Raw genomic sequence first — 55,834 nt, forward strand, 5'->3', positions numbered from 1 at the left:
TCGAGCGTCGTTCTGGTCATCGGCGCAACATGGCGGGAGGGGCCGATGGCGTCAACGCCAGGACAGCGCCAACATAGCACCCAGACTCAGAGCAAATCGGCATAGGACAGGAAACCCACGCTCTGCCCCGGCTCGACACGCGTAACCTCCTCATCGAGCTCGATGAGGCCGTCGGTGTCGACCAGAGAAGACAACAGCCCCGCCCCCTCGCGTGGAAACTTGATTGCCTCGAGTGCGCCGTCCTGCATGCGCCGCAAGGAGGCGCGAACATATTCGCGACGCCCCGCCTTCTTCTTGTAGGTGAACGCCGCGCGCACCGGGATCGGCAACGGCGGCGCCTGCAGGCTGCCCGCAAGCGCCAGCACAGTCGGCCGCACCACATGCACGAAAGTGACGAAACTCGCGACGGGATTGCCCGGCAATCCGATCAGCGGCGTGCCCTCGATGATGCCCATCGCCACGGGCCGTCCCGGCTTGATCGCCATCCGCCACAACACCAGCGAGCCGATGCTCTCGACTGCCGCCTTGACGTGATCCTCTTCCCCGGTCGATACGCCGCCGGTGGTGAGGATCAGATCGTGCGTGCCGGCGACTTGCTTGAGGCCATTCGCAAGCGAGATACGTTCGTCGCGCAAAATGCCGAGATCGCTGACGTCGCAGCCGAGCCGGCGCAGCATCGCCATCAGCATGAAGCGATTGGAATCGAACAGCTGCGAGGGCGCGCGCGGCTCGCCGGGCGAGGCCAGTTCGTCACCGGTCGAGAACACCGCGACGCGGATACGCCTGACGACGTCGAGCCTGACCAGGCCGAACGCCGCCGCGAGCGCGACATGCTGCGGCAGCAAGCGCTGGCCTGCGCGCAGCGCAATGTGGCCCTGGGGAATGTCCTCTCCCGCAGGGCGGACATTCGCACCCGGCTTCAGCCCCGGCGGCAGCACAATTCGGCCGGCATCGTCGACGCGGACGTCTTCCTGCATGAACACGGTTTCGGCATCCGGCGGCATCGGCGCGCCGGTGAAAATGCGCGCGGTGTGGCCGGCCTTGATCGGCGCCAGCGCCAGACCGCCGGCCTGGATGCGGCCATCGAGCGGGAGTGCCCGCTCGGCGCTATCAGGAAGATCTGCGTTGCGCACGGCGTAGCCATCAACAGCGGAATTGGTGAAGGGCGGCAATGGCAGCGGCGCCACGATATCTCGAGCCAGCACGCGCCCATCAGCGTCGATGAGCGCCACGGTTTCGAGATCGACAATCGCGTTGACGCGCGTCGTGATCAGGCCAACGGCCTCGTTGACCGACATCATCGGTCCGCCAAAGGCAAAACAATCGTCCGACAATTGCGCCATGGTGCCTCGTCAGCGCATCGCAGCGCTTTTCGCGACCGCTTCCTCGACCGGCATCGCCGCGCGCAGCAGCAATTCCGCGGCGGCGGCGATATCGTCGAGATGGACCGTCGGCAGTCGGGTTTCAATGGCGACATCGGCCGCGATCCCGAAAATGCCGGGATCATCGGGAAACAGCAACGGCTTGTCGTTGGCGGCGCGGTGCACCTCGATCTTGCGATGCGGCTCGCGCTTGAAACCCTCGACCACGACGAGATCGACGGCCGACAATTTGCTCAACAGTTCCGGCAGACGCGGCTCCGCCACTCCGCGCAACTCGTGCATGAGCGCCCAGCGATTTGACGAAGCAACCAGCACCTCGGCCGCGCCGGCCTCGCGATGGCGCCAGGAATCCTTGCCGGGCACGTCGACGTCGAACTGGTGATGCGCATGCTTGATGACAGAGACGCGCAAGCCAAGCGCATTGAAATGCGGGATCAGCCGCGTCAACAGCGTGGTCTTGCCCGCACCGCTCCAGCCTGCAAGGCCGATGACTTTCATTCCAGCTCCGTCTCCGCGAGCGACCCCGGTCCTTGATGGAACCACTCTCTCCTCTGTCATTGCGAGCGCAGCGAAGCAATCCAGGAATGCATCCACGGCGGCAGCCTGGATTGCTTCGCTTCGCTCGCAATGACGAATAGGCGGCATTTCGTTCTCTCGCCAGCATGCTTATATCGGCTTGACCCGAATGTCATGCTAACGTCGCGGCCATGATGAAAATCGACAAAGCCCCAGTGCCCCTGATCGTCCCTGACACGGACGACCCGCGCCTCACCGAGAGCGTGACCGGGACCGACCAGTCCGGCGCCAGGATCGAGATCAAGGTGCCGGTGGAGCGCCCGCTGACGCTCTACCTGAATTCGCAGGAGATCGTCACCATGATGACGATCGGCGACTATCCGGAATATCTGGCGCTGGGCTATTTGCTCAACCAGAACATGCTGAAGTATAATGACGCGGTGACCGAGGTCGAATACGACGACGACCTCCAGGTGGTGGTGGTGCGCACCGAGCACCACACCAATTTCGAAGCCAAGCTGAAGAAGCGCACGCAGACATCGGGCTGCGCGCAGGGCACCGCCTTCGGCGATCTGCTGGAGGCGGTCGAGAGCGTGGCGTTGCCGAAGGCGGAGCTGCGCACTTCCTGGCTCTACCAGATGACTCAGACCATCAACACCATGCCCTCGCTCTATCTGGAGGCCGGTGCGATCCACGGCTGCGTGCTGTGCAGAGAGGGCGAGCCGCTCTGCTACACCGAGGATGTCGGCCGTCACAACGCCGTCGACAAGATTGCGGGTTGGATGTACCGCCACGGCGTCGATGCATCAGACAAGATCCTCTACACCACGGGACGGCTCACCTCGGAGATGGTGATCAAGACGGTTCGCATGGGGATTCCGATTTTGGTGTCGCGCTCCGGCTTCACCGCCTGGGGCGTCGATCTCGCCCGGCAGGTGGGCTTGACGCTGGTCGGCCGCGCACGCGGTAAACGGTTCATCGCGCTGTCGGGAGCAGAGCGCATCGTCTACGACCAGAACCTCGCTTACGTCGAGGAGGAATCGGCCAAGCACAAGCGCAAGGGTGAAGGTGGTGACGATTAGCTTTCCGACCACGCAAGGCGTGCTGCTCGCCGGCGGCCTCGCGCGGCGCATGGGCGGCGGCGACAAGCCGATGCGCACCATCGGCGGCCGCACCATCCTGGAACGCGTGATCGCACGCCTGAAGCCGCAATGCAGCGGCCTGATCCTCAATGCCAACGGCGATCCCGCCCGCTTCGCCGCGTTCGGATTGCAGGTCGTCGCCGACGACGTGCCCGGCTTTCCCGGTCCGCTCGCCGGCATCCTTGCCGCGCTCGACTGGACCGCGGCGAACCGGCCTGAGGTGGAATGGCTGCTCAGTGCCGCCGGCGACTGCCCCTTCCTGCCGCGCGATCTCGTCGTGCGCTTGCATGACGAACGCATCGCGGCGAATGCCGAGCTCGCCGTGGCAGCATCAGGCGGCCAGTCGCATCCGGTGATCGGCTTGTGGCGGGTTGGCTTGCGCGACGAACTGCGTCACGCGCTGGTGGTCGAGGACCTCCGCAAGATCGACCGCTGGACCGCGCGTTATCCGCTCGCGACCGTGACGTGGCCGACGGAGCCGCTCGATCCGTTCTTCAATGCCAACACGGTCGAGGATATCGCGGAAGCCGAGCGGCTGGCCGCACTGGACGCGGCGTCCTAACCAAGCTCTACGCCGGCCGGAATCCAGCCCGCTCCAGCGCGGCGCGCGCTTCGTCCGAGCTGAGTGCGGCGAGAAAGGCCTGCACTGCAGGCCTCTGCTTGCGTGCTGCGACCAGCGCGAAGTCGTAGTGTTCCTCCGCGAGCGGAATGAAACCGAGGCCGACCGCATGGGCGACCGGCGCAATGGTCATGCCCCAGTCGGCGCGGTGCTGTGCGACCGCCGCGGCCACCGCGTTGTGCGAGCGTGGCTGGTTCCAATAGCCTTCCGGGCGCGCACCACCGAGCAACCGGTCGATCAGGATGCGCGTGCCGGCGCCCTGATTGCGGTTGACCATGATGCAGGAGGGATCAGCGAGCGCCGCGGCGACGGCGTCCTTCGCGCCGTGGCCTTCGAAACGCTTGTCGCCCTTGCGGAACACGATGCCCTGCATCCGTCGCCAGCCCGGCACGAGCTCGAGTCCTTCGACGAGATAAGGCGTATTGTAGGTCTCGCTCTTGTCGTCGAACAGATGGATCGGCGCCAGATCGCATTCGCCGCGCCGTGCCGCCGCAAGTCCGCCGAGACTGCCGACCGCAATCGAGCGCACGGTCAGGCCGGCATGCGCGAGTTGCGCCGTGACGAGATCGAGGCCGGTGCAATGGCTGCCGACGATGACGAGATCGGGCACCCGCACATGCGGCGTGAACAGCGTCACTTCGGCTTCGCTCCCGGCCGGCATCTGGTCGGCGAGCGCGTCGATGCGCAGAAAACCGTCAGCCTGCGCGAACGACGTGATCGCACCGGACCCCTTGCCGGAGGGATAGGCGATCAAGCCGTCCTTGCCTGCGACCAGCGAGACCATGACGAATTCGGTGCGGCCGAGCTCGGAAGCAATGCGCACCGGCACAGTCGCACTCACCCTGGCATCGGAGCGCGGTGGTAGCCCGGCCATCTTGCGCAGCACCGGCACGATCATGTCGTGAAAGGTGAACATCGCCGAGGTCGGAAAACCCGGCAGGATCACGACCGGTTTGCCGTCGCACACCGCAAGGCACAGCGGCTTGCCGGGCTTGAGCGCAATGCCATGCGCGATGATGCCGGGCTGGCCGAGCCGGCCGATGATGCGATGAGAGAGATCGCCCGCGCCTTTCGAGGTGCCGCCCGAGAGCACCAGCATGTCCGCGTCCGCCAGCGCACGCCGCATCGCGGCTTCGAGCTTGGCTTCATCGTCCGGAATGGCGCCGAGGAAAACCGCCTCACCGCCGTTCTCGTCGATCGCAGCAGTGACGATCGCGCCGTTGGTGTCGTAGATCGCAGCAGGCGCGAGCGCCTCGCCCGGCTGAACCAGTTCATCGCCGGTGGAGATCACGGCCACACGAGGTTTGCGCACGACGCTCACCTCGGCAAGGCCGCAAGCCGCCAGCATGCCGACCTCGCGCGAGCCGATGATCGTGCCGGCGCGCAGCAGCGCCTCGCCGCGCGCGATATCGGACCCTGCGTAGGATATGAATTGCCCGGGCAAGGCCGCGCGACGGACGTCGATCGCACCGGACTCCGCCGGCTGGGTATGCTCGACCATGACCACGGCATCGGCACCGCGCGGCAGCGGACCGCCGGTGGCGATCGGCGTTGCCGTTCCCGCGGCGACTTGCAGCGCCGGTACGGTGCCGCAGTGAATAGTCTCGCCATTCAGCCCGAGGCGCACCGGCGCACCTTCGCCGGCTGTCGCAAGGTCCGCTGAGCGCACCGCGAAGCCGTCGACATTGGAACGGTCGAACGGCGGCACGTCGATCGGCGCAGTGATGTCTTCAGCGAGCGACGCACCGAGCGCAGCACCGAGTTTGCGCGTTTCGCTCGAAAGAGCGCGGGGGAACAGCGCAGCCTCGAAGCGTGCCAGCGCCTCCTCGCGGGAAAGGATCTTGAGAAACTGTTCCTGTTCGAGCGCGCTGCGGACTTGCGATTGCGGGATCATGGTCATGCTAAACCCATATCATTCCCGCATCAGATAGGCATCGACCGGCGCGCCCGCTGCAAATCCCTCGTGACTGGCGGGAACAAGCAGCCATGCATCCGCGCGGGCAATTGCCTGGAGCGGCCATTCTCCTACCGCAAGTGGCGCCCACGCATGATGTTCCTCGGCCAGCAGGACCATTTCGGCGATGCCGACGCTGGATGCAATTTTTCGCGCAAGCGGCAACGTTACCTGTCGGCGCGGCAGCCGAGCCGACAGAAGGTCGACGAGCGGCAGCACGAGCGCGAGCCAGACCGCAAGCGCATGATCCGGCGATCCGGGCAAGGCGACAACAGGAATCCTTCCGAGCCGCCCGATCGCGGCGGTGCGTCCGGGCTGCAGCGCAAGACCATGAGCGAGCACGTCACCATGCTGGGTCAGAGCGGTGACCGCTGCATCGTTGCGACCGACACCGCTGCCGCCGATCGTCAGCAGGAGATCGCAGGGGGGCGCCCCGAACGCCTCCGCGATCGATTCCGCGTCGCGCGAACCGGCCTCGCTCGTTTGCACATCCAGTCCTGCGGTGCGTGCGATGTCCGCAATCAGATGCATGGTCAGCGTTGCACCTGGTACATTGATGATGCGCAGTCGCGGACGGCGCACGCTCAGCCGGTCCAGTCCGGCGGCGCGCGCGAGCAACAGAGCGGCAGGACCAAGCGGATTCCCCTCTGCCGCGACAGGCGTTCGTCCGTCGATATCGCTTCCCGCACGCCTGACGCCCTGCCCCGGCACGCCCTCCGCCAACACCTGGGCGAGCGGACCGGACACTTCGACTGCGTCGGCATCGAGCACGCAGTCGCATCCCGCCGGCATCGCGTCGCCGGCATCGACCCAGGCGGGCGCTGTTGCGAGAGGCAGCGGCGAATAGGAGGACGCGCCGACCAGATCATTGGCGCACAGCGCCCAGCCATCCGCAGCAGCGACGTCACGAGACGGTCGGGCTGGGAGCAGGGGATTGCCCGCCGCGATGCAGCCGGCCACTTCGCTCAGCGGCAACTCCACCGGCGCGAGCGGATCGAGCCCTGTCAGCAACGCGGCGAGCGCGGTGTCGAGCGGCGTCAGCGATGGCGGCAGGCGCTGAGTCATGCGCCATGATGGATCATGCATCGCCCGGTTTGGCAACCGCTCGCGATACGAACGTCAGCCGCCCGATTTGTCCGCATTGGGGAAGAACAGCTGCTGTCCGTCGACCTTGTATCCGGCAATCGCCGCCTGTCCGTCGGGCGAAATCAGCCAATCGACGAAGTCCTGCCCCAGCTCCTTCTTCACGTTCGGAAACTTCGCGGGGTTCACCAGCATCACGCCGTACTGATTGAGCAGACGCTTGTCGCCTTCGACCACGATGTCGAGATCGCCGCGCTCCCGAAAAGCGATCCAGCTGCCGCGGTCGGACAGCACATAGGCGTTCGCCACGCGCGCTGCATCAAGGGCGGAAGCCATGTCCTGCTTGGCCTCGCGGTACCAGGCACCCTTGGTGCGGGCGATGTCGATGCCGGCGACGATCCAGAGCGCGAGCTCCGCGGCATGCGTGCCCGAGCGGTCGCCCCGCGTCACGAACGGCGCGCCCTTGGCTTCGATCGCCTTCAGCGCGGTCGCGATGTCCTTGCCCTTGACGCCGGCGGGATCGCTCTTCGGCCCGATCAACACATAGTCGTTGTACATCACGTCGAAGCGCTTCGCGGCAAAACCGTGGGCGACGAATTTCTCCTCCTGCGGCCGTGCATGCATCAGCACGACGTCGACTTCGCCCCTTCGTGCCCCCTCGAGCACCTCGTCGGCGCGCCGCGCGATCACGGTCACCTCGATGCCGGTCTTGTCACGGAAGATCGGCAGCAGGTAATCGAGCAGGCCGGACTCCTGCGTCGCGGAGGTCGTGGCGAGCACGATGGCGCGGTCCTCCGCGGATGACGCCGCAACGCTCGCGGCGAGGCCGCAGAGAAGCGCGAGTGCAACGGAGAGGCGGCGGACGGCCATGATCGGGTTCCCACTGGCTATGACGCGATCATGATGATGATCGATTGCGCCGCACTCGTGACGCGTTTGCTCGTTGCAGCGTCGGATGCGGACAACAAAAGATAGAGCGCGCGTCAAACCACTACCGGCGACAGATTTTATCTGTCCGCGTCGCGCGCCGACGACTCGGGAAATCTCGGCAACGCGCGGAGCGGCATATGCCCATTGCAGTTGCGCGCGCGACTGCCCGCAGGATTGGCACCACGCGAGCGATTCAGGATCGTTCACCAAAGCAGAGATCGCGCGTGGGGATGTGTTGCAAAGCAGCGAGATGATCAGGCATGGTCGTCACGGACAAAACTTGAAATGCAGATTCCACCTGCGTCGAGCACCAAAAAGAAGCAAGAATTTGCATAGGAATGCAGGATGGAATTCCTGACGACCAGCGAAGCCGCCGACTATCTTCGGCTCGGCGAACGCAAGCTGTACGAACTCGTCACCACCGGTGCGATCCCATGCACCAAGGTGACCGGAAAGTGGCTCTTCCCGCGGCACGAGCTCGACCTCTGGGTGCTGTCCGGACTGGCGCGTCCGGCCGGCATGCTGATCGCTGAGCCGCCGCCGGTCGTCGGCGGCAGCCAGGACGAGCTGCTGGATTGGGGTCTGCGCGAATCCGGCTCGGGCCTGGGATCGATGAGCGAGGGCAGCGTGCGCGGGCTCGAGCGCTTGCAGCGGGACGAGGTGATGGCCGTGGCAATGCACTTCCACAGCCTCGATGCCGACGGCAATCTCGCCGCCGACGCCAATGTGACGGTCCTGCGTGACGCTCCGGACCTGCATGATGCATTGCTGGTCGCGTTCGTGCGTCGCGAGCAGGGTCTCGTGCTGCCGCCCGGCAATCCCAAGCGGCTGCGCGGCCTTTCGGACGTGCTCGCGCTCGGGGCCAGGATGGCGATGCGGCAACAGGGCACGGGCGCGCAGATGCTGCTCGATGTGCTGCTCAAGCGCGCCGGCGCCTCGACGCGCGATTTGCGCCGGATCGAGACGCCCGTTCTGACCGGGCCCGATCTCGCCGAGATCGTCCGCGCGGGACAAGCCGATTGCGGCATCGCGACGCGTGCGTCGGCGCGCTCGGCCGGCCTCGATTTCGTGCCGCTGGTCTGGGAGAATTTTGACCTCGCGATGCGGCAGCGCAGCTATTTCCGCCCCGCCATGCAGGGCCTGATCCGGTTCCTCAGCGAAAAGCGGTTGCTCCAGCGCGCCGAGGAGCTGACCGGCTACGATCCCTCCCCGGCCGGACAAATCCGCTTCGCCGCCTGACGTTGACGCCCGCCCCCAAATAGTTGCAAAAGAAACCAATTCAGCCGGGCCATACCCGGGGGCACACCGGCCAACGCGCCGGATCAGGGGAGGACAAGCATGAAGCCAACGAGATTTGGACTGCCGATTGCTGCCGGCGTTGCAGCAACGTTCCTGGCAGCGACATTCCTGGCGGCGCTGCTGCCGGGCGCCGCAATGGCGCAGGTGTCCGACGAAATCGTCAAGATCGGCGTGCTCACCGACATGAACGGTCCGGCCTCGGCGCCGACCGGCCAGGGCTCGGTGACGGCGGCGCAGATGGCGATCGACGATTTCGGCGGAACCGTGCTCGGCAAGCCGATCAGCATCGTCGTCGGCGACCACCAGCTCAAGGCCGACATCGGCGGCGCGATTGCGCGGCGCTGGTACGACGTCGACCAGGTCGATCTGATCGTCGACGTGCCGGTCTCCGCGGTCGGGCTTGCGGTGCAGAACATGGCCAACGAGAAGAAGCGGCTATTCATCACCCACTCCACCGGCACCGCGGATTTCCACGGCAAGTTCTGTTCGCCCTATGCGATCCAGTGGGTGTTCGACACCCGCGCGCTCGCGGTCGGCACCGCGGACGCGGTGGTCAAGCGCGGCGGCGACAGCTGGTTCTTCATCACCGACGACTATGCCTTCGGCCATTCGCTGGAGCGCGACGCCTCGGCGGTGGTGACCGCCAATGGCGGCAAGGTGCTGGGCTCGGTGAAGCCACCCTTGGCAACGCCCGACCTCTCCTCGTTCGTGCTGCAGGCGCAGGCCTCCAAGGCCAAGATCATCGGCATCGCGGCGGGTCCGCCGAACAACATGAACGAGATCAAGACCGGCTCCGAGTTCGGCGTGTTCAAGGGCGGCCAGCAGATGGCGGCGCTGCTGGCGCTGATCACCGACATCCACGGCCTCGGCTTGCAGGCTGCCCAAGGGCTGTTGCTGACGACCTCGTTCTATTGGGACATGGACGACAAGACCCGCGAATGGTCGAAGCGCTATTTCGCCAAGATGAACAAGATGCCCTCGATGTGGCAGGCCGGCGTCTATTCGAGCGTGATGCACTATCTCAACGCCATCAAGGAGACCGGCACCGACGATCCGCTCAAGGTCGCGGCGAAGATGCGGGAGAAGCCGATCGAGGATTTCTTCGCCCGCAACGGCAAACTGCGCGAGGACAATCTGATGGTGCACGACCTCTGGCTGGTGCAGGTGAAGACGCCGGAGGAGAGCAAATATCCGTGGGACTATTACAAGATCCTCACGACGATCTCGGGCGACAAGGCGTTCGGTCCGCCGGACCCGGCTTGTGCGATGGTGAAGAAGTGAGGGTGTAGCGAAGCCGCGCTGACGGTGCACCCTCTCCCCTTGCGGGAGAGGGTGGATTCGCGAAGCGAAGCCGGGTGAGGGGTTGTCTCCGCGAGTCCAGCTCGCTGTTGAGTTCGCGGAGAGATACCCCTCATCCGGCGCTTCGCGCCACCTTCTCCCACAGGGGGAGAAGGAAGGAAGCGTCCTACTTCACCACCCCGATCTCGCGAAAGTACTTCATCACGCCGGGGTGGATCAGCTCCGGCTTCGGCGCGGCCGCAACGGTGTTTGCCGCCGTGGTCTCGCAGGCCTGCGCGAGCTGCTTGCAGAATGTCGGCTCGACACCGTGAAGCGTCTTCGCCAGGCGATAGGCGACATCGTCGGGCAGATCTTCGCGCGTCAGCACAAAGCTCCAGGACCCGAGCGAGGCGATCGGCTCGGACTGCTTCGGGTAGCTGCCGGCCGGCACGGTGAGCGGCTTGAGGAACGCGTGCTTGGCACGGATGCGCGCGATCTCCTCGCTGTCAGGCGCGATGAAGCGCGCGCCTGACGCGCTCGAGGCTACCGCAGCAAAACCGGGCCAACCGATGCCGGCGCCCCAGAGGGCGGCGACGCGGCCGTCTTCGACCATCGCGGGGCCGTCGCCGGCGCGGTCGAGATAGACGGCCTTGAAATCCTCGTCCTGCTTCAACCCGAGACCATCGAGCACATAGCGCGCCAGGATCGGCAGGCCGGAGCCCTTGGCCCCGAATGCGACGGGCTGGCCGACGAGATCGCGAATGGTCTTGTAGGGACTGTCCGCGCGCACCACGAACATGCCGGGGTTTGAATAGATCGCGGTAAGAATCTTCAGCGCGACCTTCGCACGGCCGATGCCGGCGAAGGCCTCATAGGCCGGCTCACCCGCGACCAGAGCGAGGTCGAGCTCGCCCTTTTCCAAGAGCGGAATGTTCTCGTTGCTGCCCTTGGTGTTGCGCGGGGCGATGATCACTTGCGGATCGGCCGCGTTCATCGATTGCGCAAAGGCGTTGCCATAGAGCGGAAAGCCGCCGCCGGGCGTCGCGGTGCCCAAGCTGATCGTCAGGCTGGGAGTCGTGGTCGGAATGGCGTTGCCTCCGGTTTGAGCAGCGGCGGGGCTTGAAAGCAGCGCCGCGCCGAGAACAAGGGTGATCGCGAATCTCATGGTCGGTCCCGGCGGGGGCGCGTCAACATCGACTTGCGGCGATGTAGGCAGCGCCCCGATTTTGTGAAAGCATGCAGCCCAACGACAATAGAACAATGGGAGGCGTCATGTTGCGAATTTTGCGTAACAGTGTTTTCGGGCTGGTTTTCCTTTCAACGCTGTTGGGCGCCGCACCTCCCGCCTCCGCCGCTTATCCCGACCGCCCCGTGCACTGGATCATCGGCTTCTCCGCCGGCGGCCCGGTCGACATCGTGGCGCGGATCATGGCGAACTGGCTGTCGGACCGCTTCGGCCAGCAATTCATCGTCGAGAACCGCGCCGGCTCCGGCGGCAACATCGCGGCCGCTGCCGCGATCAACGCAACCCCGGACGGCTACACGCTGCTGTTCGTCGCGCCCAACAACGCGATCTCGACCTCGCTCTACAAGAAGCTGCCGTTCGACTTTTTGCGCGACACCGTGCCGGTCGCCAGCATCATGCAGCTTACCAACATGCTGGTGGTCTCCAACGCGTTTCCGGCGAAGACGGTCCAGGAGTTCATCGACTACTGCAAGGCCAATCCCGGCAAGATCTCCTTTGCCTCGTCCGGCAACGGCACCTCGGTGCACATGTCGGCGGAGCTGTTCAAGGTGATGACCAAGTGCGACATGGTGCACGTGCCCTATCGGGGATCTGCGATCGCGTTCCCCGACATCATCTCCAACAAGGTGCAGCTGATCTTCGACAACCTCCCCTCCGCGATGGAGCAGGCGAAAGGCGGCAACGTCCGCGCGCTCGGCGTCACCTCGCCGCAGCGCTGGCCGAGCGTGCCTGACGTGCCCGCGATCGCCGAGACGTTGCCCGGCTTCGAATCAGTCGGCTTCTACGGCATCTCCGCGCCGAAGGGCACGCCGGCCGACGTGATCGAGATCCTCAACAAGGCCGTCAACGAGGCGCTGAAGGACCCGAAGCTGGTCGCGCGCCTCACCGAGACCGGCGGCATCCCCAAGCCGATGACGCCGGCCGAGTTCGGCAAGCTGGTCACCGACGAGACCGAGAAGTGGCGCAAGGTGGTGGAGTTCGCCGGCGTGTCGGTGGACTAGGCCTGCGAAACTGCCGCCCGCCTGCGGCGCGCCAACGCGACATCGGAGGGGATCGGAAGACCCCTTCCAACAAAATGTGCGAAAACAACCCCATGCACAGTAGAAAGATCTTGGGATTACAAGGGGTTACAAAATCGAAAACCGGGCCCCCTGGCGCGATTGCCAGAGGGCGGGGGCGAAGGTGGCTTGCGCCGTCGGGCAAAACAGGACTATAGGGGCATCATCGCCAATTTCGGTTGTTCGAAAATCTTAGACCTTGCCGCGCCGGCATTTCCAACCGCCGGAGCCAGCATTGCACCCCCGCCTCCGTCCCTGTAAACGAACCGCGCACCGTTGCCGGCCGCAGCTTTCGCGGCCGTCTCGCGGCGGGGCCTGTAGCTCAATGGTTAGAGCCGGCCGCTCATAACGGTCTGGTTGCAGGTTCGAGTCCTGCCGGGCCCACCACGCTTCGCCCTGCGGGCTACGCGTGGCGCAGCCGCGCGGAGAACGAGAGCGAAGCGTGGTGTCCGGCGTAGCTTGAACGAAGTGAGAGCGAAGACGGACGAACTGCTGCGAGGCGGCAAAGGCGGCTATGGCGCGAAATATGCGAAGGCTGCCGTCCGAGAGCAGACGGTCGAAAGCCGATTCGCGCTTGCAACTCCAACGACCTTTTCGATAAATTTGCGACCATGACCTCCTTTGCTCAAGCCCCGGAGAAAAAGACTCGTACCCTGCGGTGGCTGCCCCTTGTTGCCGCTATTGCCGCGGTTACTCCTGCGGCTCCCTTTGCATGGGACAAGGACTTTGGCACGTTTCTGCTTCTCATCTCACTCTACTTGCCCGCGGTGGCATTGGTTTGCCTCGGACTCTGCATCTGGGCAGGAGTTGAGAGGAACTCACCCCGCGCACGTTCGATCGTCATCTCGCTGGTGGTAATGCTCACGCTGATCGGCGGAATCTTCTGGGCACTGCCGGCAGTGAAGGATGAACTTCGGTTTCTAGCCTGGTTACGCACTCACAAGGACGCACTGCAATGGTACGCAGACCGGGACTCGGTAATGCTTGATTGGGAAAGCTGGGGGATGGCAGGTATGGAAAACGACGCTTACCTAGTCTCGAACCCGGGCGATAACCTCACTCAGGACGGCAGAGCTTCGGAGTGGCTCCGCCACGTCGGATCGAGTTGCGAAATCGTTGCTTCGAAACGGATGCGTCGTGGAATCTATATCGTCACGACTTACAATTGTCCGCTCCAATAGGCGCCATACAGCCGTAGAGCGGAGACCATCGGGATTCAGGGTGACAGTGCACTCAATGCGAGGGCTCGAAAGACTTAAGTCCACCACCGTCACAGTAATGCCGCTCAAAGATCTGGCACAGGCCGCCTAGCGGTACTCACCTGCCTTCTTCGACCTTTTGACCGAGGACCGCGAGCCCATACGTGTAACCCCCCCCTTGCTCTCGCTCAGCGGTTGCGCTTGCATCGACTCTTTCGACGGGGGAATTTCAGCATGCGCATTTTAGTCTTGGTGGCGGCTTGCGCCGCGCTGACCGGCTGCATGACGGCTGGCGAAACGGTCTCATTCAAAGCTTCTAATCCACAGCAACAAGCTCTGATGAGGGATGGGCAGCCCGCTCTCGTCTCTCGGCAAAAGAGCTCCCTGGTTCTCGTTCGGCCGGCGTCCCGACAGCTCCAAGCGAACGGCCGGCCCGTGTTCGTGGTCGGCATCAACAATCTGAGCCGCCAGCCGGTCGAGTTTCGAGTCGGACAAGTTGAAGCCGTCCAACACGCCGCGGGGTCCGACTTCGAAATGAAGATCGTGACATATGAGATGCTTGTTCAAGAGGAGAAGAACCGGCAGGTCGCAGCTGCGCTTCTGACAGGGGTCGCGGCCGGCGCCAACGCTTACAGCGCATCGCGAGCTGGATATGGCACCTATACAACCCCAAGCGGTCGGACCGGCTCATTCTACAGCCCGACAGCCGCGGCGATCGCGCAAGGCAACGCGGCCGCGCAAAACGACGCGATGATTTCCGGGACCATCGAAGCAGGTCAACGCAACATGGCCGTGCTCGAGCAAGCGGTGATGAAGGACAATACGCTGCTGCCCGGCGAATGGTACGGCGGCCAACTGCACCTCGCGCCGCCCACCGAGCAGAATGGCGCGCAAAAGACCTATACCGTGGTGATCACCGTGGGATCGGACCGCCACGTGATCGATGTGGCGCAGGGAGCGCCCGGGGCGTGACAGGCACGGCTGAAGCGATATCGCAGACGGCAAGCAATGAAACCGTTCCGCTTTAGATTTGGCAGGTCTCAGGCTCAGCAGGTCTTTAACCTGTGAGTTAAATGCACTGTCACCCTAATGGCGCTGGAGTATGGCATCGCACAATCAAGCAAGTGCGGATAAGGCAGCGATTGAGTGAGACAATCGGGAAAGGTCACGGATGTAGCGCTGGCGGGGTAGATCACCGCTTGATTCCGGCAAGTGCCAGACGCTGCTATCCGGTTTTCATAGCGCTCTACTACCCGCGCTTACACATAATCACATCGGCGCGGGTTGAGCCCTTGTCGTCGCTGGCTATATTTGCCCGTCAGAGCCCCGCAGGGTAGCTTTTGCGGTGTATTCCCATCGGACTCCATAGGGACAGGGGATGGCCAACGACGGCAAGGACCTGCAACGCCTAATTCGCATCATCGAATCGGCGCGTGCGGCAGGGACAGATATCAAGATCGAGTCGCCTAAGTTCTTCACGGACAAGGTGACGGGACAACAGCGCGAGCATGACGTCGTGCTGACGATAACCCATGACCATCACGAACTGGTCGTCGCCCTTGAATGCCGGGATAGGTCACGGCCTGTCGGGGTCGAGGCGGTCGAGGCTTTTCACACGAAATGCAACGACACTAGCATTCACTCCGGCGTCATCGTTTCCACCAAGGGTTTCTACAAGACCGCGCGCACAAAGGCGCAGCACTATGGCATCCGCTGCCTGACGCTGGACGAGGTCGCGGGCTTCAATTGGTTCAAGCCCACCGATCTAAACGTCTTGTCGTGCGAGATGGTTCAGGCCCGGCTATTCGTCGCATTTGACCCGTATCTCGATGTGCAACTCTCAGACCTGCAAGTCTCAACCGGCGAGACCTTGACCAACGAAGCCATCAACGCGACGGCGTGCAGCTTTCTCGATACGAACCGGAAGAACTTGCCGAGGGAACTGGGCAAGCATGAGGTCCATACCGACATCGTGCCCGGATTCAGCACGGTGAAAGATGGCGTGACCCGCCACACCAGCCGCGTGGTTCTGACCATCGAATATGAAAATAAGATCACCCGCGCCCCGTTCCAGTTCCGCGATTACCGCGACGACGACAAGGACGGCCAGATTACCCAGTTTGCCGTCACAAATGTCTCTATCGGCAATTTCAAGGCGGACTTTGTCGCCTCCACCAATCCCGACGGCACTATAATTATCTCGGTTGTTCCAATCCCGAAAGAATGAAGCTTATGGCTCACCAGCGCGCATTTCCAGTCATCAAGGTCATTACCGACAATCCGTCACTGGTCATGATGTTCGGGTACTCGCAACCGCCGCTTCGCGAGTTTCGCCGCAACAGCTTCACGGGCGGATGGGAGCACATCGACGAGGTACTATTCACTATCCCCGAGCAATTGGCCACTCGGGCCATGATCGAACTCGTCTTGCTTTTCCGCACCCTGGACGACCATGAGGGTTTAGACGACGGCTCGCTGGGCCCACAGTTCGGAACGCTCTACCTCAAGAACGGATATATAAAGCCTCTCTCGATACGAGATGTCGCGAACAAGACCATTCACGCCAAGAAGATCGAGTGGGGATTTGACGACCCCAAGAAGCCTGTTCTCAAAACCACCGCGCATGACGAATCCCGAGAGAATTGGATCCACGCAGAGATCGACCTCAATACCTTCGCCGTGGGTTGCCGGATGATGACGGGCTAATGCCGATATCAAACAACAAGCCCCGTGACCACCATTACATTCCGGTCTTCTATTTGAAGCAGTGGCGCGGCCTCAACAAAAAGCTCATCGAGTACACGGTCAAGCACGGCAAACCCATTGCAAAGCCGGTCGGACCGAAGGGCACGGGCTTTCAAACCGATCTCTACGCATTCCCCGAGTTGCCGCCCGAAATGGCGCAGCACATTGAGGACGTGTTCCTAAAGTATGCGGACAACACCGCGTCTGTCGCTCACCAGATGCACCTCGCCGGCCAAGATATCTGGACCGCCGAACTCCGGAGCGGTTGGTCGCGCTTTCTCATCAGCCTCATCATTCGTCACCCTGACGTGATGGTGGACTTGCGAGCCGCCACCATGAAAAGCTGGAAAGACACAGAGACGTCAACGCAAGCAGAGTACGAGAAGACGAAAGAGCCGCACTATCCCGCGACCTTCGACGAGTACATTGCCGCTGTCGACCCGCTCATTCCCGTGAAGGTCAGCCTCAACGCGATCATCAAGGCATTCGACAATGAGAAGCTGGGCGCCCACATCAACAACATGTACTGGGCCGTCATCGACCTGAGCAAGGCCGTTCACCGATTACTGACTTCGGACCGACCGCTTCAATACGTGAACCTCAATAACTCCCAAGGCTTCATGGCTCTGCCAATCAGCCCGACAAAGCTATTCCTTGCGGCGAACAGTACTCAGTCGATCATGAACGTGCGCGGACAAAAGCCAGAGAAGGTCATCCGCGAGGTCAATCTCTTCGTCGTCTCGCGCGCCCGCCGATTTGTATTTGCTCAGGACGAGTCTCAAGAGAGCTTCATCAAGAAGCGCATTCATACAGCGATGGAGCCCACACCTTTGTTCCCGAGCTTTGGCGCGTAAAAGAGAATAGAAACCAAACAGGTATTACGGTGACAGTGCACTCAATTCGGATGAGTTGAATGCTTATCAATTAAATGCACTGTCACCATAATGCCCAAAGCGGTTACGAAACTGATTCCGAACGGCCTCATCCTTGCTTAGTACGCTGACCGCCTTATTACCGGTCTCGCGACCGCGCTCGCTGTCGGCTCCCGCCGTCATTTCCATGGCGGCGTTGCGATCACTGCCTTGAAAGCGGGGCCATCTTTCCGGCCGCGGCTTCGCCTTGGCGGAGGCGGACCATCGCTCCGCGCTGGCGCTCCATAATAAAAATTTGGAATGTCAACCCGCTCTGGGCGTTCGATGGCAGAGGGCCCGGGTTTCGAACCCAAAAACGCGGCTTTTCCGTCGGCGGTGTACTGGTATCCTCAAAAGCTCTTTGGAGTCGAACCGTGGGTGTGCCCTTCACCAAATTTTCCGGTGGACCGGCTGATTTTGTTGGTGCCAGACATGGTCAGGATCACCACACTCCCGCTGCGACACGCGATGTCCGCGGGCGCTTCCAGCGGCGGATGTGTGGCGCCGCTTCGGCCTCTCTCATGTCGGGACCGATGATGCGAAAGCTTCTGGCGATTTTGGTGATCTCGTGCTGGGCCAGTTTGGCTTACGCACAAAAGGCCGACCTCATTGTCACGAACGCAAAGCTCGTGACGCTCGATCCCGCATCGACGATCGCGCAGGCTCTCGCAGTCCGCGACGGCAAGATCGTCGCGATTGGCGGCAACGATGCCATGGAAGGCCTGATCGGGCCCGCGACGCGCCGTGTCGACGCAGGTGGACGCACCATCATTCCGGGATTGATCGATTCCCATATTCACGCGGTGCGCGCCGGCCTCACCTACGCAACCGAGGTCAACTGGATCGGCGCAAAGACGATTCCCGAGGCCATGGAACGCTTGGCCCAGGCGGCAAAGGCGCGCCCGGCGTCCTGGATCATCGTGGCCGGTGGCTGGAGCGAATTGCAATTTGCGGAGAAGCGGCGGCCAACGCTCGCCGAGGTGATGGCGGCCGTTCCCGACAATCCGGCTTACATCCAGCTGTTCTATTCGGCGGTGCTGATGACGCCAAAGGCGCAGCAAGCGCTCGGGATGTCCGCGGATCAGTTGCCGGCCGGTATCACGGCCGCATCGGGCGACGCCACGGGCTGGCTCAACGGCTCCATTGTCAGTATCTCCGCGCTGTTCGATCGGCTGCCTCGGCCGAATTTCGAAGAGAATGTCGCCGGGACCCGGCAGTTCTTCACGGAGCTCAATCGTCTTGGCGTGACCGGGATCGTGGATCCCGGCGGCTTCAGCATTTATCCCAGCCATTACGCCGCCTTGCAAAAGCTCTGGCGTGAAAAATCGCTTTCGGTTCGGGTTACCTACAGCCTGTTCGCCCAGAATGTCGGCGCGGAATTCGAGGAGTACAAGTCTCTCACGCCCTTCCTGCCGATGGGATTTGGCGACGACATGCTGCGGTTCAACGGACTAGGCGAGCGGATCACCGGCGCCATGTACAACAACAATGCGCCCGACGCGGCCGCCAAGGACAAGTTTCGCGAGATCATTCGCTGGGCGGCCAAGCAAGGGCTGACGGTCACCATCCACTGGCAGGAAGACAAATCCGTCCATCACCTCCTGGACCTCTATGACGAGGTCAACAAGGAGACGCCGCTCGCGCCGTTGCGCTGGTCCATCGCCCATCTCGACAACACCTCGCCCGAAACGCTCGCGCGCATGAAAGCCCTTGGCGTCGGCTGGACCATGCAGGACGCGATGTATCTCGGCGGCGACGGTATCGTGGCGCAGGCCGGCGAAGCCGCGCGCAGCATGCCACCCCTCGTCACGGCGTTGCGCATGGGGGTCCATGTCGGGGCCGGCACGGATGCGCATCGGGTCGCATCGTACAATCCGTTCGTGGCGCTGCAATGGATGCTCGACGGCAAGACCGTCGGCGGACTCTCGACGCGCGGCCCGGACGAAACACCCAGCCGCGAAGATGCCTTGCGCCTCTACACCGTGGGAAGCGCGTGGTTCTGCTTCGACGAGACGCGGCGCGGCACGTTGGAGACCGGCAAGCTCGCCGACTTCGCGATTCTCGATCGGGATTTCATGTCCGTCCCCGTCGAGCAAATCGGCGCCACGGCGTCCCTGCTGACGGTCGTGGGCGGCAAAATCGTCTACGCAGCGGATGCTTTCGCGAGCGCAAAATAGAAGCTGGAGGGCGACCGTGCTGCTCTCACGAAATCTTTGCCTGTTGTCCATTGCAGCGACATGCTCTCGGCCCACACATGCAGCTTCGGCGGCCGAGCCGGATGGCATACCAATCTCGCCGCCTGCTATCCCTGCGGCGATATCGTGATTGTGCACTCAGTGAGCCCGCCCCCTTTTGGGGTACGAAGACTTTTAACTAAGTGCACTGTCACCGTAATCCCTTTGTAAAAACGTGAATGAAAATCTACGCGGCACGACGAGACGTGTTCACCTCGTGCGCGGCTGCCTTTCTGAAGCTGTGACGGCGAGACCCTCGCCGAAAACGCACATAGACCCCCGCCGCATACCGGCCCATATTACCCAGGCATCACTTTGTTCGACGAGCAAGGGAGCCACCGCATGTACGCCAACATTCTCTTGAGCACGGACGGATCGGACGTCGCGACGAAGGGCGTTGAGCATGGCATTTCCCTGGCGAAGGCCTTGAACGCCAGGCTGACGATCATCACTGTGACGGAAGCACTGCCGATCGACTATGGGGGCGGACACGACTCGGGATGGATTCCGACGCAGGACGAGATCGATAGCTTTGACGCGGCCTGCAAGGTCCGTGCGGGCAAGGTGCTCGATCAAGCGCGCGCGATGTCGGAGCAGATCGGCGCGCCTGCAGAATTCTTGCACGTTCCGAATGCGCACCCGGCGACTGCGATCATTGAAACAGCCAAGCTCGGGGGATACGACCTGATCGTCATGGCCTCTCATGGACGACGCGGCCTCAGGAAGCTGTTTTTGGGCAGCCAGACATCCGAGGTCCTGGTGGACGGCAGCGTCCCGGTGCTGGTGGTGCCGAAGCCGGCATCAGTGTAGGGATTATTGGCACCACTCAGCTGATCCGCTGAACGAGGGGCGACGCGTGGTGTGCGGCGCAGCCTGAACCAGGTGAGAGCAACTAAATCCCCGATCCGGCATTATCCCCGCGACCCGTTTCGCGGAGGTCTCACGATGGAAGACCAGAATCGGATGACCCTGGTTTTGAGTGCTGTCGCCCTCGCCGTTGCCGTCGTGGCCACGATCACGATGGAGCGCGTCAACATGCCTGCGGTCAGCAACGACGCAGCTCCCGGAACAGTCGGTCTCGCCAGGCCGCACCCATCGCTGGACCGTGCGGCCGGTGAGCCGATCCAGACGGTCGGCGGCCCCTCCAACGCGAGTATTCGCGGGCGTCCCTGACCGAACGCCGGGATCAGGGCACAGCACTCTTGATGATTTCTGCCGCTTTCACGGGTTCAATATCCTATACAAGGCGCCCGTCCCCCCACCGCGGCAGGAGCCATCCATGACCAGTGAAAAAGGCCCTAACATCAAGAAGAAGCAGAAATGCAAGAACTGCGAAGGCAAAGGCCTGCTCAAGAAGGGCGACAAGGTGGTGAAGTGCCAGCGCTGCAAGGGCACGGGCGTGCGGTAATGATGAGGTGACGCCGCCCGGCTGCGCTAATTCGTGCAGACCCCGCCGGCAAAATGCTTCTCGACGATGTATTTCGAATGCACCACGATCGGCTCGACCAGCTCGAAGTCGGTAGCGCCGCCGACGTAGAATGTGCGGTCGGCCCCCTGCATGCGGGCGAGGTCGGCATAGATGCCGGTCTTGATCTGGTCCGGCGTGAAGTGCTGGAAGTAGGTGAACTCGTCGAACGTGTGCCAGCGCGGCTGGCTGGTGTCGATCGTGCCGCCGAGCAGTTTGGTCAGGCGCTTGACCTCCGCGATGACCTCGTCGCCGGTCTGCTTGTCCCTGGGGCGGGTGTAGAACTGCGTGAACATGTTGCCGCTGTCCTGAAACTGCCGCGCGACCGCCCATGGCGTGCCCTGTTCGGTGAGCGGCAGCACCGGCGCGACCGGCGCCTCCATCTTCATGTCGATCCAGAACGTCGTCATGCAATACGGATTGAACTTGATCTCGTGATTCACTTTCTGCTCCGCGGCATTGGGAGCAAGGCCGAGCTGCGCGAACACGTCCGTCGTCAACGGACAGGCGAGCACCAGATAGTCATAGAGCTTGCTGTCCTTGACGATCTTGAGGTCGTTCAGGTCCTGCTCGGGATACTCCATGTCGATCCGGACGCCGGCCGCCGTGCGCTCGATTTTGGTGATGTTGACGTTGAGCCGGACGTTGAGGCGCCAGGACACCCGTTCCCACAGCCGCTGAAACCCGTCGGTGAAGCGCCGCGGCCAGCTCCCGATGATCCAGTTGACCGGGCCGAGCCCGAACACCATCGGAAAGAACGTCCGGACCGACATGTAGCGCAGCGCGTAGGGCGTCGCGATGTCGTCGAGCTGGCCATAGCCCATGATCGTGATCGGAAACTGGAACAGGGTGGCGAGCGGCATCAGATCCTGTTTTGCGAGCCAGGACTTGAAGTCGACGCAGAGCTCGGGGCGCTCGTGGATCTTGTCGAGATAGTCAGGCGCGTCGATGACGCCGCTGAGCTGCCACCGGATATAGAGATATCGAACCGCCGCCCAGAGGAAGGTCCACACCGAGATCGTGGACTTGGTGTAGGGATCGTAGAGCACGGCCTTCATGAGCGATCGGTATGTGAAGCTGTTGCCATCAGGCGCGATGTCGATCGAGGTATAGGGCTCCTCGGCATAGGTGGTCGCGCCGACCTCGGCCGCGATCGCCAGCGTCTCCTGGTAGGCCCAGGTGACGTAATTGGCACCGAGGTCATAGCTCATGCCGTCGACGGTGAGACTCTTGCAGAGCCCGCCAATCTGGCCGAGCTTCTCGAGCACCGTGACGTTGTGAAACCCGTTCTTCGACAGGAACCATGCGGTCGACAGGCCCGCCGGGCCCGCGCCGATGATTGCAATGGTCGCGTGGCAGTCGACGGCGTCGATGCGGGTCATGGGTTTTCCAGGTGAAGCGCGGATGTGTCGGGCCGATCCCGGGACGATGACGCCGTGACGCGGCGGCATCGTTCAACTTGAGATCGACCATGAGCCGACATGCATACTGCTGGTTTTCCAGAGGCCGCGCAAGCTCTGGTTGTGATCAATTCCGCAGTCCCGCAAGTGGGGCGGTCTCGCCGAGTGCAACCTCGATTGGCACTTCCTGCGGCAAGGCGCGTTGCGGTCTTTTCGAAGGAGATGCAGATGGCCAAGACCGACGCGCAAGGCGCCAAGACCGGGACATCGACCGGGACATCGGCGACGGATTCGGCAGCGCTCAACCCCGGCGATGAAGCCGCACCGGGAACGACGGGCACGGGCGAAGATGTGTGCCCCGATTGCCATGGCAAGGGGCGGATCGACGGCGCGCCCTGCGCGACGTGCGGCGGGAGCGGGACCGTGATCCGGGCCGTCGGCGGGGCCTGAGCAAAGCGCGGGAGCGCGGTGCTTGCACCGGGCCTTGGCTTTCGATCGCAGCTTCATTGTTCCAGCAACGAACAGCCTGGATCCGTGTTTTCGGGATGCGAGACATAATGAGGCGCGCCATGACCAGGGATCCCGGACTGAAGCCCGACGATTTTCCCATCGAAGCCGACAAGGACAGGCTCAGGACCCACAAGGGCGAGCCGATCGCCTCGGCCGAGTCGGAGAAGATCGCGGATCAGATCGCCGAACGGCTGAACGAGCATGCCCACCAGGAAGAGCAGGATCGTTGGTCGGCCTAGACGCTTCGCCTTGCCGGCCCCCATCCGGAAAGAGCAACGCCGATAGGAACGGCTTTGTAGGAACGACCTGGGGCCGTTGCGTATTGGGCCGCGCCGGGTCCTTGCGATTCCGGCACTGGCGGCCTCGGTTCGAAGCCCGCCCCCGGGCCACAGGCCGGGGCCGCCTGACGGGGATCAGCCCGTCATCTCAACCCGGCATCTCAGCCCGGCATGGAGCACTACGCGAGAGACTATGGAGGCGCCCACACCAGGGATGCAAAACCCGCTTCGACAGGCGCGGCTCTACGGCTACCTGATCGAACGCGAGGGCGCGCTGTTTCATCCCGGCGGCAGCCACCCGCTGTGCAGCGCAGGCATGACGCGACGCATGATCGAGGCGGGCTGGCTGGTGAAAGCCGGCGATCGCTACGAGCTGACGCCGCAAGCGCGGGAATTGATCGCCCCGGGCGCGATGAGTCCGGGATGACTTAATCGTCGCTGGTGCGGCATTTCCGCGCCCGCGCAGGAACAGGTGCGTGCCGAGATCTTTGCCTCGGCACGGTATGTGACGACGTCAAGCACAGGAGCGGACATGAAAAAGCTGGTTCTCGCGGGGCTCGTTGCGGCTCTCGCATTTTCCCCTGCCGCATTCGCGCAAGGCGGCGCGGGTGCGTCCAGGACCGGGTCGAGCATCGACTCCTCCAGCACCGGCGGCGCGACGGGAGCAGGAGCCTCCAGCCTCAACACGTCATCGGACAACAATGGCGGCGGCGCGAACGCACCGGCCAAGTCGTCCACGACGCGGCCAAGCGACAACGACACCAGGCAAACGCAAGGAGGCCAGCAGGCCATGCCGGGTTCCGGCTCCACCGGAGCGAACCGCAAATAGGCGCGCTGCGAACCGCTGGCCGATTGCCCTCACGCAAAAGGCCCGGACCATCGTCCGGGCCTTGTCTCGTCACCACCAGGGATCCCAATAGGGCGGTGGAGCGTAGGCGTAAGGCACATAATAGGCCCGCCGCACGACGCGCGGTCCATAGTAGCCGTAGGGCGGGCCATAGTAGCGCGGGCCATAATAGGCATCGGCCGCGAGCCCCGCCGCAAGCGCACCGGCAACAAGACCGAAGCCGATACCCGGGCCTCCCCAACGGCCGTGCCAGCCGCCGCGCCAGCCATGGGCTTCCGCCGGCGAGGCCGCCGCCACGAACAGGGCCGAGATCATCGTCAGGACTAAAGCAAGTTTCTTCATGTGCGACTCCCAGAACTTGGAAACCGACCGCAAAACGCCAGACCGGAATTGAAGTTTCCGAGCGTTCCGGAAAATTTTGCCAGCAAACTGGTTTCAAGAGCCGGCTGCCAGCCGCCCCCCGATGGCAGCCCGAACCTTTTCGAACGCGCGCATTTCGATCTGCCGCACCCGCTCGCGTGACACGCCATATCGCGCCGCGAGTTGCTCGAGTCTCAGCGGCGGCTCGGAGAGCCAGCGCGCCTCGAGAATGTCGCGCTCGCGCGGCTTGAGGACGTCCAGCGCGCCGGCAAGGGCTTCACGCCTCCGTTTGGTTTCTTCCCGCTCGGCGTATTCGGCTTCAGGACTGGACGCGGGGTCGACGAGCCAGTCCTGGACTTCGCCGCCGTCGGCGTCGCGCACCAAAGCGTTGAGCGACAGGTCGCCGCCGAGGCGCCGGTTCATCTCGATCACGTCGTTCTCCTGCACGCCGAGCCGCCGCGCGATCTGGCTGGCGTGCTCGGGGCGGAGATCACCATCCTCCAGGGCGGAGATTTCCGCCTTGGTCCTGCGAAGCTTGAAGAACAGCTTCTTCTGCGCGCCGCTGTTGGCAATCTTGACCAGCGACCAGGACCGCAGGATGTATTCCTGTATCGACGCCTTGATCCACCACATCGCGTAGGTCGCAAGCCGAAAGCCCCGCTCCGGCTCGAAGCGCTTGACGGCGTGCATCAGGCCGACGTTTCCTTCGGAAATGATGTCCGCAACCGGCAGGCCGTAGCCGCGATATCCCATTGCAATCCTGGCAACGAGCCGCAGATGGCTTGTGACCAGATGATAGGCTGCCTCGCGGTCGCCGTGCTCGCGCCATCGCTTCGCGTAGGCCATTTCCTGGTCGGGCCGCAGCATCGGAAACTTGCGAATTTCGGCCAGATAATGTGTCAATCCGCCCTCAGGCGACAGCATCGGAACAGTTGCAGTGCTTCCCATGGCCCACCTCTTCGAGTTTGTCTGCTTACGCTCCAAAATCGTCATGACCAAAAATGGTTTCGGCCGACGATGTTACGACCGGTCGGGCCGGCGCGTGAGTTTGCGGCGGCTCCGGCCGCGTCACGAGATAGAGCTCGCCCGCCACCAATAGGAGGGCAGCGACGGCCAGGGCCAACATGCCGAGCACCAGATCGCTGTCATCATCCATGCGCGTTCGAAACGTGTGTCGATGTCGAAGATCGGCAGCCATTGCCATTGGCTATCCGCGACATCGAACGTCGACACCGGAATTTTGTTCCGGCCTTTTGGCGTCCCGCCCAGACGCGCCCTCACCCCGCCAGCGACTTCCTCGTCGCGCGAAGAATATCGTCCGACAGTTTGGGATCGTCCACGGCGCGGGCCAGCACGAGGGCGCCGACCATGGAGGCGGCGGCTGCGAGCGCCTTGTCCTCGCGCTGCCGCGGCTTCAGCGTGGAGGCCATCCGGCTGCTCAGCAAGCCGATCACGCCGCGCACGCCGGCGGTGAAGCGCTGCCTCAGGCCGCCGCCTTGACGTGACACTTCACAGGCGAGCGCAGCGAAGGGGCAGCCGGCGGCGGGATCGTCGCGATGCCCTGGTGAGAGATATTCCGAAAGATAGTCCTCGAGTTCGAACGCCTCGGGCACTTCCTGGCCTTTGGCCTTGATCGCATGCGCCACCGCTTCCTCGACCAGCCGCTCCTTGGAGCCGAACTGGCTGTACAGGCTGCCGTGCGTCATCCCGGCCGCCTCGGCGAGCGCGTCGACACCGACGCCAGCGATGCCGCGCTCCCGCAGCAGCCGCGAGGCGGTCTCGAGAATATGCTCGCGATTTTTGGCGGCCTGTTCCTTTGAGACGCGCATGGGACCGATCCTCGGATGCGGGGGCTTGACTTTTATAATTACGATCGTCATGTATATCAATAATTACGATCGTAATCAAACGATTTCAGGCCCGGTAGCGGCGTCGGAGAGGCATTATGAACAGGATTACACCGAAGATCGCGCTGGTGACCGGCGCCTCCTCAGGCATCGGCCAGGCCACGGCGGAGCGGCTCGCCAACGCCGGCTACAAGGTGTTCGGCACCAGCAGGCGGGGCGCGCAGCCGGGCAAGCAGCCGTTCGAGATGCTGGCCCTCGACGTCACCAGCGATGCGTCGGTGGAAGCCGCCGTCGGCGAAGTGATCCGGCGCGAGGGCCGCATCGACCTGCTGGTGAATAACGCCGGCTTCGGCGTTGCCCCTGCCGGCGCGGAAGAGAGCTCGATGGAGCAGGCGCGCGCGATTTTCGAGACGAACTTCTTCGGCCTGATCCGGATGACGCGCGCCGTGGTGCCGCACATGCGCCGCCAGGGAAATGGCCGCATCATCAATATCGGCTCGGTGCTCGGCTTTCTGCCGATGCCTTACGGCGCGCTCTATGCCGCGACCAAGCACGCGGTGGCAGGCTATTCGGAATCGCTCGACCATGAACTGCGCACGCGGGGCATCCGGGTCTCCGTGGTCGAGCCCGCCTACACCAAGACGCCGTTCGACGCGAACTTCATGGAGCCCGACGCCACGCTCGAGGAATATCGCGAGGCGCGCGCCGGCGTGACCAAGCGGGTGAACGAAGTGATGGCGACGGCCGAACAGCCCGGCGTGGTGGCCGAGACCGTGCTGAAGGCCGCGAGCGCGGCGCGCCCGCAACTCAAATACGCGGCCGGCAGCCTTGCGAAGCGCCTGCGGTTTCTGCGCCGGTTTGCGCCTGCAGCCCTCGTCGATGCCGGGCTTCGAAAGGATTTGCGGCTCGATGCGACTGCGGCGCCGCAGCCCGCCCGCACGGCGCGGGCTTTCTGAAGGCGCGCGACCAGCCGCAAGCTTGCCGTTGCCAAGAACCTCCGGACCGAGAGAAAAAATGAAAGCCCTCATCTTCAAGCGCTACGGCAAGCCGGACCAGATCGCGTTGGCCGAGATCCCCCGGCCGACGCCGAAGCCGAACGAAATCCTGGTCCAGGTTCACGCCGCGGGCTTGAACCCGATCGACAACATGATTCCGAAAGGGACGTTCAAGCCGATCCTCAAGTTTCAGCTGCCGGCCACGCTGGGCAGCGATCTCGCGGGCATCGTCGTCGAGGTCGGAAGCCGCGTGACCCGCTTCAAGCCCGGCGATGCCGTCTTTGCCAGCATCTTCGATCTCGGCACCGGCGCTCTCGCCGAATTCGCGATCGTGCCGGAGGATGCCGCCGCGCTCAAGCCTGCGAATCTGGACTTCGTGCAGGCGGCCTCGATCCCGATGGTCGGCCTGACATCGTGGCAGGCGCTTAGGGAGCGAATACAGCTCAAGCCCGGCCAGAAGGTGTTCATTCCCGCGGGCGCCGGCGGGATCGGCACATTCGCGATCCAGGTCGCGAAATATCTCGGGGCAAAAGTGGGGACGACGACCAGCACCGGCAATATCGATCTGGTGCGCAGCCTCGGGGCCGACGAGGTGATCGACTACAAAACCCAGCAATTCGAGGCGGTGCTGCGGGACTACGACGCGGTGCTGGGTACGCTCAGGGGCGACGCGCTCGAGACATCGCTTCGGATCCTGAAGCGGGGGAGCAGGATTGCTTCGCTGGTCGGGCCGCCGGACGCCGCGTTCGCGCGCGCCCGGGGCATGAATGTTTTCATGGTGCTGCTGTTCGGATTGCTGAGCCGCAAGATCATTCGCCAAGCCGGCAAAATCGGTGCTGAGTACTCGTTCGTGTTCGTGCACCCGGACGGCAGCCAACTCGCCGAGATCGGCGAGCTTCTCAAGGCGGAGCGTATCCGGCCGGTGATCGACAAGGTCTTTCCGTTCGAACAGGCGAAAGAGGCGCTGGCGTATCTGGAAAAGGGACGAGCCAAGGGGAAAATCGTCGTCCAGATAAGATGAGGGCGCGGATGCGGCCCGCCCAATCGCCTCAGCCCTCGACCCGCCACAGCCGCCATCGCTCCGGCACGCCCTTCAGCTGGTGCACGCCGTGATCCCTGAAGCGGATCTCGGACTGCGTCGTCATCAGCTCCTTCACCGCACTCGACACCAACACCTCGCCGGCGCGCGCTTTTGCGGCGACGCGGGTGCCGATGTGGAAGGCGAGGCCGACCGCTTCGGTGCCGCTCACGGTGTATTCGCCGGCATGCAGGCCGACCCTGATCTCGAGGCCGAGCGTACGCACGGCCTTCTGGATCGCGGTCGCGCAATTGATTCCGGCGGCCGGCGTCTTGAACGTCGCCAGCACGCCATCGCCCGTGGTCGTGACTTCCTTGCCGCGCGAGCTCTTCAGCTCCTTGCGGACCGCCGCGTAATAATGACCCATGATCTTGGTCCAGCGGACATCGCCGAGCTTTGCGGCTTTTGCGGTGGAGCCGACGATATCGACGATCAGGATCGTGGCGAGCGCTCGCTTGAGTTCGGTGCTGCCTGCGGCCGGTCGGCGCCGGAGCACGATCGCGCCGACGAGCGGTTCATAGCGATGGTTGCGGCGCCGCGCGATCGCGGCCTTTGCGTAATCCTGGGCACGCTGCGCGCTGCCGCAGCGAATGGTCTTCTCCTGCGGCAGACGGGTCCAGTAGACCTTTCGTCCGTCACCGGCGCCCTGGACCTCCACGGCGCCCCATTTCAGGAGGATCGCCGTGCCGACGCGCCGGACGCACCACGCCTTCGACGTGTAACCCGATACGTTCGACTGATGGATTCCGATGCGGAGGAATTTTGGCATGAACGTGCGGCCGATCGAAGCAACGTTTGGGCTACCCAGGGTCAAGCGTAGTGACACACTCGCGCATTGGCAATACGATCCGCCGTCAACACCTGTTCATTTGAAACCAGTGCAATATGCAAAGCCATTTTCGCGCTTTTTGTGAAGCCGCCCTGTTGTCAGCCGCACTCGCAATCGTCGCCTTGCCGGACATGGCGCGTGCGCAGTCGGGGAGCGCCGGCGGCAGCATCGGCAATGACGAAAAATCGCTGTCCGGTTCGCGCGGGACGCCGCAGGCAACCGAGCCTTCGAAGCCGGCACGACGCGGCAAGCCCACGGACGACGAGCCGCGCCGCGCGCCGCAAAAGAGCGGCGGAGGCGGCAATCTCGACGGAGCATGGGTGCTGACCAGTGTCGGCGCGTCCTGCGGCACCTCCACCGACACGGTGGTCATCACCGGCGGCAAGCTGGTGGGACAGTACGGCACCGCCCAAGTCAGTCCGAACGGCTCCACCTCCGGCGTCGGTGCCGCCGGAAGCCTGAGTTGGACCATGTCCGGGCGATTTTCAGGCCGCAGCGGCTCCGGTACGTTCCAGCGATCCGATGGATGTGTCGGAAGCTGGACCGGATCGAAACAGTGATGGTCCTTGCCTCACCCCTGATACGCAAACAGCTCGATCGGCTCGCTGAAGCCGCGCACACCGTGCTCGCCAACGCGCTCCAGATCGAACTGGCCGCCGACGAGATCGGCGAAGTCGCGTGATAGCAGCACCGTCTTTCCCAATTGCTTGGTCAAGGCTTCGAGGCGCGAGGCCATGTTGACGGCGGGACCGATCACGGTGAAGTCGAGCCGGGTGGACGATCCGATATTGCCGTACATGACGTCGCCGACATGGACGCCGATGCCGTAGTTCAGCGGCGCGCGGCCGGTGCCGTCGTTGCGCGCGTTCAACGCGATCATGGCCTGACGGGCTTCGGTCACGGCATGCAGCAGGTTTGCGCCGGCGTTGGGCTCGCTGAGCGGGAAGATGGCGAGCAGGCCGTCACCGATGAATTTCAGGATCTCGCCGCCATGCCGCGCGATCGGCTCCGACATCGCGTCGAAATAGTCGTTGAGCAGATCGATGACGTCGTCGCGCGGCCAATTGTCGGAAATCTTGGTGAACTCGCGCAGATCGCAGATCATGATCGCGGCGCGCACCGTCGTGCCGGTGCCGCGCCGCGTGGCGCCGGCCAGGATGAGCTCGCCGGCATGGGAGCCGACATAGGTCTCGAGCAGCGTTCGCGCCAGGCGATTCTTGATGCGGATCTCGCTGACCAGCGCCAGCACCGGCAATATGTTCTTGAGGGCGGCGACATGGGCGCCGTCGAAACCGCCGGGCCGGTTGGTCGCGAAGGTGACGAGATGGCGCTTGCCGAGCGTATGATAGAGCGGCCAGGCCACATAGTCGGTCAGACCCTGCGCGCGCATCTCGCGATAGAGCGCGTGCTTGCGGCCGAGCGAGGGGTCGCGCTCGAGATTCTCGCGCACCTCGGTTGCGCCGTCGAACATCTCGTTGGCGGGACTGCCGATGTATTCAGACCGCTCGCGGACTTCGTAGTCGACCCGCGCAATCTCCGCCTCGCGCATGCCGTCGGCCCACATGAAGCGGGCGCCCAGCCATTGCGGATGCTGGATCAGCACGTGAACCGTCGACCGCGCCAGCGGAATGCCGGCCTGCTGAAGCCGGATGCACATCTCGGCAAAGATCTTGTCGATGAAGCGCTCGTCGCGCGTGCCGTTGATCAGCCAATCGACGACGCCGTCGGATAGCGTGGCGTTCTTGTCTCGCGAGGTCATATCTGCCCGTTCATATCGTGGCTGCCCATATCGTGCTCTGGGCAGCGGCTGCATCAGGGCAGATATCGTGCTCCGGCGCGACGGCGTCAACCTAGCCAATTGCACGGATTGTGCGCACCGATCCGGCGGCGGGAACGCGGTTCAGCCGACGATTTGAATAGAGCTCAGCACGGCCAGCCCCGACACAAGCGCAAGCGTCGACGCCCCCGTCAGTTCGACCTTCAACGTGTTCTCGTGCGAAATCGAAAAATCCGTGCCGTCGAGACGGATGCCGCAGTCGCCGCGCGCCGCATAAATCAGATGCGTGCCGGCGGACAATCGCCGCTCACCGGGCGCCTTAAGCGCTTCGAGCTCAAGCGCCACTGCACCGCGCCGGCCCATCAAATTCACCACCTCGACTGGCCCTTCCTCGAGCCTGGTCACGATCTCGAGCTCGCCGGTGAAGCGCACCGTCGTGAACGGCTCGCGCTCGTCGAATTCCTGGTTGGGCGATTTCAGCACCAGCCCGCGTCCGCCGACCACCATCTGCAAACGGTCGATGCCGGGCATATGGGAGAAGGGCCCGGGTGCCACGATCGGCGTGGCCGCGAAGCGCCACAGCAGGCTGTCCCAATCCTTCGCATTGGACTCAGCGCGATGGGCATCCGCGATATCGGTAAAGATGCCGCCGCCGTTCTTCCAGGGCGAGCGGGTATAGTCCTCGGATTTCAGCAGTGTGGTTTTCATGAATTGAGGTGGTCCGGGAGCGCGAGAGGGCGGGTGTCAGTTACGTATCATGCAGGCGGAATCGTCGCCAGTTCGTTTCCGACAGCACGCCAATCTCTTGCGACTACTTCGTCGTCAGTGCCGCGACCGGGCGCCACGCAACATCAGGCGCGCTCTCAACCAACTGCCGGCAGCGGTCGCGCATCAGTTCAGCAGGGCGATCCGGGCCGCGCATATTCAGCACGGCTTCGAAATCAGCGAGTGCAGCCGCAAACCGGCGCGCGCGATAGCTGGCGAGGCCCTGTTCATAGCGGACGATCCAATCAAGCCTCTCCCCGCCGCTCTCCCCGGCAAGTCCGATCAATTCGTAGACCGCAAAGCCCTCCTCACGTCCATACACGGCGATGCTGTCGATCTCGCGCGTGACGATGGCGCCGCGTGCGAGACGTTCGGTCGCTTCGCCAATGAGGATTTGCGTGCCGTAGGATTTGTTGGCGCCCTCGAGGCGGCTCGCGACGTTCACGGCATCCCCGATCACGGTATAATTCAGGCGCAGCTCGGAACCGATATTGCCGACCAGCATGCGGCCGGAATTGATGCCGATCCGGATCTGGAGCGGCTGGCCGAGGTCGTCGGCAAGGCCCGACGCCGCGATCGCCCTGCAACAGCCGAGCGCCGCACGGCAGCAGCGTAGCGCGTGGTCGGCCTGCGGCTGCGGCGCGCCCCAGAACGCCATGACGGCGTCGCCGATGAACTTGTCGATGGTGCCGCCATTGGCGACGACGGCCTCCGAGGCGAGGTCGAGATAGCGCGACAACAGCGGCACCACGCGATCGCCGAGCCGCTCGGACAGTCCGGTGAAGCCGGCGATGTCGACGAAGATCACGCTGAGCTCCTGCATGCTGCCACCTGGGCTTGCCTCGACGCCCTGGCGCAACAGCGAGCGGACCAGATCGGCCGGGATGAACTTGCGAAACGCGGAAAGGCCGGCCGCCATCTCGGCGATCGCGCCCGACAGGCTCGCGATCTCCTTGAGCCGCGACGGATGGCGGCGGACCTGCTCCAGCGCGAAGGCTTCGACATGGCGCAGCTCGCCGACGACGCGCGACAGCGGTGCGGCGATGACGGAACGCGCCAGCATCGCCGAGGCCAATGCTGCGAGCACGGCGCCGATGCCAAGGCCGATGATCAGGCGGCGCAACGTCGTCTCGACCGGACCAAGGAACTCGGCCTCGGGGATCACGGTCGCCAACGACCAGCCAGGAAACGGCAGGGGCGTGAGCGCCACTTCGTAAGCGCCGCCAGCCGATGTCAGCCGACTTCGCCAGGCGTCCTTGCGACCATCCTCGCCCGCCTTCACGAGTGCCATCCGCGCCAGCGGTAGCAGCGTCGTATCGCCCTTCGCAGCGTGCAGCTCGTCGGCGTCCTTATCGGGCGCCGCGATCAGCTCGCCGCTGCCGTCGATGATGAAAGCCGTTCCGGTGCGCCCGACCTCGAGCTGCGACAGGAAGCGCGCGAGCCGGGTGTATTCGATGACGATGGCGAGGACGCCCTGCCGCTCCTGGTAGACGTCGATCGGACCGGCAAAGGCAATCGACGGTCGCTCGCCGGTCGGATGGTCCATGACCTTGAACCACTCCGGCTCCGCGGCCGCCAGGCCGGTCTTGAACCAGGCGCGATCGGCGACGTGAAAATCGGTCGGCTCGAAACGGCGATTGGCGAATTCGATGTCGCCGGGCACCACCTCGTATTCGTCGATGCGGCGCTGGCCGGCATGATCGGTCAGCGAGATCTCCATCATCTCCAGGCGGCGGTCGCCGAGCTTGTGCGCGGCGAAGAAGGTCCCGTCGGGCCAGCCAAAGGCGACCCAGGAGATCGTCGCCTGCGATTGCAGTTGCGACAGGAACACGAATTCGCGCTTGTCGGCCTCGCGGGTGTCGAGCACGTTCTGGAGGAACAGGGTGCGGATCGCGGTGTGGGCGGCACGCGCCTCGTCCACGATCGCGGCGACCTCCTTGCGGACGGCGGCCACGATCTGCTCGTTGATGGTCGATGCGAGCTGCCGGCTCGCCGCCTCTGCCGTGCGCCACCACAACAGGCTGGAGAGGGCGGCGGTCAAAAGGATCGCGGTCAGAACCAGCGCCGAGACGGCGAGGCGAATGCTGACCGTCAGCTTCGCGAGCGCGCGCAGGTGCCGTCCGGGATCGACATTCATCGCTGTTTCCGTTCTCCGGCAAAGCGGCGACTGGCCACCTCCTGTTACCGCTCTACGTGGCACGCGTGCATCGTTACCTGTGGCAGCCACCGCGCCCCGCCGCCAATGCTCTCCGGCTAAGGTCTCGATAGACACTAGGCATTGGATTGACCGGCCCGTCACCCGCTAATCCGATCCAAGCGCACAGCCCGTGCGCCCATCTAACGGCCTCACGAACTCGTGACCTGCTCGATCGGTAACGCGAGCTGGCTGCGAGGCGAACCGAACAAGGCGCTCTTCGCCTGCCAGGCGATGCCATCTCGAACAGGAGAAACTTCAATGTCTGCCAAACTTGCCGTGACCACGCTCGTTCTCGCCGGCGCCATGTCGACCGCACTGGCGACCCTGGCCACTGCTGCTCCGCTGACCAAGGCCGAAGGCGACGCGGCCGTCGCCGCCAAGAAGGAAAGTGCTTCGGCGTCGCACTGAAGGGCCAGAACGATTGCGCCGCCGGACCGGGCACGACCTGCCAGGGCACCTCGACCGCCGACTTCCAGGGCAATGCCTGGAAATTCGTCCAGGGCGGCACCTGCACCAGCATCGAGCTGCCGGGCGGCAAGAAGGGCTCGCTCAAGCCGGTCTGACGCGCTGCGTCGCGACCACCACAACACGGAAGAGCGGAGAGAAACCATGACGACGGCAATCGCGCCTGACATGTCTGCGGTGCCCCTCCGCTATTCCGCGCCGATCGGCGGCGTCGCCGGGACCAGCTTCAAGCCCGAACATTTTCAGGCGATCCTGGGCGCGAAACCGCAGCGTGGCTTCTTCGAGGTCCACGCCGAGAACTACATGGGCGCCGGCGGACCGCCGCACCGCGCGCTGGAAGCGATCCGCCGCGACCATCCGCTGTCGCTGCATGGCGTGTGCATGTCGATCGGCGGACCACAGCCGCTCGACAAGACCCATCTGGCCCGCTTTCGCGCACTGGTGGCGCGTTACCAGCCCGCGCTGGTATCCGAGCATCTCGCCTGGTCGACGCATGAGAGCAGCTTCTTCAACGATTTGTTGCCGCTGCCCTACACCGCAGCCACGCTCCGAAACGTCTGCGATCACATCGATCAAGTGCAGGACGGGATCCGTCGCCCGCTGCTGCTGGAAAACCCGTCGACCTATGTCGCCTTTCGCGAATCGTCGATGAGCGAGACCGATTTCATCCGCACTGTTGCCGAGCGGACCGGCTGCGGGCTGCTGCTCGACATCAACAATGTATTCGTATCCGCGACCAATCACGGCTTCTCGGCACTCGACTACCTCGCGGACTTTCCGCTGCCGCGTGTCGAAGAGATCCATCTCGCCGGCCATGCCGAGCAGGCCGACGACGAAGGTGATCTGCTGCTGATCGACAGCCATGACGGCCCGGTCGCGGACGCCGTGTGGAAGCTGTACGAGATCGTCATCCGGCGCCGCGGCGGCGTGCCGACGCTGATCGAGTGGGACAGCAAGATCCCGGATTGGGCGGTCCTGCGAGCGGAAGCCGCCGCCGCGCAGGCGATCCTCGACCGCTGCCGCCCGGTCGGGCTGACGGGAGATCGTCATGCCGCCTGAGCCTGACCTTTGCTTTGCCGCAGCCTTTGCACCGGCGCTGCTGGACCCGGTGCGCCCTGCGCCTGAGATCGTGACCGGTCCGAACGGCAAGGCACCCGGCAAGCGCTACGACGTCTACCGCAACAACGTCACGGTCAGCCTGATCGACGCGCTCGCTGCGATCTATCCGGCGGTGCAGCGCATCACCGGCGCCGACTTCTTTCGTGCCATGGCGCGCTTCCATGTTCGCCAGACGCCGCCGATCTCACCGCTGCTGTTCGACTACGGCCGCGACTTCCCGGCCTTCATCGCGCAATATGAACATGCGCAGATGATGCCATGGCTCGCAGATGTCGCACGCATCGAGCGGGCCTGGCTTGATGCCTATCACGCCGCCGACGCTGCACCGCTGTCGCCGGCGCAGCTTGCCGCAGTTGCGCCGGAGCGGCTCGGCGACCTTGTTCTCATACCGCACCCGGCGGCGGGAATCGTGCGGTCGCAATTCGCGGCGGTGACGATATTTTCCGCCAACCGCGATACGTCGCCGGTCGGGCGCATCGACGCTGCGACACCGGAGGACGCGTTGGTCACCCGCGCCGAATTTAATGTCGTGGTCCGGCACCTGCCGCCGGGCGGAGCCGCATTCGCGAGCAGCCTGATGTCGGGTCGGCCGCTCGGCGAGGCCGCCGCACGCGCGCTGGACGCGGCGGCCGACTTCGACCTCGCTTCGAACATCACCGGCCTGATCGAGGCGGGCGCCTTCACCTCAATCGCTTTCGGAGACGTCTGATGATCACGGACCAACGCATGCAGGCGGGTGGCGGCCTGCCCTCGCTCGGGCTCCTCGTCGACAAGGCCAATCATCTGGTGCAGACCATCGCCTCGCCGTCGATCGTTCAACTCGTGCTCCGCGGCGCGCTGGCGGTGCCGTTCTGGCGTTCCGGCATGCTCAAATGGGCAGGCTTCCTCAGGCTCAACGACACTGCCGTGACGTTGTTCAGCGACGAGTTCATGCTGCATCTGCCGGGCGGGCCCTATCACTATCCGGCGCCGACCGTCATGGCCTTTCTCTCCGGATGCGGAGAGATCATGTTCCCGATTCTGCTCCTGCTCGGCTTCGGCACGCGGTTTGCGGCGCTCGGACTGCTGTTCATGACCGTCATCGTCGAGCTGACCGTGCCTGACGGCTGGCCGATCCACATCACCTGGGCGGCGATGGCGCTCGGCATCATGGCCTACGGGCCGGGACGCATCTCGCTGGACCACCTGATCTGCCGAGCGCGCGCTCCTGGGCCATAGCGCGAGCCGCCCTCTCACATCCCGCTCAGGCCGCTATCGACCGCGAGCGTCTGCGCGGTGACGTAGACGCTCTCGTCCGAGAGGAAGAACAGCACGGCATAGGCAATTTCCCAGGCGGTGGCCTGGCGGCCGAACGGGACATGGCCCTTGCCACGGTTGGGTCGGCTGGCGCCGGCCTCGCGGCCGTTCGGGGTGTCGACGAGGCCGGGATAGACCAAATTGGCGCGGATGCCGCGGCGCGAGCCGAGATGGGCGATGTTGCGCATGAGGCCGCCGAGCGCGGCTTTCGAGGAATCATACACCGCCATCTGCGAGCCGGCTTTCAGCGCGGCGATGGAGGAGATGAAGACGATCGATCCGCCGTTGTCGAATTTCGGCAGGCCCGCGCGGCAGCACAGCATCGGACCGCGAACGTTGACGTCGTAGATCGCATTCCACTCCTCGGGGCTGACGGCGTCGAGCCCGACCTTGCCGAAGGTGCCGATGTTGAGCACCATGCCGTCGAGCCCGCCCATGGCGCGATGTGCTTCCTCGATCATGCGCTGGACGTTGGATTCAGAGGTGACATCGGCCGTGATGGCAAAGCCCTCGCCGCCTTCGTCGATGATGTGCTTGACGGTCTGCTGCGCGGAGGTGTGGTTGAGATCGGCGACCGCGACCTTGGCGCCCTCACGCGCGCACAGAATGCTCATGGCGCGGCCGTTGCCGATCGGATCGGTGGCGGCATCGAACACGCGCTGGCCACCGCCGACGATCAGGATGCGGCGGCCCCTAAAGCGCCCCCTGCCCGGCGCTTCGCCCAGCGATTCCGCACTCGGCGGGCGGACATAGCGGTCCGGTCTGGTCTCGGAATTCTCGGACATGCGCGCCGCCTATGTCTTGCCGCCGTCATAGACCTTCATGCCGGCTGCCGGATCGAGATCGGTCTCGGTTGCCTCGGTGACACGCGCCATCATCATATAGAAGCCGAGCGCGACGATGGATTCGACGATCTCCTGGTCGCTGAAATGCTCGCGCATGGCGGAGAAGATCGCCTCGGGAACGCGGACGTTCTCGACCACCTCGCGGCCGAATTTCAGCAGCGCGCGCTCGGCCTCGCTGAAGCCGGCGGCATCGTAGTCGGCGCGCTCGACCGCATCGATCTGGGCTTGCGTGCAGCCGACCCCGAGCGCGATCGGCACGTGCTGGCGCCACTCATAGGCGCCGCCTTCGAGCTGGGCTGCCTGGAGGATCAGGAGCTCGCGATTGACCGCACTGAGCTTCTGCTTGTGCAGGATCGAATTGCCGAGCCGCATCGCCGGGATCATGTTGGCCTCGGCGTGCGCCATCATGCGGAAAATATTCAGCTTGACCGGCATGCGGTCGAACGAGGCGCGGATGTCGCCGCTGGTCGTCTCCGGATCAATCAGGGGCAGCCTTGCCACGATTCTCTCCCTTGGCTTTTCGTTTCTTGTCGTCCCGCGTCCCGCCATCCGCCGCGATCAGCGACAGGAAGAAGGCGAGATAGCGGTCGATCGCCTCGATCACCTTCGGCCGCGGCGACGGTGCCGCGCCCATCACGTAATGCTCGAGACGGATGTAGATCAGCCCGGCGGCGAACAGCCGCGCGGTCTCGCGCGGGTCCGGCGTCGAGACCAGACCGGCGAGTGCAAAACCGCGGAAATAATCCGTCATCATGCTCTGCTCGCGCGCATAGAAGTGATCGGCGAATTTGGAGCGGATGCCGGGCACGCGGTTGCGCTCCGCGGTGATGACTTTCTGGAACTGGTGCTCGCGCGGATCGGACCATTGCTCGACGAGATCCAATGAAAACTGCCGGCAGAACGCGGCGGGCTGGCGCGCGAGCTGCTTGTAGCGCGGCTCTTCCAGCCGGCTCGCCGAGCTGGCCGGACCGTGCTCGCTGACGATCGCCTCGAGGATCGCGGCCTTGCCGGCGAAGTGATTGTAGAGGCTGCTCTCGCGGATGCCGACGCGACGCGCGAGCTCGCGCATCGAGGCGCCGCCATAGCCGCTCTGCGCGAACAGATCGAGCGCCTCGGCGAGGATGCGATCGCGGGTCGTGGGCGCAGCCGCTTCCGCCGCGCTGGTGGTGGGGACAGCCATGCGGCTTGACTAACGAACGATCGTTCGCTAGTCAACCGTCGGCACGATCGCTCGTTCGGTCTTGCGCTTCAACTCCGCTCCCAGAAGAAGCGGAGAGCAATCTGGGGAGACTGGGTCATGGCGCGCTTCGTCCATTTTCGTCTGCTGCGCGCCGCAACATTGTCATTGGTCGCAACGTCCTCGGCAATGCTGCCTGCGCGCGCCGAGGATCCGGCCGCCTATCCCACCCACAAGATCAGGATGCTGCTGCCTTATGCGGCCGGTGGCGGCGGCGACGTGATCGGGCGGCTGCTCGGCGACAGGATGGGCAAGACGCTCGGACAGAGCGTCTATATCGAGAACCACACCGGGGCTGCCGGCACGCTCGGCACCCAGATGGTCGCGGCGTCGGCGAATGACGGCTACACCATCACCGTCGGCGGCATGACCACGCATGTGCTGGCGCCGGCGATCTATCCGAAACTGCCCTACGATTCGATCAAGGATTTCACCACGATCGGGCGCATCGGCACGTCCTCGATCATGCTGGTGGCGACCAAGGATTTTGCCGCCAACGACATCAAGGACCTGATCGCGCTGGCCAAGAAGGGCGAGCCGATCCAGTACGGAAGCTGGGGCGTGGGCTCGACCGGACAATTCTGCGCGGAAATCCTGATGCAGCAGACCGGAATCAAGATGGACCACGTGCCGTTCAACGGCATCGCCAAATTGGCCGGCGATTTGCTCGGCGGCCATATCTCGCTGGCGACACTCGACATGGCGACCGCGACGCCGCTGGTGAAGGACGGCTCGATCAAGGCGCTGGCCGCCTGCGGCGAGCGTTCGCCGAGCCTGCCGGATGTCGCAAGCTACAAGGAGCAGGGCGTGCCGTTCGACCGCAGCCTGTCCTGGGCGATGTATGCGCCTGCCGGCTTGGCCGAACCGATCGCGAGAAAGCTGTCGGCGGCGCTGAAGGACGCGCTCGCCGATGCCGAGGTGAAGCAGAAGCTGCTGGGGCTCGGCATCACACCGCAATTCGTGCCCGGCGACGAGCAGCGTGACATCAACGCACGCGACATCGCGGCCTGGAAGCAGGTTGCCAAGGACGCTGGCATCGAGGTCAAGTGAAGAAGATGACGACAGGAGCGCCGGCATGAGCCGCATCTTCGGCGCGGTGCGCCAGAACGGATATGTGGTGCGGGACATCCACGCCGCGATGAAGCACTGGATCGAGGTGATGGGCGTCGGTCCGTGGTACTACATGGACCGCGTCAAGACCGACTGGTTTCGCCATCGCGGCGAAAACTCTGCCGTCGAGATGAGCATCGCGCTGGCCAATTCCGGCGACCTCCAGATCGAGCTGATCCAGCAGCGCAACGACGCACCCTCGCTGTACAGGGAATTCCTCGAGTCCGGCCACGAAGGCCTCCAGCACATGTCCTACTGGAGCCACGACTACCAGGCGCTCTACGACAGGGCGCTCGGGCTCGGCTATCGGATCGGCCACGAGGGCCAGATCGGCGGCGACAAGGGGCGCTTTGCCTATTTCGACACCCAGGCCCATCCGGGCACCGTGATAGAGATCTCCGACATCAGCGGCACCAAGGGGCCGTTCTTCGAAAAGGTCCGGCAGGCGGCTTTGAGCTGGGACGGCACGCGGCCGATTCGCGAGGTCGGTGGGAGCCGATGACGCTGGAGGCCCGCACGGCGATGCAGGAACCGGCCGGGTTCACCGCGCTGCTGGCGCGGTAGACGGCAATCCATGGTAACGTGAGCCTCGTGTCCGAACCTTCAGCGAGGCAAGCATGTCCAACACTGACAAGGTTTTCGCCGGCTCGATCCCAAAGCTCTACGACGAATATCTGGTGCCGATGATCTTCGCCGTTTACGCCGACGACATCGCAAGACGTGTCGCGGCCCGGTCCCCCTCCGTGCTGCTCGAGATCGCGGCAGGCACCGGCGCCGTGACGCGCGCGGTCGCGGCGGTGCTGCCGCGCGGCGTCCGTTATGTCGCAACCGACCTCAACGAGCCCATGCTCGCCGTCGCGGCGCAGCGTCAGGCAGACGACGATCGCATCTCGTGGCGCCAGGCCGACGGATCGGCCCTGCCCTTCGACGATGCCGCCTTCGACGTGGTCTGCTGCCAGTTCGGCGCCATGTTCTTTCCGGACCGCGTCAAGGCCTACGGCGAAGTGAAGCGCGTCCTGAAGGATGGCGGCACGTTCGTGTTCAACGTCTGGGATCGCATCGAGGACAATGTGCTGACGCATGAAGCCACGATCGCGCTCGAAAAGCTGTTTCCCGACGACCCGCCCCGTTTCATGGCCCGGACGCCGCACGGCTATCACGACAAGGCGGTCATCAGAACCGACATCGAACGCGCAGGCTTCCGTGACATATCGATCGAAACGCGGGCTGAAATAAGCCGCGCGCCATCGCCCGAGCACGTCGCGATCGCGCTCTGCCAGGGCACGCCGCTGCGCAGCGAGATCGAGGCACGCGATGCCAGCAAGCTTCAGGCTGCGACCGACATCGTTGCCGAGGCGATCCGGACGCGCCATGGGTCCGGACCGATCGAAGGCAAGATCCAGGCTATCGTGATCGAGGCGCGGTAGTGACGGGCTTCGATCTGTCCGCCTCCTACCAGAAGCCCCGCTGCATCGGCTGTGCCGGCTGATAGTATTGATACTGGCCACGCCGGCGCGGATTGACGGGCTGCGGGTTCGGGTCGCGCTGGAAGAAGAAGCCGAAACCGTTGCCGCCATTGTCCCAGCCGTCGTCGCTCGCCATGGCCATCGGAGGCGCGGTCGGCTTGCGCGTGATGAAACCGCCCTGGGGCTGATTGCTCAGCACCGCGACGAACTCGGTGCGGTAGTTGGTCTCGCTGCTCAGCGGCTCGTCCGAGATAATGATCGAGGACCGCGGCAAGGCGGTCGGCGCGATGCGATCGAGCACCTCCTGCGGGATGGTGATGCGATCGAGCGCGTTCTTGGCATTGTCGCTGTCTTCGATCGTGACCACGCTCCAGCGCAGGCCCATATCGTTCTTCGCCATCGCCGTGAAGATGTGGGTGCCGAGCGGCTGGTCGGGGTTGCGGATCGTGACGGGAACCTCGATGCTGGTGTCGAACACCTCGCCGCCGCCGTCCGGTGCCGGCTTGTGCGTGTTCCTCCGCACATAGAGCTTCTGCGTCGCGCGGCTGATGTAGACCGAGACCGGTTCGAGCGCGAGCTTTGCGTCGGTCGCAGCTTTCACGGCGTCGGCCTTTCTGGTCGCCGCCGCCTTGGCCGCCTCTTTCGTCGCAGCGACCGCATCGCGCTTCGGCTGTGCGGCGGCCTTGGCGGCATCGAGCTGCGTCGCCGCGTCGGCGGCCTTGATGGCGGCCTTCTGCTTCAGCTCCTCGGCCTTGGCGCGGGCCTGATCGGTCTTGGCGGCCGCGAGTTGCTTGTCGGCGAAGGCGAGCTCGGCGTCAGCGCGGGTCTTCTGCTGTTCCAGCTTGCGCAGCGAGGCCGGCAGCGATGCCGCCTCTTTCGCGGCCAAAGTCGCAGCCTTCTTGGCCTCGTCGGCTGCCCTTGTGGCCTCCTCGGCCTCGCCGGAGAGCTTGCCGATCTGGCCCGGCGCCGCGGCAATGGCGTCCCGCTTCGGCATGAACAATGCGGGATGAACGATGTCGATCGGAGCCGCGTCGTTCGGCGAGATAATCACGCGCATCCCGATGCTGGTCTTGTCGAACAGGCCCTCCGCGAAGCCGAACGGCATCCGCACGCATCCATGCGAAGCGGCATAGCCGGGCAGCGGCCCGCCATGCAGCGCGATGCCGTTCCACGTGATGCGCTGCATGTTCGGCATCCAGGCGTCGTCATACATGGTCGAGTGGTGGTCCTTGTCCTTCTCGACGATGGCGAAGACGCCGGCCGGCGTCTCGCGTCCCGTCGTGCCGGTGGACACCGGCGCGCGAAAAATCCAGCCCTCGGCGTCGTAGAAGGTGACCTGCTGGCTCTTGATCGAGACGATCGCCATGATCGGCTCGCCGGCCTCGCGCGGCGCCACCGCCTCGGCCGGCTGACGCGCCTGCTTGGCCGCATTGGCCGGGGCCACGGCCGCGAAGGCGAGCATCGCCGCCAAGGTCACAATTCCGGGAGGCCCCCAACGCCGCATCGCCACGGTGGATTGCGCCGTTGTCATCAGGTTTCTCATGCCATCCTCGGTCGAAATTGCCAGTCCGCCGGTCATTGATCAGATTGCGATCATTGAATTAAGAAATCGCAGTCGCCTTACGTTCCGTCTGTGGCGACATTCGGCACGTTCCGGCGATAAATCTCATATACGACGGTTGACGCAGGCGGAAGGGCGGCGCGCGGCCGAAGCTGGCGGTCTATCGCTGCGACAGAATGACCGGGGGTCGGTGACACGGCTGCCAGCGCCTGACGTCGGACGGCGAGGCCACTTTGAACGGGCGCTGAACGCCCATCGCCTTCCGATCGCGCGGATTCACGCCATTCGGCGGCCGCGCCGGGGCGGCGTAAGCGAAACCGCTGGGGTCAAGGCTGCCTTTTCAAACAAGCTTGGCTCCCTTTCCAAACAAGGCCGCCTCTCCAAAGGAGACGAGCCGCTGCCGCTCCTCGTCCCACAAGGTCAGCCGCACGGTCCGCAAACTCTGGAGCAGCGTAATCCGCCCGACACCAGCGAACTGCGGATTGTCGCGCAACACGTCCTGCAAGCGATAGTAGGGAATTCGACTGGACAAATGATGGATGTGGTGGACGCCGATATTTGCCGTGAACCATCGCAAGACAGCCGGCAGTTGGTAGTGAGAGCTGCCGTGCAGCGCGGCGTCGTGAAAATTCCAGGTCTCGTCGTGGGCCCAGTGCGTGTGCTCGAACTGATGCTGGACGTAGAACAGCCAGACACCGATCGACGCCGCCAGAACAATGATCGGCAGATGCACGAGCAGGAACGGCCCATAGCCGACCAGCTGGATCATCGTGACGACGAGAACCGCGAGGGCGATGTTCGTGCCCATCGTGCTCAGCCAGGGTTTCCAGCCGCGACCCATCATCCCCACCGGCAATCGGTGCTTCAAGATGAACAAATACGAGGGGCCGACGCCAAACATCACCAGGGGATGTCGATACAAGCGATACAGCGTCCGACGCCATCGAGACCGCCCGAGAAATTCACGCGTGGTCAGCGTATCGATGTCGCCCAACCCTCTTTGATCGAGATTGCCGGAGTTCGCATGATGGCCTGCATGGTTGCGCCGCCAGTAGCCGTATGGCGTCAGTGTCATCACGCCGAGGGCACGGCCGACCCAATCGTTCGCAAGGCGGCCGCGGAAGAAAGAGCCGTGTCCGCAATCGTGCTGGATCATGAAGAGGCGGACCAGCAAACCTGCCGCGGGCACCTCCAGCAGGAGGGCAAACCAATAGCCCTGGTCAAGAGCGGCCCAGATCAGAGCCCAGAGGACGACGAACGGTATCGCCGTAATTGCCAGTTCGAGGACACCCCGCGTATTGTCGGGCTCGCGATAGCGGGCAAGCAACTGCGCCGATGCGCGGATTTCCGGCGTTCCTTGGGTCATATCTGCTCTGCTCCCGACATGCGGCCCAAGAAGCACGGTTATGGCCAAGGATGCAACAAAATCGCCCACCACCCGGACCGCTTCCGGTCGAAACCGAGCCATCGCCAAGCCAAGCGGCGCTTTCAGGGCTTCAGACGGTGAGGACGAGCCTCGTCAGACATCGCGGCTAAACGCCTAACGCCTTCCGATTGAAGGTTCGGAGGAAACGCAACGACAGCGTCCGGACATTTGCGACGTTCAGCAACCACGCTGTAGCGACATAAGCGAGGCCGCCCGCAAGGCTCACAACCATGAGCGGGACGAGGCCGATGCCATTGACCTGGGATCGTACAACGAGAATCGCAGCCGCCATCGCCGCGGCGGAGACGGCAACGCCGGCGAGGCGGTGGAGGTCGAACGGGACCGGATGGGCGCGATGCATCAGGACGACGGCAACGAGCAAGCCGATCGCTTCGGTTGCAAGGGTCGCCAGCGCCGCGCCGTAGAGGCCATGGCCGGCCACCAGCACGAACATCAACGCCACGCTGACGACCAGCGTCAGAAACGACTGCGCCGCCAGCATGAACGGCCGCTCGGCAAGCTGGAAGCTGATCTGCACGTAGAATTGATTGGCGATGCCGAACAAGCGCGCGAGCACCAGGATCGGCAGCAGTGCCGACACCCCGGCGCGGAAGTCGACGCCGACGAGCGTGCCGGCGACCTGGTCGGCTGCGAGCGCAAGCCAGACGGCGACGGGCGCGACCACGACGAGCAGAAGTTCGAGGCTCTCGGTCAGCCGCTCCCGCGTCGTCTCGTTGTTTTTCTCCGACAATGACCGGAACACCAGCGGCACAGTTGCCGCAGCGACGCTGGAGGCGATCATGACCATGAACTGTCGCGGCAGATCGGCGGCGACGCCAAAGATGCCGGCGGCGTCCTTGCCGAGCAAATATGCCACGATGAGGCGGTCGCAAGCCGAGTAGACCGCAACGGATAGACCGGCCAGCGTCAGCGGCAGGCCGTAGCGCGCGAGCTGCACGAACTGGCTGCGCTGAAAGCGCGCGATCCTGGTGCGGTCACCGACGAGGTTCAGGATGATCCCGGCGAGCGAACCCAGGCCGAATGCGGCGAGCAGGCCCAGTCCACCCCAGCCCAGCCAGATGCCGAGCAGGCCGAAACCGACACTCGACACGCTGCGCACGATCGAGATCGCCGCGAACCTGTAAGGGCGCAGTTTTGCGCGCTCGAACTCCTGGCCGACATCGACGGCATTCGCCATGATCGCGACGAACATGCTGGCAAGCAGCAGCCCGACGCTGAGATCGCTGCGGAACAGGAAGACCAGCGGCGTGGTGGCGCAGAGGACGGCAACGGTGAGCGCGAAGGCGACCATCGCCGTGCCGCGGAAATCCACCTCGGCCGACATCGCCTGATAGCGCGACACCGAGAGCTTGATCCAGGCGAAGAAGATCGCACCCAGAATGCCGGCCAGGCTGATGCCGACGACATAGACGCCGTACTCCGCCGGCGTCAGCAGCCGCGTGTAGGCCGTGACGGCGAAGAAGCCCACCGCCGCAGGCAGGATGTAGGCAACGAGATAAATCGAAAAATGGCGGTTCAGCATGCGAGCACGGGACCGGCAACATTGTTGCGAGTGTGACGGCCGTTCATCAATTGGACCATGGCGGGGCGACCGAATTGCGCCGCAGCATCTCTCAAGAGTGTCACATAAGTCTGGAGATCGGGCGGCGAATGCGGCTTTGAGGCCGCTTTCGCGGGTTAGCGTTAAATTTGCCCTTCCCTGACGGCGGCACGGCCACCCAAAGGAACCGTGGTTTCGCAGATGGCAAAGTTAACCCAACGAGGGAAAACCCCGGCGTTGCAAGGCGTCGCTTGGTACGATGGCGCGTTGGTGCGATTAAGGAATGCCGTGACCAGGCTTGACAGACGCGAATTTCTCCTCGGCAGCGCCGCAACACTCACGGCAGCCGCATCGGCGTCCGCAGCGCCGGCGTCGAAACTCGCCCAGCGCCATCAGGGATTTGGTGCCGCGGCCACGCTCTGGGATCTGCAAGCCGATCCCAGGCTCGGCGAAGCCATCAGCACCTATTGCACGCAGGTGGTTCCGGTGCTCGAGCTGAAATGGCCGATGCTGCGTCCCGACGCGCATACCTTCGCCTTCGAACGTGCCGATGCGATCCTGGATTTCGCACGGCAGAACGACCTGACGATGCGCGGCCACGCGCTCGCCTGGTATCACGACATTCCGGACTGGACCAAGCAGATCAAGGATACCAAGGGCGTCGAGCGCGCCTATGTCGACCACATCGGCACCGTCGTCTCCTACTACAAGGACAAGCTGACGTCGTGGGACGTGGTCAACGAGCCGATCCCCGACAATCCGCGCAGCCCGAAAGACCGGCGCGAGTCGTTCTGGACGCAGCATCTGGGCAATCGCTGGATTCCGTTGGCGTTCCGCACGGCAGCGGCGGCCGACCCCTTCGTCAAGCTCGCGATCAACGAATACGACATCGAGTCGGCCAAGGACACGTTCATTGCGAAGCGCGCGGCCTACCGCCAACTCATCATGGAGCTGCTCGACCAAGGCGTGCCGCTGCACGCCGTGGGACTGCAATCGCATCTGCATGCCGAGCTCGAGATCGACACCCATGGGCTCGCCGAATTCGTCACCGAGCTGCGCGCCTGGGGCCTTGAGGTGTACGTCACCGAGCTCGATGTCGACGACCAGAAGCTGACGGGGACGCCGGCGGCGCGCGATGCCATCGTCGCCAAGCGCGTCGATGATCTCCTGACCGCGATCTCAACCAGCGGACCGGTGCGCTCGATCCTGACCTGGGGCCTCTCGGACCGCTATAGCTGGATCAACGGCACCTTTGCCCGCGCCGACAAGCAGCCGAACCGTCCTCTGCCGCTCGACGGCGAGTTCAAGCCGAAGCCGTTCATGAACGTGATCAGTAAGTTCACGAAGGACGCGTGAAGGCGCCGGGTCTCAGCGCGTCTTCGGAGCCTCGAACTGAACCTGGTCCCCGATGTCCTCCGGAGACAGGCTCGGACTGCGACGGTCGCGCGAGCTGAGGCGGAACACGTCGCGGATGTCGTCGATCGAGGTCGACGAATAGGACTGGATGCAGAGCGCCACCTGGTCGGGCGAAGCGGCATGCATCATCGCTTCGATGGCCGGGCGGTCGAGGCGCGTGTCATCCCAATGCGAGACCGCGATGCTGTCCTCGGTGACCCGATGGGTGGCCAGATGCGCGGGCGCGTTCGCGACGAAATGGCCGTACATGAGATATTCCGAGAACTTCTTCTTCCGGCACAGTGCCAGAACCCAGTTCAATCCCGTCGCCGACTTGATTGCGTCGGTCATCGCGCGCGCAGTGTCCTTGTCCCAGACCAGTGCGTTGCCGACATAGTCGTCCGCGGGGAAGGACCTGTCCTTGATGCCAAGGAGCTGATCGATGGTGCGGAGCCACAGGACATGCAAGGGGTGGGCGGCGTCGATCCCGTTGCGCGTCACGAACAGCGGCGTCTTCTCGGCACCGGCATACTGGCCGACGTCGAATTCGCGGAAGAACAGATTGTCCGAATCCAGGATGCAGACGCGCTGCTCGGGCGCGTTGAGGACGCCTGCGATCTTGAGGATCTGCTGGATGTGCCAGCCATGAACAGGTGACGACAGCAGCGACAGCCAGACGCGCCGCTTGCTGATGAACTGCAGAGCCGGCGGCAGCGCCCTGAGCCATTTCGGCAAATAGCGCGAGGCCGGAACGATGACACGCTTGTCGGAAGCGAACCGCGCGAACAGCGGCAGATCCTCATCGTTAACGAGAACATAATGCCGCGTGTACCCCGTCAACCAGCTGTCGATGCTCTCGCTGAGCAGCGAAAAGCGCTCGATATCCTTGGCGTAGCTGGCGGTCAGCAGGGCAACGGAATGCATGGCGCGCGCTCGTATGGCGATCAGGCCGTACTCATAGCGGCGTCGAGACGCGTTGGATACTTACATTCGCAATCAAGGTAAAATGAAACGAAGCATTAGCTATCCGATGGCAGCCCCTGCTCGATGCCGCGAAAGCGCAGCGGCGCCAGCGTGGAGGCGCGCTGCCACCAGTCGGCGACGCGGTCGTCGAGCGCGGTCACGCCTCGACCCTGACCGGGGAATATCCGGATCTGCTGCACCGCCTCGGCCTCGAACCCCTTGCCCTTGCGGGTGATCTTGAGCGCGGCGCCTTCGCGGTCCCGCTGGGTCAGCGGCACCAGAAGCCGGCCGCGCGGACGAAGCGACCGAAGCCAGAACGGATGCGGCTGCGAGAAGCCGGCATGAACGATGATCACGTCGGCGGGTTCGCCGATGTCCTCGCATCCGTCGCCATGGACGACCGCGACGTTGCGATAGGCGCCAAGATAGGTTGCGGCGCGCGCCGCAAGCCGCTCGTCGCATTCGATTGCCTGCACCCTGCCCTTGGGGCCCACGATCTTCGACAGCACGGCCGAGAAATAGCCGAGCCCGCAGCCGATCTGGACCACACGGTCTTTTTCCCCGACGTCGAGCAAGTCGATGAAGTGCGCCCACAGGCTCGGCAGTCCGGTGTCGAGCTTGCGGCGCGCATCAATCGCGACCAGCACATTGTCCTGGAGATGAACGGGATCGGCATCCGGCGTCAGCCGATAATTGCGCGCCGCCTCGCTCTTGATGCGCCACGGCCCCTTCGCAAGAAATTTTTCGCGCGGAACGGTGGCGAGGGCTTCGAGCAGGCGCGTTGAGGAGATCCGCTCGCGCTTTGCGATCAGCTCCACGTAACGCGCGCGCGCGGCGGCAAGATCGCTCATCTCACGGGATCGGCCTGTGCACGAACAGGCGCGTCCGCGCCGAGCTCGTCGATCAGTTGCATCGCCTGTTTCAGGTCCGGCGTGGAAAAGCCCTCGCTGAACTTGCCCATGATCGGTACGAGCAGGAGACGAGCGTGCTCGCGCTTGCCGGCTTGGTGCGACAGGCGCGCGAGGCTGACTGCGGTGCGAAGCTCCCACGACAGCGCGCCCTGCTTGCGTGCGATCTCCAGCGACAGGTTGAACAGGTCCTCGGCCTCCTGCACCGAGGCCGGATCCCCGTCCGAGAGCGTGATCTCGCCTTGCAGGCGGTAGACCTCGGCGAGGTAGGAGTGGTCGCCGGTCCGTCTTGCGGTCGCGAGCGCACCGTCCAGCGCGCGCAAGGCGGCATCGCGCATCCCGACCTTGGCGTAGGCCTCCGCGAGCAGGCAGCGGAACCAGCAGCCGGCGAGCCAGGAATCCATTGCTTCGTATTCGTCGAGGCCGAACCGCATCTGACTGAGGCCTTCGTCGGCCTCGCCGAGCTGCGCCAGCGCCCAGCCGCGCAGGATCGCGGCCTGCTGCTTCCAGTGCAGGAAATTGTGCTCGGTGGCGATGATCATGGCGCGGTTGGCGTGGTCGCGCGTGCCTTCGACATCGCGCAAATGCTGGCAGAGATAGGCGCCGAACACGAGCGCGAAGGCGAGCGTGAAGGGGTGGCGTATCTTCTCGGCGTTCGCGATCGCCTGCTCGCTGTGCTGGCGCGCCGCGTCGGGCCGGCCGAGGAACCACAGCAAGTAGCCGAGATAGGACAGCGAGACGACGCCGGGATCGGTGCCGTGCCGCTCCATCAGATCGGAGTGCAGGTCGGGGCTATAGAGGTTGATGCAGCGATGCAGATGGTGCTGGGACACAGCAAAGCGTCCGCGATAGAGCATGGTCATCGCGATCGAGCGATGCGCCTCGATCAGATAGCCGGTCTGCTGCGCCGGCAGCGTCCCCTCGTTCAGCCGCTCGCGCTTGGCGAACTTCAACAGCTCGACGCTGAGGTCGTGCGCGCGGGTCAGATCGGCGCGGATGAAATGACAGACCCAGAGCCCGCGCGTGGCGGCGAAGGCCTTTTCGTCGTCGTCGAGCTGCTGGCCGAGCTCGAGTGCGCGGACGTAGTTCTCCTCGACCTCCTGCACGGCATAGCCCTTGGCGGCGATCAGCGCGTTGCCGAGCGCGATGCGCAGCTCCAGCTCCATCTCGTCGGCGCCCTGCATGCGCGCATTGGCCTGCACGACGCTGAGGCCGCGGCGCAGATGGCCGATCGCCTCCAGATTGGCGCCGCTCTTGGCCGCCTGCTTGCCGGCCTTGAGCCAGAAGCTGGCAGCGCCCTCGCTCTGGCCGGATTCGGTCAAATGATGGGCAAGCAGTTCCGGTTCGCGCTCGGTCTTCTCGGGATACATCTCGGCGAGCACCTGGGCGATCCGGGAATGCAGCTTGCGCCGCTCGCTGTGCAGCAAGCTCGCATGCGCGGCGTTCTGGATCATCACGTGCTTGAAGGAGTAGAGCGCGTCGGGCGGATGGCCGCGGCGCATGATCAGCCCGGCCTCTTCCAGGTGATTGAGCGCGGCCTCGATCTGTTCGGCCGGCGTGTTGGCGACCGCGTGCAGAGTCTCGTAGGAGAATTCGCGGCCGATGGTGGCGCCGATCTGCGCGATCCGCTTGAACGGCCCCATCCGGTCCAGCCGCGCCATCAGCGAGTCCGTCAGCGTCGCCGGGATCGCGAGCTGCCGCCAAGGGCCCGACAGCACGTAGCGCCCGTGCCGTTCGGTCAGGAGGTTGGATTCGAGCACCGTCTTGGTCAGCTCCTCCAGGAACAGCGGCACGCCGTCGGTCTTGACGATGATTTCCTCGATGACTTCCTTGGGAAGCTCGCGTCCCGCCACGCGCTCGACCAGCGTCGCGCGCAACTGCCGGCTCAACCGGCTCAGGACCAGGGTCGTGATATGCGAATGGGCGTTCCAGCTCGGCTGGAATTCGGTCCGCGCGGTGATGATGACCAGGATTGCCCGGTGCTGTGCCCGGTCGACCAGGAGATCGATCACCTCACGGGATGTCGGGTCGATCCAGTGCAGATCCTCGAATGCGATCACCAGCGGCTGCTCGCGCGCAAGGCCGAGAAAATGATTGACCAGCGCCGCGACGGTCGCATCCTTTTGCTGCTGCGGCGACAGCTCCAGCGGCGGATAGCGGTCACCGGTCGGAATGGACAACAGCGCGGCAAGCAGCGGAGCAACCTGCTCGATGTCGCCATGAGCGGCGGCGATCGCGGTCTCCAGGCTCGCCAGCGACTGCACGGACGCATCCTCGCGATCGAGACCGAGAGAGAATTTGAGCTGCTCGGCGAACGGATAGAACGCCGTGGAGGTGTAATAGGGCGAGCACTGGAACGAGACCTGTCCATGGCGGTCGCCCGCGATCCGCTCGAAGATTTCCTGGATGATGCGCGACTTGCCGATGCCGGGCTCGCCGAACTTGACCACGACCTGGCCCTCGCCCTCCTTGGCCTGCTGCCAGCGCCCCGTCAGCAGCGCAATCTCCTCCTCGCGGTTGACGAGCGGGGTCAGCCGCGTGCCCATCGCGGCGGCGAAGCGGGTCTCCACCCGCGAGGCGCGCATCACGTGCCAGGCCTGGGCCTTCTCCGAGATACCCTTGAGCGCGTGGACGCCGAGATCGCGGTAGTCGAACTTCCCCTTCAGCAGCGACTGGGTCGACGTGGAAATCACCACACCGTTGGGCGGCGCCAGGCCTTGCAGGCGCGCGGCGAGATTGACGGTTTCTCCGACCGCGGAGTCGCGCTCTTCGGTGCCCTGTCCGACGAGATCTCCAACCACGACGAGACCGGTCGCAATGCCGATGCGGACGGCGGGCGAGTGGCTGAGCGCACCACGCGGCTCTATCGCGCGGGCGGTCGACAGCACCCGGACGATTTCCAGCCCCGCTCGCACGGCGCGCTCGGCGTCGTCCTCATGCGCGGTCGGATAGCCGAAATAGACCAAAATCCCGTCCCCGACGAAGCGGGCGGCAAAACCTTCGTAATGCTTCACCACGCGGACACAGGTTTCGCGGAAGCTCGCGATCATGCCGCGCACGTCTTCCGGATCGAACTGCACCGAGAGCGAGGTGGAATCCACCATGTCGCAGAACATGGTGGTGAGCTGACGCCGCTCGGCGCCGACCTCCGTCCGGATTTGCGGGCGCGCCGTCCCGTCGGGCTTCTGCGCGGTTTCCGCCCGGAACAACGCGGTCATGGCCCGCTGGAGCCGCTTCCGATCGCCGAGCGGCAAGCCGAGCTCGACCAGATCGGATTCGGTCAGGTCTCCCATGACATCGAGATCGAGACGGTGCTGCGCGAAGAGATCGGTATAGTGGCTAAGACCGATACCCTCGAGCCAGCGCTTCAGCCCGCCTTCCGTTCCCGCTCCCGGCTCATTCTCCAGCATGGTGATTCCGCCCGACCAATCACTCCGTCGAAGGGCTCAGGGCCCCGCAACCACAGATTTTGGGGCCAAAACTTCACCTCAGACTGGACGCGTTCCCTAACTTCTTGGAAGAATAGCCCAATCGGATCAAAAGGGAACGGAATTGTCGGACGTCACACGCCCAACGCCGCAGGAATTGGCCAGCACTACGGTCGAAACGAAGATATTCGCGGATATCGGCGGCCTTCTCGATTTCCATGCCCGCAAGAGGCCGGCGGCCCCCGCCCTCCTCGCCCCTGGTCGGCCGGTCCTCAACTACGGCGGGATTGGCCAGCAGACGCAGGATCTCGTCCGCACGCTGCGCGGGCTTGGCATTACCCCTGCCGACCGTATTGCGGTCGCGCTGCCGCGCGGTGCCGACAGCGCACTGGCCCTGATCGCGGTCGCCTCGAGCTGCGCTTGCGTCCCCGTCAATCCCGATCTGACGGCGGACGAGCTGCAACGCTATTTCAGCGAATTGAAGCTGAGCGCGCTCGTCACCCGGGCCGACACGAACTCGGCGGCCCGCGATGTCGCCAAGGTGCTCGATATTGCCGTGATCGATTTCGTGCCGGGGTCACAAGACGATCTCGGCGGCTGCACGTTCGTCGGGCCGGCGGTTGGACCGGCGAGCAGCAGCGGCGCCTCGCGCGGCGACGACGACGCGTTCATCCTGCTGACCTCGGGCACGGCGGCGCGGCCGAAGATGGTGCCGCTGACGCATCGCAACGTCTGTCTCTCCGCCTACAATGCCGGCCGCGTGCTGTCGCTCGCGTCCCACGATCGTCTGCTCAACGTCCTGCCGCTGTTTCACGCCCATGGTTTGATTTCCGGCCTGCTGACGGCGCTGGCCGCGGGCTCCAGCGTGATCTGTACCGAGGGTTTCGACGCAGCCTCCTTCTTCGGCTGGATGCGGCAGTTGCAACCGAGCTGGTACACGGCAGTGCCGACCATCCATCGCGCGCTGCTGACGGCGGCGGAAGCCAACCCGGATCTCGCCCGATCGTCCTCGCTGCGCGTGATCCGCTCCGCCTCGGCCTCGCTTGCGCCTGCCATTCTCGACGGGCTGGAGGCGACGTTCGGCGTTCCCGTGCTCGAAACCTACGGCATGACGGAGGCGGCCTCGCAGATCGCGGCCAATCCGTTCGAGCTGCGCAAGGTCGGATCGGTCGGCCGCGCCGCGGGCCCCGAGATCGCCATCATGGACGAGACGGGCCGCGCGCTCGCCAGCGGCGAGCACGGCGAGATCATGCTGCGCGGACCGAACATGAGCAGCGGCTACTATAATGACGAGGCGGCGACGCAGGCTGCCTTCCGCAACGGCTGGTTCCGGACCGGCGATCTCGGCTATCTCGATGCCGACGGCTATCTCTTCATCGTCGGCCGCATCAAGGACGTCATCAACCGCGGCGGACAGAAGATCTCGCCCCTGGAGGTGGAAGAGGTTCTGCTCAGCCATCCGGCGGTGCTGGAGGCAGGCGTGTTTGCCGTCCCGCACCCGAAGCTCGGCGAGAACGTCGCCGCAATCGTGGTGCTGCGGCCGAATTCCGAGGCGACCTCGGACCAGTTGCGCCAGTTCGCCCGGAAACGGCTCGCGGCCTACAAGGTGCCGAGCCTGATCCGCAGCGTGGCGACGCTGCCGAAAGGCGCCAGCGGCAAGGTCAAGCGCAATGCGCTGGCCGAGCTGATCGCAACAATGGGCGGCGGCGAGGAGGATGAGGCCCGTCTGCCGCGCAACGCGCTGGAGACCGAGCTCGCCGGGATCTGGGCCAATTTGCTGGAGCTGCCGCAGGTCGGGAGCGATCAGGACGTCTTCGCGCTCGGCGCCGACTCGCTCGCGGTGACGCAGATGCGCTCGCGCCTGCGCGAACGCTTCAACGTCGATTTCTCGTTCGAGGACGTTTTTGATTGCGCCACGGCCGCCGCGCTTGCGGCCCGGATCGAGACCTCAACTCATCGCGAAGCGATGCTGCCGGCCTGGCGCCAGGCCATGAAAGCAGACGCGCCGCTGTCGTTCCAGCAGCAGCGGATGTACGTGCTCTCGCGACTGGACCCCACGCGCTACAATTATAACGTCGTCGAAGTCGCGCTCCTCAAGGGTAGGCTCGACGTCGCCGCACTTTCTACTGGCCTCGCCGCGATGTCGGCGCGCCATGAGGCGTTGCGGTCGGTCATCGTCGAACGTGAGGGCGAGCCGGTGCAGCTTGTGCTGCAATCGCCGCCGCAGTTCGAGCGGATCAAGCTCAAGGCCTGCCCTGCGGACAAGCGGGCCGCTGTTGTCAGGCGCGAAGCGCTCCGGCTCGCGCAACATCCGTTCGACCTCGCGCACGAGGCGCCGCTGAAGGTCACGTTGCTCTCGTTCGACAAGAGCAGCCACGCGCTCGTGGTCAACGTCCATCATCTCGTCACCGACGGCTGGTCGCAGCGGCTGTTCTGGGAAGAACTCGCCGCCCATTATTCGGCAGCGCGCAAGAACGACGTGGCGGCACTGCCTTCGCCAGCCTTCCAGTATCGCGACTTTGCGCTCTGGCAGCAGAGCTGGGCGCAGACGCCGGCCGCCAAGGAGCAGCTCGATTACTGGCGGACGCAGCTCGACGGCGTCACCACACTGCCGCTGCGGACCGACCGACCAAGGCCGGAGGTCTGGAGCGGCCACGGTGCCCGTTGCTATCTCGAATTCTCCAAAACCCTGTCGGCCGACCTGCGTGCGCTGAGCCAGAACCAGGGCGTCACGCCCTTCATGACCTTGCTCGCAGTGTTCCAGTGCCTGCTGTTCCGTCACACCGGACACGAGGATGTCGCGACCGGATCGCTGATCGCCAACCGCAACCAGATCGAGAGCGAGCGCCTGATCGGATTGTTCGCCAACACCCTGATCCTGCGCAATGATTTTGGCGGCGACCCGAGCTTCGGCGACATGTTGCGCCGGGTACGGCAGGTCACGCTCGATGCCTATCGCAACCAGGACCTCCCGATCGAAGAGGTCCTTCGCGCGCTTCAGATCGCGCGAAGGACGGACGGCAATCCGCTGTTCCGGATCATGTTCATCCTGCAGAATGCCTCGATCGAGGCGGCATCTTTCTCCGGCCTGTCGACGCGGCGGATCGAGA

Annotated in this window: 53 protein-coding genes, 1 tRNA gene and 1 pseudogene (1 of these 55 cut by a window edge); 31 read left to right on the forward strand and 24 right to left on the reverse strand. The window is 64.3% G+C overall.

Features of this window, described 5'->3' with window-relative positions; all coding sequences use genetic code 11:
* Positions 1-86: 86 nt before the first annotated feature.
* The gene (locus AC0L3U_RS32310) at positions 87-1,343 is read right to left on the reverse strand and encodes a molybdopterin molybdotransferase MoeA (RefSeq protein WP_473364421.1); all 1,257 of its coding nucleotides are present in this window, start codon (positions 1,341-1,343) and stop codon (positions 87-89) included.
* 9 nt (positions 1,344-1,352) lie between these two features.
* Positions 1,353-1,880, reverse strand: a complete 528-nt coding sequence (mobB, locus tag AC0L3U_RS32315; RefSeq protein WP_473364422.1) for a molybdopterin-guanine dinucleotide biosynthesis protein B — start codon at positions 1,878-1,880, stop codon at positions 1,353-1,355.
* Positions 1,881-2,089: 209 nt separating this feature from the next.
* On the opposite strand from mobB, the gene fdhD reads away from it, so the two are divergent.
* Together fdhD and mobA are read left to right on the forward strand one after the other, a co-directional pair.
* Positions 2,090-2,980, forward strand: a complete 891-nt coding sequence (fdhD, locus tag AC0L3U_RS32320) for a formate dehydrogenase accessory sulfurtransferase FdhD (protein ID WP_473364423.1) — start codon at positions 2,090-2,092, stop codon at positions 2,978-2,980.
* Positions 2,967-3,602 carry a molybdenum cofactor guanylyltransferase MobA gene (gene mobA / locus AC0L3U_RS32325; protein ID WP_473364424.1) on the forward strand — a complete coding sequence of 212 codons (636 nt, stop codon included), beginning with the start codon at positions 2,967-2,969 and terminating at the stop codon, positions 3,600-3,602. The genes fdhD and mobA overlap by 14 nt, the downstream gene beginning before the upstream one ends.
* A 7-nt stretch (positions 3,603-3,609) precedes the next feature.
* On the opposite strand, the gene AC0L3U_RS32330 is transcribed toward mobA, so the two are convergent.
* The 3 genes from AC0L3U_RS32330 to AC0L3U_RS32340 are packed head-to-tail and all read right to left on the reverse strand — an operon-like array spanning position 3,610 to position 7,566.
* A complete protein-coding gene (locus AC0L3U_RS32330) occupies positions 3,610-5,559 on the reverse strand; it encodes a molybdopterin biosynthesis protein (protein WP_473364425.1) in 1,950 nt (649 codons plus the stop codon).
* Between the two features lie 12 nt (positions 5,560-5,571).
* A complete protein-coding gene (locus AC0L3U_RS32335; protein WP_473364426.1) occupies positions 5,572-6,678 on the reverse strand; it encodes a molybdopterin-binding protein in 1,107 nt (368 codons plus the stop codon).
* A 54-nt stretch (positions 6,679-6,732) separates the two neighbouring features.
* The gene (locus AC0L3U_RS32340) at positions 6,733-7,566 is read right to left on the reverse strand and encodes an ABC transporter substrate-binding protein (protein WP_473364427.1); all 834 of its coding nucleotides are present in this window, start codon (positions 7,564-7,566) and stop codon (positions 6,733-6,735) included.
* Between the two features lie 405 nt (positions 7,567-7,971).
* Between AC0L3U_RS32340 and AC0L3U_RS32345 the strand changes: the two genes are divergently transcribed.
* Both AC0L3U_RS32345 and AC0L3U_RS32350 read left to right on the forward strand, forming a co-directional pair.
* Positions 7,972-8,865 (forward strand): substrate-binding domain-containing protein, encoded by an 894-nt coding sequence (locus AC0L3U_RS32345; protein ID WP_473364428.1) that lies wholly within the window; start codon positions 7,972-7,974, stop codon positions 8,863-8,865.
* A 99-nt stretch (positions 8,866-8,964) separates the two neighbouring features.
* Positions 8,965-10,206 (forward strand): ABC transporter substrate-binding protein, encoded by a 1,242-nt coding sequence (locus tag AC0L3U_RS32350; RefSeq protein WP_473364429.1) that lies wholly within the window; start codon positions 8,965-8,967, stop codon positions 10,204-10,206.
* Positions 10,207-10,390: 184 nt separating this feature from the next.
* On the opposite strand, the gene AC0L3U_RS32355 is transcribed toward AC0L3U_RS32350, so the two are convergent.
* Positions 10,391-11,368, reverse strand: coding sequence for a TAXI family TRAP transporter solute-binding subunit (locus tag AC0L3U_RS32355; protein ID WP_473364430.1), 978 nt, complete (start codon positions 11,366-11,368; stop codon positions 10,391-10,393).
* Between the two features lie 107 nt (positions 11,369-11,475).
* Between AC0L3U_RS32355 and AC0L3U_RS32360 the strand changes: the two genes are divergently transcribed.
* The 11 genes from AC0L3U_RS32360 (at position 11,476) to AC0L3U_RS32410 (ending at position 21,004) form a co-directional block, all read left to right on the forward strand.
* Positions 11,476-12,450, forward strand: coding sequence for a Bug family tripartite tricarboxylate transporter substrate binding protein (locus tag AC0L3U_RS32360; protein WP_473364431.1), 975 nt, complete (start codon positions 11,476-11,478; stop codon positions 12,448-12,450).
* Positions 12,451-12,818: 368 nt separating this feature from the next.
* A tRNA-Ile gene (locus AC0L3U_RS32365) sits at positions 12,819-12,894 on the forward strand.
* A gap of 224 nt (positions 12,895-13,118) precedes the next feature.
* Entirely contained in the window at positions 13,119-13,688 is a 570-nt protein-coding gene (locus AC0L3U_RS32370; protein WP_473364432.1) for a hypothetical protein, read from the forward strand.
* A 252-nt stretch (positions 13,689-13,940) separates the two neighbouring features.
* The gene (locus AC0L3U_RS32375) at positions 13,941-14,678 is read left to right on the forward strand and encodes a hypothetical protein (protein ID WP_473364433.1); all 738 of its coding nucleotides are present in this window, start codon (positions 13,941-13,943) and stop codon (positions 14,676-14,678) included.
* A gap of 406 nt (positions 14,679-15,084) precedes the next feature.
* Positions 15,085-15,933, forward strand: coding sequence for a restriction endonuclease (locus tag AC0L3U_RS32380; protein ID WP_473364434.1), 849 nt, complete (start codon positions 15,085-15,087; stop codon positions 15,931-15,933).
* A 5-nt stretch (positions 15,934-15,938) separates the two neighbouring features.
* Positions 15,939-16,412, forward strand: coding sequence for a hypothetical protein (locus AC0L3U_RS32385; protein WP_473364435.1), 474 nt, complete (start codon positions 15,939-15,941; stop codon positions 16,410-16,412).
* Positions 16,412-17,305: a DUF4238 domain-containing protein gene (locus tag AC0L3U_RS32390; protein WP_473364436.1), complete on the forward strand. Its 894-nt coding sequence runs from the start codon at positions 16,412-16,414 to the stop codon at positions 17,303-17,305. The genes AC0L3U_RS32385 and AC0L3U_RS32390 overlap by 1 nt, the downstream gene beginning before the upstream one ends.
* Positions 17,306-17,883: 578 nt before the next feature.
* Complete coding sequence (locus tag AC0L3U_RS32395) at positions 17,884-19,539, forward strand: amidohydrolase (protein WP_473364437.1); 1,656 nt, start codon at positions 17,884-17,886, stop codon at positions 19,537-19,539.
* 399 nt (positions 19,540-19,938) lie between these two features.
* Complete coding sequence (locus AC0L3U_RS32400; protein WP_473364491.1) at positions 19,939-20,406, forward strand: universal stress protein; 468 nt, start codon at positions 19,939-19,941, stop codon at positions 20,404-20,406.
* A gap of 135 nt (positions 20,407-20,541) precedes the next feature.
* Positions 20,542-20,769 carry a hypothetical protein gene (locus tag AC0L3U_RS32405; protein WP_473364438.1) on the forward strand — a complete coding sequence of 76 codons (228 nt, stop codon included), beginning with the start codon at positions 20,542-20,544 and terminating at the stop codon, positions 20,767-20,769.
* A gap of 106 nt (positions 20,770-20,875) precedes the next feature.
* The gene (locus tag AC0L3U_RS32410) at positions 20,876-21,004 is read left to right on the forward strand and encodes a hypothetical protein (protein ID WP_007600646.1); all 129 of its coding nucleotides are present in this window, start codon (positions 20,876-20,878) and stop codon (positions 21,002-21,004) included.
* A 26-nt stretch (positions 21,005-21,030) separates the two neighbouring features.
* Here AC0L3U_RS32410 and AC0L3U_RS32415 read toward each other — a convergent pair whose 3' ends face one another.
* The gene (locus tag AC0L3U_RS32415) at positions 21,031-22,443 is read right to left on the reverse strand and encodes an FAD-dependent oxidoreductase (protein ID WP_473364439.1); all 1,413 of its coding nucleotides are present in this window, start codon (positions 22,441-22,443) and stop codon (positions 21,031-21,033) included.
* 246 nt (positions 22,444-22,689) lie between these two features.
* Here AC0L3U_RS32415 and AC0L3U_RS32420 point away from each other — a divergent pair, with 246 nt between their 5' ends.
* The 4 genes from AC0L3U_RS32420 (at position 22,690) to AC0L3U_RS32435 (ending at position 24,078) form a co-directional block, all read left to right on the forward strand.
* Positions 22,690-22,911, forward strand: coding sequence for a hypothetical protein (locus tag AC0L3U_RS32420; protein WP_473364440.1), 222 nt, complete (start codon positions 22,690-22,692; stop codon positions 22,909-22,911).
* A 119-nt stretch (positions 22,912-23,030) separates the two neighbouring features.
* Positions 23,031-23,210 carry a hypothetical protein gene (locus AC0L3U_RS32425; RefSeq protein WP_473364441.1) on the forward strand — a complete coding sequence of 60 codons (180 nt, stop codon included), beginning with the start codon at positions 23,031-23,033 and terminating at the stop codon, positions 23,208-23,210.
* Positions 23,211-23,463: 253 nt separating this feature from the next.
* Complete coding sequence (locus AC0L3U_RS32430; protein WP_473364442.1) at positions 23,464-23,676, forward strand: hypothetical protein; 213 nt, start codon at positions 23,464-23,466, stop codon at positions 23,674-23,676.
* A gap of 105 nt (positions 23,677-23,781) precedes the next feature.
* Positions 23,782-24,078: a hypothetical protein gene (locus AC0L3U_RS32435; RefSeq protein WP_473364443.1), complete on the forward strand. Its 297-nt coding sequence runs from the start codon at positions 23,782-23,784 to the stop codon at positions 24,076-24,078.
* 69 nt (positions 24,079-24,147) lie between these two features.
* On the opposite strand, the gene AC0L3U_RS32440 is transcribed toward AC0L3U_RS32435, so the two are convergent.
* The 4 genes from AC0L3U_RS32440 to AC0L3U_RS32455 form a co-directional block, all read right to left on the reverse strand.
* Positions 24,148-24,438, reverse strand: coding sequence for a hypothetical protein (locus AC0L3U_RS32440; protein ID WP_473364444.1), 291 nt, complete (start codon positions 24,436-24,438; stop codon positions 24,148-24,150).
* 93 nt (positions 24,439-24,531) lie between these two features.
* Entirely contained in the window at positions 24,532-25,404 is an 873-nt protein-coding gene (rpoH, locus tag AC0L3U_RS32445) for an RNA polymerase sigma factor RpoH (RefSeq protein WP_473364445.1), read from the reverse strand.
* Between the two features lie 25 nt (positions 25,405-25,429).
* Positions 25,430-25,612, reverse strand: a complete 183-nt coding sequence (locus tag AC0L3U_RS32450) for a hypothetical protein (protein WP_473364446.1) — start codon at positions 25,610-25,612, stop codon at positions 25,430-25,432.
* A gap of 121 nt (positions 25,613-25,733) precedes the next feature.
* Positions 25,734-26,285 carry a TetR/AcrR family transcriptional regulator gene (locus tag AC0L3U_RS32455; RefSeq protein WP_473364447.1) on the reverse strand — a complete coding sequence of 184 codons (552 nt, stop codon included), beginning with the start codon at positions 26,283-26,285 and terminating at the stop codon, positions 25,734-25,736.
* Between the two features lie 116 nt (positions 26,286-26,401).
* Here AC0L3U_RS32455 and AC0L3U_RS32460 point away from each other — a divergent pair, with 116 nt between their 5' ends.
* Positions 26,402-27,259 carry an oxidoreductase gene (locus AC0L3U_RS32460; RefSeq protein WP_473364448.1) on the forward strand — a complete coding sequence of 286 codons (858 nt, stop codon included), beginning with the start codon at positions 26,402-26,404 and terminating at the stop codon, positions 27,257-27,259.
* Between the two features lie 58 nt (positions 27,260-27,317).
* A complete protein-coding gene (locus tag AC0L3U_RS32465) occupies positions 27,318-28,319 on the forward strand; it encodes an NADP-dependent oxidoreductase (RefSeq protein ID WP_473364449.1) in 1,002 nt (333 codons plus the stop codon).
* Between the two features lie 28 nt (positions 28,320-28,347).
* On the opposite strand, the gene AC0L3U_RS32470 is transcribed toward AC0L3U_RS32465, so the two are convergent.
* Entirely contained in the window at positions 28,348-29,145 is a 798-nt protein-coding gene (locus AC0L3U_RS32470; RefSeq protein ID WP_473364450.1) for an adenylate/guanylate cyclase domain-containing protein, read from the reverse strand.
* A gap of 116 nt (positions 29,146-29,261) precedes the next feature.
* Here AC0L3U_RS32470 and AC0L3U_RS32475 point away from each other — a divergent pair, with 116 nt between their 5' ends.
* Complete coding sequence (locus tag AC0L3U_RS32475; protein WP_473364451.1) at positions 29,262-29,765, forward strand: hypothetical protein; 504 nt, start codon at positions 29,262-29,264, stop codon at positions 29,763-29,765.
* A gap of 11 nt (positions 29,766-29,776) precedes the next feature.
* Here the strand turns inward: AC0L3U_RS32475 and AC0L3U_RS32480 are convergent, their stop codons facing one another.
* The 3 genes from AC0L3U_RS32480 to AC0L3U_RS32490 all read right to left on the reverse strand — a co-directional run bounded on the left by AC0L3U_RS32480 (position 29,777) and on the right by AC0L3U_RS32490 (position 33,884).
* Positions 29,777-30,964 (reverse strand): adenylate/guanylate cyclase domain-containing protein, encoded by a 1,188-nt coding sequence (locus tag AC0L3U_RS32480; RefSeq protein ID WP_473364452.1) that lies wholly within the window; start codon positions 30,962-30,964, stop codon positions 29,777-29,779.
* 141 nt (positions 30,965-31,105) lie between these two features.
* Positions 31,106-31,690 (reverse strand): HutD/Ves family protein, encoded by a 585-nt coding sequence (locus AC0L3U_RS32485; RefSeq protein ID WP_473364453.1) that lies wholly within the window; start codon positions 31,688-31,690, stop codon positions 31,106-31,108.
* A gap of 103 nt (positions 31,691-31,793) precedes the next feature.
* On the reverse strand, positions 31,794-33,884 hold the full coding sequence (locus tag AC0L3U_RS32490; RefSeq protein ID WP_473364454.1) for an adenylate/guanylate cyclase domain-containing protein: 2,091 nt from the start codon (positions 33,882-33,884) through the stop codon (positions 31,794-31,796).
* 318 nt (positions 33,885-34,202) lie between these two features.
* Between AC0L3U_RS32490 and AC0L3U_RS32495 the strand changes: the two are divergent.
* The 4 genes and pseudogenes from AC0L3U_RS32495 (at position 34,203) to AC0L3U_RS32510 (ending at position 36,746) form a co-directional block, all read left to right on the forward strand.
* Positions 34,203-34,507: pseudogene (locus tag AC0L3U_RS32495) on the forward strand (BufA1 family periplasmic bufferin-type metallophore).
* A gap of 46 nt (positions 34,508-34,553) precedes the next feature.
* Complete coding sequence (gene bufB, locus AC0L3U_RS32500; RefSeq protein ID WP_473364455.1) at positions 34,554-35,468, forward strand: MNIO family bufferin maturase; 915 nt, start codon at positions 34,554-34,556, stop codon at positions 35,466-35,468.
* A complete protein-coding gene (locus tag AC0L3U_RS32505; RefSeq protein WP_473364456.1) occupies positions 35,458-36,237 on the forward strand; it encodes an HvfC/BufC N-terminal domain-containing protein in 780 nt (259 codons plus the stop codon). Before bufB ends, AC0L3U_RS32505 begins: the two co-directional genes overlap by 11 nt.
* On the forward strand, positions 36,237-36,746 hold the full coding sequence (locus tag AC0L3U_RS32510; RefSeq protein ID WP_473364457.1) for a DoxX family protein: 510 nt from the start codon (positions 36,237-36,239) through the stop codon (positions 36,744-36,746). The genes AC0L3U_RS32505 and AC0L3U_RS32510 overlap by 1 nt, the downstream gene beginning before the upstream one ends.
* 14 nt (positions 36,747-36,760) lie before the next feature.
* Here the strand turns inward: AC0L3U_RS32510 and AC0L3U_RS32515 are convergent, their stop codons facing one another.
* From AC0L3U_RS32515 to AC0L3U_RS32525, 3 genes are read right to left on the reverse strand one after another with little or no spacing between them, the layout of a single operon-like run.
* Complete coding sequence (locus tag AC0L3U_RS32515; protein ID WP_473364458.1) at positions 36,761-37,609, reverse strand: SDR family NAD(P)-dependent oxidoreductase; 849 nt, start codon at positions 37,607-37,609, stop codon at positions 36,761-36,763.
* A gap of 9 nt (positions 37,610-37,618) precedes the next feature.
* Positions 37,619-38,170: a carboxymuconolactone decarboxylase family protein gene (locus AC0L3U_RS32520; protein WP_473364459.1), complete on the reverse strand. Its 552-nt coding sequence runs from the start codon at positions 38,168-38,170 to the stop codon at positions 37,619-37,621.
* Positions 38,148-38,849 carry a TetR/AcrR family transcriptional regulator gene (locus tag AC0L3U_RS32525; RefSeq protein ID WP_473364460.1) on the reverse strand — a complete coding sequence of 234 codons (702 nt, stop codon included), beginning with the start codon at positions 38,847-38,849 and terminating at the stop codon, positions 38,148-38,150. Before AC0L3U_RS32525 ends, AC0L3U_RS32520 begins: the two co-directional genes overlap by 23 nt.
* A gap of 117 nt (positions 38,850-38,966) precedes the next feature.
* Between AC0L3U_RS32525 and AC0L3U_RS32530 the strand changes: the two genes are divergently transcribed.
* The 3 genes from AC0L3U_RS32530 (at position 38,967) to AC0L3U_RS32540 (ending at position 41,443) form a co-directional block, all read left to right on the forward strand.
* A complete protein-coding gene (locus AC0L3U_RS32530; RefSeq protein WP_473364461.1) occupies positions 38,967-39,956 on the forward strand; it encodes a Bug family tripartite tricarboxylate transporter substrate binding protein in 990 nt (329 codons plus the stop codon).
* A 25-nt stretch (positions 39,957-39,981) separates the two neighbouring features.
* Positions 39,982-40,518, forward strand: coding sequence for a VOC family protein (locus AC0L3U_RS32535; RefSeq protein WP_219685325.1), 537 nt, complete (start codon positions 39,982-39,984; stop codon positions 40,516-40,518).
* Between the two features lie 115 nt (positions 40,519-40,633).
* Positions 40,634-41,443, forward strand: a complete 810-nt coding sequence (locus AC0L3U_RS32540) for a class I SAM-dependent methyltransferase (RefSeq protein WP_473364462.1) — start codon at positions 40,634-40,636, stop codon at positions 41,441-41,443.
* Between the two features lie 25 nt (positions 41,444-41,468).
* Here the strand turns inward: AC0L3U_RS32540 and AC0L3U_RS32545 are convergent, their stop codons facing one another.
* The 3 genes from AC0L3U_RS32545 to AC0L3U_RS32555 form a co-directional block, all read right to left on the reverse strand.
* Positions 41,469-43,025: a L,D-transpeptidase family protein gene (locus tag AC0L3U_RS32545; protein WP_473364463.1), complete on the reverse strand. Its 1,557-nt coding sequence runs from the start codon at positions 43,023-43,025 to the stop codon at positions 41,469-41,471.
* 358 nt (positions 43,026-43,383) lie between these two features.
* A complete protein-coding gene (locus tag AC0L3U_RS32550) occupies positions 43,384-44,409 on the reverse strand; it encodes a fatty acid desaturase (protein WP_473364464.1) in 1,026 nt (341 codons plus the stop codon).
* A 166-nt stretch (positions 44,410-44,575) separates the two neighbouring features.
* Positions 44,576-46,012, reverse strand: a complete 1,437-nt coding sequence (locus tag AC0L3U_RS32555; RefSeq protein WP_473364465.1) for a lipopolysaccharide biosynthesis protein — start codon at positions 46,010-46,012, stop codon at positions 44,576-44,578.
* Between the two features lie 306 nt (positions 46,013-46,318).
* Here AC0L3U_RS32555 and AC0L3U_RS32560 point away from each other — a divergent pair, with 306 nt between their 5' ends.
* Positions 46,319-47,386, forward strand: coding sequence for an endo-1,4-beta-xylanase (locus AC0L3U_RS32560; protein ID WP_473364466.1), 1,068 nt, complete (start codon positions 46,319-46,321; stop codon positions 47,384-47,386).
* 12 nt (positions 47,387-47,398) lie between these two features.
* Here AC0L3U_RS32560 and AC0L3U_RS32565 read toward each other — a convergent pair whose 3' ends face one another.
* The 3 genes from AC0L3U_RS32565 to AC0L3U_RS32575 all read right to left on the reverse strand — a co-directional run bounded on the left by AC0L3U_RS32565 (position 47,399) and on the right by AC0L3U_RS32575 (position 52,706).
* Positions 47,399-48,349, reverse strand: a complete 951-nt coding sequence (locus AC0L3U_RS32565) for a DUF6492 family protein (RefSeq protein WP_473364467.1) — start codon at positions 48,347-48,349, stop codon at positions 47,399-47,401.
* 95 nt (positions 48,350-48,444) lie between these two features.
* Complete coding sequence (locus tag AC0L3U_RS32570) at positions 48,445-49,239, reverse strand: protein-L-isoaspartate O-methyltransferase family protein (RefSeq protein WP_473364468.1); 795 nt, start codon at positions 49,237-49,239, stop codon at positions 48,445-48,447.
* Positions 49,236-52,706 (reverse strand): ATP-binding protein, encoded by a 3,471-nt coding sequence (locus AC0L3U_RS32575; RefSeq protein ID WP_473364469.1) that lies wholly within the window; start codon positions 52,704-52,706, stop codon positions 49,236-49,238. Before AC0L3U_RS32575 ends, AC0L3U_RS32570 begins: the two co-directional genes overlap by 4 nt.
* Before the next feature lie 142 nt (positions 52,707-52,848).
* Between AC0L3U_RS32575 and AC0L3U_RS32580 the strand changes: the two genes are divergently transcribed.
* Positions 52,849-55,834 carry the beginning of an amino acid adenylation domain-containing protein gene (locus AC0L3U_RS32580; protein ID WP_473364470.1) on the forward strand. It continues 3,470 nt past the right edge of the window, so 2,986 of the gene's 6,456 nt are visible here — the first part of the coding sequence; it begins with the start codon at positions 52,849-52,851; the stop codon falls past the right edge of the window.

It is taken from the genome of Bradyrhizobium sp. Kon69 (genome assembly GCF_055807515.1).

Bases quoted from the DNA above. Each gene is read 5' to 3' on its own strand.
- AC0L3U_RS32435 (WP_473364443.1), top strand. From the start codon at position 23,782: ATGAAAAAGCTGGTTCTCGCGGGGCTCGTTGCGGCTCTCGCATTTTCC.
- AC0L3U_RS32395 (WP_473364437.1), top strand. From the start codon at position 17,884: ATGTCGGGACCGATGATGCGAAAGCTTCTGGCGATTTTGGTGATCTCG.
- AC0L3U_RS32480 (WP_473364452.1), bottom strand. From the start codon at position 30,964: ATGACCTCGCGAGACAAGAACGCCACGCTATCCGACGGCGTCGTCGAT.
- AC0L3U_RS32360 (WP_473364431.1), top strand. From the start codon at position 11,476: ATGTTGCGAATTTTGCGTAACAGTGTTTTCGGGCTGGTTTTCCTTTCA.
- AC0L3U_RS32485 (WP_473364453.1), bottom strand. From the start codon at position 31,690: ATGAAAACCACACTGCTGAAATCCGAGGACTATACCCGCTCGCCCTGG.
- AC0L3U_RS32450 (WP_473364446.1), bottom strand. From the start codon at position 25,612: ATGGATGATGACAGCGATCTGGTGCTCGGCATGTTGGCCCTGGCCGTC.
- AC0L3U_RS32505 (WP_473364456.1), top strand. From the start codon at position 35,458: ATGCCGCCTGAGCCTGACCTTTGCTTTGCCGCAGCCTTTGCACCGGCG.
- AC0L3U_RS32530 (WP_473364461.1), top strand. From the start codon at position 38,967: ATGGCGCGCTTCGTCCATTTTCGTCTGCTGCGCGCCGCAACATTGTCA.
- AC0L3U_RS32470 (WP_473364450.1), bottom strand. From the start codon at position 29,145: ATGCCAAAATTCCTCCGCATCGGAATCCATCAGTCGAACGTATCGGGT.
- AC0L3U_RS32385 (WP_473364435.1), top strand. From the start codon at position 15,939: ATGGCTCACCAGCGCGCATTTCCAGTCATCAAGGTCATTACCGACAAT.
- AC0L3U_RS32490 (WP_473364454.1), bottom strand. From the start codon at position 33,884: ATGAATGTCGATCCCGGACGGCACCTGCGCGCGCTCGCGAAGCTGACG.
- AC0L3U_RS32545 (WP_473364463.1), bottom strand. From the start codon at position 43,025: ATGAGAAACCTGATGACAACGGCGCAATCCACCGTGGCGATGCGGCGT.
- AC0L3U_RS32425 (WP_473364441.1), top strand. From the start codon at position 23,031: ATGACCAGGGATCCCGGACTGAAGCCCGACGATTTTCCCATCGAAGCC.
- AC0L3U_RS32550 (WP_473364464.1), bottom strand. From the start codon at position 44,409: ATGACCCAAGGAACGCCGGAAATCCGCGCATCGGCGCAGTTGCTTGCC.
- AC0L3U_RS32335 (WP_473364426.1), bottom strand. From the start codon at position 6,678: ATGACTCAGCGCCTGCCGCCATCGCTGACGCCGCTCGACACCGCGCTC.
- mobB (WP_473364422.1), bottom strand. From the start codon at position 1,880: ATGAAAGTCATCGGCCTTGCAGGCTGGAGCGGTGCGGGCAAGACCACG.
- AC0L3U_RS32535 (WP_219685325.1), top strand. From the start codon at position 39,982: ATGAGCCGCATCTTCGGCGCGGTGCGCCAGAACGGATATGTGGTGCGG.
- AC0L3U_RS32430 (WP_473364442.1), top strand. From the start codon at position 23,464: ATGCAAAACCCGCTTCGACAGGCGCGGCTCTACGGCTACCTGATCGAA.
- AC0L3U_RS32515 (WP_473364458.1), bottom strand. From the start codon at position 37,609: ATGTCCGAGAATTCCGAGACCAGACCGGACCGCTATGTCCGCCCGCCG.
- AC0L3U_RS32410 (WP_007600646.1), top strand. From the start codon at position 20,876: ATGACCAGTGAAAAAGGCCCTAACATCAAGAAGAAGCAGAAATGCAAG.
- AC0L3U_RS32440 (WP_473364444.1), bottom strand. From the start codon at position 24,438: ATGAAGAAACTTGCTTTAGTCCTGACGATGATCTCGGCCCTGTTCGTG.
- AC0L3U_RS32575 (WP_473364469.1), bottom strand. From the start codon at position 52,706: ATGCTGGAGAATGAGCCGGGAGCGGGAACGGAAGGCGGGCTGAAGCGC.
- AC0L3U_RS32475 (WP_473364451.1), top strand. From the start codon at position 29,262: ATGCAAAGCCATTTTCGCGCTTTTTGTGAAGCCGCCCTGTTGTCAGCC.
- rpoH (WP_473364445.1), bottom strand. From the start codon at position 25,404: ATGGGAAGCACTGCAACTGTTCCGATGCTGTCGCCTGAGGGCGGATTG.
- AC0L3U_RS32455 (WP_473364447.1), bottom strand. From the start codon at position 26,285: ATGCGCGTCTCAAAGGAACAGGCCGCCAAAAATCGCGAGCATATTCTC.
- AC0L3U_RS32415 (WP_473364439.1), bottom strand. From the start codon at position 22,443: ATGACCCGCATCGACGCCGTCGACTGCCACGCGACCATTGCAATCATC.
- AC0L3U_RS32525 (WP_473364460.1), bottom strand. From the start codon at position 38,849: ATGGCTGTCCCCACCACCAGCGCGGCGGAAGCGGCTGCGCCCACGACC.
- AC0L3U_RS32355 (WP_473364430.1), bottom strand. From the start codon at position 11,368: ATGAGATTCGCGATCACCCTTGTTCTCGGCGCGGCGCTGCTTTCAAGC.
- AC0L3U_RS32390 (WP_473364436.1), top strand. From the start codon at position 16,412: ATGCCGATATCAAACAACAAGCCCCGTGACCACCATTACATTCCGGTC.
- bufB (WP_473364455.1), top strand. From the start codon at position 34,554: ATGACGACGGCAATCGCGCCTGACATGTCTGCGGTGCCCCTCCGCTAT.
- AC0L3U_RS32510 (WP_473364457.1), top strand. From the start codon at position 36,237: ATGATCACGGACCAACGCATGCAGGCGGGTGGCGGCCTGCCCTCGCTC.
- AC0L3U_RS32350 (WP_473364429.1), top strand. From the start codon at position 8,965: ATGAAGCCAACGAGATTTGGACTGCCGATTGCTGCCGGCGTTGCAGCA.
- AC0L3U_RS32375 (WP_473364433.1), top strand. From the start codon at position 13,941: ATGCGCATTTTAGTCTTGGTGGCGGCTTGCGCCGCGCTGACCGGCTGC.
- AC0L3U_RS32405 (WP_473364438.1), top strand. From the start codon at position 20,542: ATGGAAGACCAGAATCGGATGACCCTGGTTTTGAGTGCTGTCGCCCTC.
- AC0L3U_RS32465 (WP_473364449.1), top strand. From the start codon at position 27,318: ATGAAAGCCCTCATCTTCAAGCGCTACGGCAAGCCGGACCAGATCGCG.
- AC0L3U_RS32565 (WP_473364467.1), bottom strand. From the start codon at position 48,349: ATGCATTCCGTTGCCCTGCTGACCGCCAGCTACGCCAAGGATATCGAG.
- fdhD (WP_473364423.1), top strand. From the start codon at position 2,090: ATGATGAAAATCGACAAAGCCCCAGTGCCCCTGATCGTCCCTGACACG.
- AC0L3U_RS32420 (WP_473364440.1), top strand. From the start codon at position 22,690: ATGGCCAAGACCGACGCGCAAGGCGCCAAGACCGGGACATCGACCGGG.
- AC0L3U_RS32540 (WP_473364462.1), top strand. From the start codon at position 40,634: ATGTCCAACACTGACAAGGTTTTCGCCGGCTCGATCCCAAAGCTCTAC.
- AC0L3U_RS32570 (WP_473364468.1), bottom strand. From the start codon at position 49,239: ATGAGCGATCTTGCCGCCGCGCGCGCGCGTTACGTGGAGCTGATCGCA.
- AC0L3U_RS32340 (WP_473364427.1), bottom strand. From the start codon at position 7,566: ATGGCCGTCCGCCGCCTCTCCGTTGCACTCGCGCTTCTCTGCGGCCTC.
- AC0L3U_RS32555 (WP_473364465.1), bottom strand. From the start codon at position 46,012: ATGCTGAACCGCCATTTTTCGATTTATCTCGTTGCCTACATCCTGCCT.
- AC0L3U_RS32460 (WP_473364448.1), top strand. From the start codon at position 26,402: ATGAACAGGATTACACCGAAGATCGCGCTGGTGACCGGCGCCTCCTCA.
- AC0L3U_RS32370 (WP_473364432.1), top strand. From the start codon at position 13,119: ATGACCTCCTTTGCTCAAGCCCCGGAGAAAAAGACTCGTACCCTGCGG.
- AC0L3U_RS32330 (WP_473364425.1), bottom strand. From the start codon at position 5,559: ATGACCATGATCCCGCAATCGCAAGTCCGCAGCGCGCTCGAACAGGAA.
- AC0L3U_RS32380 (WP_473364434.1), top strand. From the start codon at position 15,085: ATGGCCAACGACGGCAAGGACCTGCAACGCCTAATTCGCATCATCGAA.
- AC0L3U_RS32310 (WP_473364421.1), bottom strand. From the start codon at position 1,343: ATGGCGCAATTGTCGGACGATTGTTTTGCCTTTGGCGGACCGATGATG.
- AC0L3U_RS32400 (WP_473364491.1), top strand. From the start codon at position 19,939: ATGTACGCCAACATTCTCTTGAGCACGGACGGATCGGACGTCGCGACG.
- AC0L3U_RS32345 (WP_473364428.1), top strand. From the start codon at position 7,972: ATGGAATTCCTGACGACCAGCGAAGCCGCCGACTATCTTCGGCTCGGC.